Origin of the sequence: Aeromonas sp. 600948 (assembly GCF_049174875.1) — a bacterium.
GTDB classification, from domain to species: domain Bacteria; phylum Pseudomonadota; class Gammaproteobacteria; order Enterobacterales; family Aeromonadaceae; genus Aeromonas; species Aeromonas veronii_A.
Window position 1 is genome coordinate 1 of record NZ_JAAKTY010000011.1, and the last position, 56,197, is coordinate 56,197.

Consider the following 56,197-nt stretch of genomic DNA (forward strand, 5'->3'; position numbering starts at 1 on the left):
TGGTGGCTATGACGGGATTCGAACCTGTGACCCCCGCATTATGAGTGCGATGCTCTAACCAACTGAGCTACATAGCCAACCTTGCTTCCGGTGAGTCGTTACCTCGTCACCGTGCGGGCCGAATTATGCGTATCTGGCTCTGGGGCGTCAACCCTTTTTTTGCCAGAAAAACGCAATTTGAGTGCGTTTGACCAGTTATTGGTCTCTGTTGCGCAAAAGCCCAACAATCTGCTTTTTTTTAAGACATTGCCATGATTGCCCGGGCAATGGCAGATAAAAAACAGGCCAGCAAATGCTGGCCTGTCATGGGATTAGACGTTGAACAGGAAGTTCATGATATCGCCATCTTTGACGATGTAATCTTTCCCTTCAGCGCGCATCTTGCCCGCTTCCTTGGCGCCTTGCTCACCCTTGTAGTTGATAAAGTCTTCAAAGGCGATGGTTTGGGCGCGAATAAAGCCTTTTTCAAAGTCAGTGTGGATCTTGCCAGCCGCTTGCGGGGCAGTGGCACCGACCGGAATAGTCCAGGCGCGCACCTCTTTCACACCGGCGGTGAAGTAGGTCTGCAGGTTGAGCAGCTGGTAGCCTGAGCGGATAACACGGTTCAGGCCCGGCTCTTCGATGCCAAGGTCAGCCATGAACTCGGCGCGATCTTCATCGTCCAGTTCGGCGATGTCCGCTTCGATGGCGCAGCAGACCACGACCACGACCGCGTTCTCGGCGGCGGCGATTTCACGCACCTTGTCCAGATAGGGATTGTTCTCGAAGCCATCTTCCGCCACGTTGGCGATATACATGGTGGGTTTCAGGGTCAGGAAGTTGAGGTGGCTCACGGCGGCCAGCTCTTCTTTATCCAGCTTCATGCCGCGGATCATCTGGCCGTTTTCCAGCGCAACCTTGATCTTCTCAAGCACTTCCACTTCCAGCTTGGCATCCTTGTCGCCGCCTTTGGCACGCTTGGACTGACGGTGAATGGCGCGCTCGCAGGCGTCCAGGTCCGACAGGGCCAGCTCGGTGTTGATCACCTCGATATCGTCAGCGGGAGAGACCTTGCCGGCAACGTGAATGATGTTCTCGTCGTCGAAGCAGCGCACAACGTGGCCGATCGCTTCTGTTTCACGGATGTTGGCCAGGAACTGGTTACCCAGACCTTCACCCTTGGAGGCACCGGCAACCAGACCGGCGATGTCGACGAATTCCATGGTGGTCGGCACAACGCGCTGCGGATTGATGATGGCAGCCAGCTGATCGAGGCGGGGATCCGGCATCGGCACCACACCTGTGTTCGGCTCGATGGTGCAGAACGGGAAGTTGGCGGCTTCGATACCGGCCTTGGTCAGCGCGTTGAACAGGGTGGATTTGCCTACATTGGGCAGGCCCACGATACCGCATTTAAAACCCATGGATTGTTACCTTACTTGATGGATGCTGTTGGGGGTCGCCCGCAGGCGGCCCATGTCATGCTTGTTCTGGTCGTTGCTCATGTACCGGCACAATGCCCGTACAGGGTCAAACCGACCTAACCCTTTTCAGCCTTGAAGCTGTGCAAGCGATTCATGGCCTTGGTCATATCTTGTTTGAACAGGATATCGGTGGCGCGCAGGGACTCGTCCAGCGCGGCGTCGATCAGGTTCTGTTCACTGCTGGGGGCCTTGGTCAGGACGAAGCCAGCCACCTGCTCTTTGCTGCCGGGATGGCCGATCCCGAGACGCAGCCGGAAGAAGTTATTGTTGTTGCCCATCTTGGCGATGATGTCCTTGAGGCCGTTATGGCCACCGTGACCACCACCCTGCTTGAACTTGGCGATGCCAGGCGGCAGATCCAGTTCGTCATGGGCCACCAGCATCGCTTCCGGCTCAATCTGATAAAAACGCGCCAGTGCGGCCACCGCCTTGCCAGAGAGGTTCATATAGGTGTTCGGGATGAGCAGCCGCACATCCTGCCCCTCGACCAGGATGCGGGCAGTATGGCCGAAGAACTTGGGTTCTTCACGCAGGCTGACATTGTGCCAGCGGGCCAGTTGCTCCACATACCAGGCGCCCGCATTGTGGCGGGTCTTGGCATATTCCGGGCCGGGGTTGCCCAGTCCGACGATCAGTTTGATTTCGCTTGTCACGCTTGATGTCTTCACTCGCAGCTGCCGTGGGCACACTACCCAGGGCAATAGGACGCAATATTCTAGCCGCCGAGTGGCGATCACTCAACCAATGCGCATGTTATGGCGGGATTTGCAGCATTATTGCGGCCAATGGGTGGCTAACGGTGGGCAAACGGGCCTCTTGCAAGAGGCCCGTTTCAGTTTACCGATGGATTGTGCCCGGTTGACTACCGTCGTTATTTGGCACGCAGCAGGGTGACATTTTCCTCATCCAGCGCGGTCAGGGAGGGGCGGGCATCGCGCACATACTCCACGAAAGAGGCTGCATCGGTGCCGCAATCCACGCCGCTGGCCTTGCAATCGAGGGCCTGGCCCGGGGCATAGACGGCGCTCAGCAGTTCACCGTTTTGTGCCACCTTCAACACCGGGAAGGCGGTCAACTTGCCATTGACGCTGGCGATGTCGACCCGCTCGCTCTTCTGACGCTGGGCATTGGCCAGCGCCTGCCAGCCATCGTTGCCGTTGGCGCTGTAGGCGTTCATCACCACCCGATAGCGCTGGCTATCCACCAGATCCTGCCACTCGCCGCTTGCGGTCTTGCGCTGCAATTGGGTCAGGGTGCCCGCTTTGCCTGCGTCGGTCTCCTGGAAGGTGTAACGCAGGTGGCCGCCATAGGGGAACTTGCCGGCATGGGCGCTGGCGGGCAGGGTAGCGGTGATGGTCTCGGTCAGCAGGGCGCGCACCTCGGCGCCGGTCAGGGTCAGCACCGAGAGCTGGTTCTTGAACGGCAGCAGGGTGAGGGCACTATCCCCCTCACGCCATTCGCCAGCAGGCAGGTCGGCGCGCACGCCGCCCACCGCAACCAGAGAAAAATCGACCGGGCCGCCGGTCAGGGCTTGCACTGCTGGGGTATTGGCCCAGTAGAACTCCCCTTCGGCAACCAGCGGCGCTACATCTGAGCCGTGGCTGTCGCTGCCGTTGTCACCGGGGCGACGGGCATTTTGCAGCTGCTCGGGGATGGTGCCGATCACCGGGCCATAAGCTTTCTCCAGCGCCGGTTTGTAGTGGCTGTCGATGATGCCGCGCAGGCGCGGATCTTCATCCACGGTGACCAGATTGGGCTGGTTGTCGACAAACTGGCTTGCCTCTTTGCTGCGGGCGTCGTCGAGCGCTTGCTTGCGCGCCGCATCGGCGAAGAAGTCGCGGCTGGCCAGCAGGCTGTTGTGGCCCTGGCAGTCGGTCACCTGACCCAGGCTGTCAAAGGTCACCTGTGCCAGACCGATGGCCTGGGCGTAGGAGCCCGCCTGCACCACGCAGGTCTTGCCGATGCCATCCGGATTGGTCACCAGCTTGGCGTAATCGCCAGTCTTGCCCCAGCCAATATTGCGAAAATCGCCGAGCAGGCTGTGGGAGTGGCCGCCGACGATGGCATCGAGGCCGTTTACCTTGGCGGCCAGCGCCAGATCCCGCTCGTTGCCGATGTGGGTGAGCGCCACGATCTGGTGGATCCCCTTGGCTTGCAGCATGTCGACCGTGGCCTGAGCCGAGGCGACCTCCTTGCCAAAGCGCAGCTTGCCGACGTTGGGGGCGATATTGCCCATGTCTTCCAGCACCAGACCGATGACGGCGACCAGTTGCTTGCCTTGCGGCAGGTTGTCGAGATCGGTGACCGGGCTCTTCTGGTTGCCGTCAAAGGCGTAGACCACGAAGGGCTTGAGGTTGTCAGCCTTGCTGAGTGCCGGATCGGCCTTGGTGTCAAGGTTGGCGGCCAGCACCGGGAAGTTGACCCCCTCGATGAAGCGGGCCAGCTTCTGGTTATCCAGATCGAACTCGTGGTTGCCCAGCGCCATGGCATCAAGGCCGAACTGGCTCAGCAACTCGGCGTTGGCCATCCCCTCGTTGAGTTTGAAGTAGCCGCTGCCCTGCCAGGCATCACCGCCGTGCAGCAGCAGCAAGGGCTGGTTCTTGGCCAGCGCATCGGCTTGATAGGCTTTCGCCATGGTCAGCAGGCGCGGGTAACCGCCAAAGCGGGTATAGAGGGTATCCGTCTCCCCCTGCTGGGAAAAGATCTGCCCTTTGATCTCGGCATTGACCGGATCAAACTGGGAGTGGGTGTCGTTCATGTGAGCCAGAGTCAGCACGAAGGGCGGGTTCTCTTTGGCGGGCTGACAGGCGAACAGGGCGGAGGTGAGGGTCGCGAGCAGGAGGGGACGCAAGCAATTCATGGGTAAATCCTTAAGCCTGCCGGGGGCAGGGTCGTACCAGATAGCAGAAAGTTGGAAAGAGAAGGTCCAGAAAGACGAAAACCGCCTGATGGCGGTTTTCGTTATTGCTGAATCTATCAATGCTCAAACATGGCAGAGATGGACTCTTCGTTGCTGATGCGACGAATGGCTTCGGCCAGTACAGTTGACAGCGTCAGCTGCTTGACCTTGCCGACCGCTTTCATCTCCGCAGTGAGCGGGATGGAGTCGGTGATGATCAGTTCATCGATCACGGAGTTCTTGATGTTCTCGACGGCGGAACCGGAGAAGACCGGGTGGGTAGCGTAGGCGAATACACGCTTGGCACCGCGCTCTTTCAGGGCCTCTGCGGCTTTGCACAGGGTGCCGCCGGTGTCGATCATGTCATCAACGATGATGCAGTCGCGGCCGGCAACGTCACCGATGAGGTGCATAACCTGGGAGACGTTCGGGCGGGGACGGCGCTTGTCGATGATGGCGATGTCGGTGTCATCCAGCAGCTTGGCGATGGCGCGGGCACGCACGACGCCACCGATGTCCGGGGAGACAACGACAGGAGACTCGAGGTTCTTGGACTTCATGTCTTCCAGCAGCACCGGGCTACCGAACACGTTGTCTACCGGAACGTCGAAGAAACCTTGAATTTGCTCGGCATGCAGGTCAACGGTCAGCACGCGATCCACACCGACGCTGGAGAGGAAGTCAGCGACAACCTTGGCGGTGATGGGCACACGGGCGGAGCGGACGCGGCGGTCCTGACGGGCATAACCAAAGTAGGGGATAACGGCAGTGATACGGCCAGCTGAAGCACGACGCAGAGCATCCACCATGACGATCAATTCCATCAAATTGTCGTTGGTCGGGGCACAGGTGGATTGAATGATGAAGATATCGCCACCACGTACATTCTCATTGATCTGTACGCTGATCTCGCCGTCGCTAAAGCGACCTACGGCAGCATTGCCGAGTTTGATAAACAGGCGATCTGCGATCTTCTGGGCTAGTTCCGGCGTTGCGTTACCAGCAAACAGCTTCATGTCAGGCACGGTTTGAAACCTCGGGGTTGCATCCAGTATGTGGGGGAGTCTGAAATCAGACCCTATCGTTTTGGGGCAAACGATTTATCAAGATAACGTACAAGGTGTCTGCTGCCCAATGAATGTGATGATACCGGTAACCCGAATCCGTGGCCGAGTGCAAAACCGGTCACGTTAATCATCATCAATACCGTTCGGTAAAATTGGCTGGGGTACTAGGATTCGAACCTAGGAATGGCGAGATCAAAACCCGCTGCCTTACCGCTTGGCGATACCCCAATCATTTGAACTGTTGCAATGTGGAGAAGAGAGGTGATATGTTCTCGCCCTTGGCGACAAACCCATCAAGTCCCTTCGGCACGCAGGCCAACACTTCCCGAGCAGTCACTTCGTCTTCAAATTGAGCAAAGACGCAGGCTCCTGTGCCCGTCATTCTTGACGGCGCGTATTCTAGCAACCAGCCGAGCGCATTGGCAACCTCGGGGTGGCGCTTTTTCACCAGTGATTCGCAATCGTTTTTCCACTCGCCTTCCAGCAGGTTGTCCAGCGCCATTTTCGGCGTGGCTCTGGGCAGGTCCGGATCCTGGAATACGGCCGCAGTAGCTACATGGCAATCGGGTTTGAGTACCAGATACCAGGCATCGGGCAGTTCGACCGGTTGCAGTCGCTCGCCCACCCCTTCGGCAAAGGCCGCCTTGCCACGAACAAACACCGGTACATCAGCCCCCAACTGGACGCCGAGCGCAGCCAGTTCATCTTCACTCAAACCCGCTTGCCAGAGGTGGTTAAGCGCTACCAGCGTGGTCGCTGCATCGGACGAACCGCCGCCAATGCCGCCGCCCATGGGCAGCACCTTCTCCAGCCGGATATGGGCACCTTGCGGGCTCGGCAGGGTTGCCTGCAGCAGCCGCGCCGCCCGGATAATCAGATTCTGCTCATCCGGTACCCCGGGAATGGCCGGTTTCAGGGTGAGTGTGTCGCTATTCGGTATCACCTCGAACTCGAGCCAGTCGCTGTGGTTGAGGAAGATAAACAGGGTCTGCAGCTCGTGATAGCCATCGGGACGACGGCCATTGACGTGTAAAAACAGGTTGAGTTTGGCCGGTGCCGGCCAGCGTGTGGAAGCCATTAACGTGCAAGAGTCCATTGGTTGATCTGAAGCTTGAGGCGGCTGTTCTGGCCAGTCATGGTCAGCTGGTGCGGCAGGCGGTAGCCATCCTGATCCCGATAATCGCCATAGACGATCTGCCACTGGCCGTCGCGCACGCTGGCCAGACTGCTGTCGGGGTTGAGTTCAAACTCCGCCTGACCCGGCAGCCCCTTGATCCACTCCGGTAATCCCGCAACCGGAATATTCCAGCCGGTCAGTTGATAGATGAGCGCTTCGGCATCCTGGCTCTGGTGGCGATTGCCGTCGCTGTCGAGCAGGGTGATTTCGCCCTTGCTGCGGGAGAGCTCCAGAATGCTGGTGCCAATCAGGCTGGTGAGGTTGAGGCGATAATCCTCCCCATCCTGCTGCCAGTTGAGACGGGCGCTGCCCTTTTGCTGTGGCGTGATGATGGCCATCTTGCCGGATAGCTGCCAGTGGGCCAGTTGCTCGAGACGGGTCCGCTCCTGGTTCCAGTTCACTTGGTCACGCTGGGGCTGGGTGGTGGCACAACCGGCCAGCAACAGCAGGCAGGTGAGGGTAAAAATACGTAGCAGCAAGAGATGGCTCCAGAGAGAGGAATTTGCCACAGTATACGGGGCGGCCGTATTGCTTTTAAAGACTTACCCTTTCTCGTACAATTGGCAGCCTTTGCACCCAGCGTATGAAATGATCGTCGCCCACTCATGAGTTTGCTTGCCCTCGGAATCAACCACAACACCGCCAGTGTCGCCTTGCGGGAACGGGTCGCCTTTGGCCCGGACTGCATCGATCGCGCCTTGCGTGAGCTGGTGAGCCAACCCGGTGTCAGCGAGGCGGTGATCGTCTCCACCTGCAACCGGACCGAACTCTATTGCAATCTGGAGGAGCAGCGGCAGGAACAAGTGCTGCGCTGGCTGCAACAGTTCCACGGGCTGGACGCTGCCGAACTGGTCACTGCCATCTATCAGCATCACGATGAAGAGGCGGTGCGCCACCTGATGCGGGTGGCGTGCGGGCTCGACTCGCTGGTGCTGGGAGAGCCGCAGATCCTCGGCCAGATCAAGCAATCCTACGCCCATGCTCAGCAGGCGGAGTCGGTGAAGGGGGCGCTGGAGCGGCTGTTCCAGAAATCCTTCTCGGTGGCCAAACGGGTGCGTACCGATACCGAGATTGGCGCGAGCGCCGTGTCGGTGGCTTTTGCGGCCGTCAGCCTTGGCCGCCGCATCTTTGCCGATCTCTCCCAGACCAAGGTATTGCTGGTCGGTGCTGGCGAAACCATCGAGCTGGTGGCCCGTCATCTGCGTGAACAGAACGTGACCCAGATGATGGTGGCCAACCGGACTCTGCAACGGGCCCAGACCCTGGCTGCCGAATTTGGCGCCCAGGTGATGACGCTCGAAGAGATCCCCGACTATCTGCACGAGGCGGATATTGTCATCAGCTCGACCGCCAGCCCCCTGCCCATCATCGGCAAGGGGATGGTGGAGCGCGCGCTGAAGGCCCGCCGCTTCAAACCCATGTTTCTGGTGGATATTGCCGTGCCGCGTGACATCGAAGCCGAAGTTGATGAGCTCTCCGATGCCTATCTCTACACGGTGGATGATTTGCAGGGGATCATCGAGCAGAACCTCGAAACCCGTAAACGGGCTGCCGCACAGGCGGAAGTGATCGTGCAGGAAGAGCGCGACGAGTTTATGGGCTGGTATCGCGGCCAGAGCTCGGTCGACCTCATTCGCGATTACCGCCATCAGTCCCAGCAAGTGGCTGATGAAGAGTTGCAACGGGCCCTGCTGGCATTGGCGCAGGGCGAGAGTGCCGAACAGGCGCTCAAGGCGATGGCCCATCGCCTCACCAACAAATTGATCCACGCGCCGACCCAGGCGTTGCGCCAGGCTGCCTCCCAGGGGGATCAGAGCGAGCTCTCCCGCTTGCGGCAGGCGCTGGGGTTGTCACAAGAGCCATAATTTTCGGGCAACCTGCCGGTTGTCCCGTCCTCCATTGAGAATGCAAGAGTTATGAATCCGTCACTGATCAGAAAGCTGGAAGGCCTCATCGAGCGCCACGAAGAAGTACAGGCCATGCTCGGCGAGCCAGATGTGGTCTCGGATCAGGATCGCTACCGCGCCCTGACCCGCGAATATGCCCAGCTGGAAGATATCGTTCACGCCTTCCAGCGTTACCGTCAGGCGCAGGATGATCTTGAGACCACCCAGATGATGCTGGAGGAGGATGATGCCGACCTGCGTGAGATGGCGCAGGAGGAGCTGCCGCTGGCCAAGGCCAATCTGGAGGCGCTGGAGCAGGAGCTGCAACTGATGCTGCTGCCCAAGGATCCCAAGGATGACAACAACTGCTATCTGGAGATCCGCGCTGGTGCCGGTGGCGACGAAGCGGCCATCTTTGCCGGTGACCTGTTCCGCATGTATTCACGGTTTGCCGAGCGTCAGGGCTGGCGCGTCTCCATCGTCAGCTGCAACGACGGTGAATACGGTGGCTACAAGGAGGTGATCGCCAAGATCGACGGCGAGCGCGTCTATGGCCGTCTCAAGTTTGAATCCGGTGGTCACCGGGTGCAGCGGGTGCCGGAGACCGAATCCCAGGGCCGGGTGCACACCTCCGCCTGTACCGTCGCCGTGCTGCCGGAAGTGCCGGAAGCCGAGCAGATCGAGATCAACCCTTCCGACTTGAAGATCGACACCTTCCGCGCCTCCGGTGCCGGTGGTCAGCACGTCAACAAGACCGACTCGGCCATCCGCATCACCCACCTGCCGACCGGTCTGGTGGTGGAGTGCCAGGACGAGCGCTCCCAGCACAAGAACCGCGCCAAGGCGATGTCGGTGCTCTCCGCCCGCCTGCAAGCGGCCGAGGATGAGCGCCACCGCGCCGCCGAGCAGAGCACCCGCCGCAATCTGGTGGGCTCCGGCGATCGTTCCGAGCGCATTCGTACCTACAACTACCCGCAGGGTCGCCTCTCCGAGCACCGTATCAACCTGACCCTCTATCGCCTCTCCGAAATTTTGGAAGGGGATTTGGACTGCGTCATCACCCCGCTGGTGCAGGAGTATCAGGCCGATCAGCTCGCCTCGCTGGCCGAGAACAACTAATGCAAATGGTGATCCGGCAAGCTCGCATTAAGTGTTCTGCCCATAAGGTGGAGTGGCACTGATGCAGATCCAGCAGGCCCGCGCCCATATCATGAATGTGTTGGCTGAGGGGGAGTCCCCCCGCGCCGATGCCGACGTACTGCTCTGCCATCTGCTCGATTGTCGTCGCAGCTATCTGATGACCTGGCCCGAGTGTGAGCTGGATGCCACCCAGCAGACCACCCTGCAGGGGTGGCTGGCTCGTCGTCTCAATGGCGAACCCATCGCCCATCTGGTGGGCGAGCGGGAGTTCTGGTCGCTGCCCCTCAAGGTGAGCCCGGCGACCCTGATCCCGCGCCCCGATACCGAGGTGCTGGTCGAGCAGGCGCTGACCAGAATCCCGCAGGGGCCCTGCGCCGTGCTGGATCTCGGCACCGGCACCGGCGCCATCGCGCTGGCGCTCAAGTCCGAGCGGCCCGAGGTCGATGTGTGGGCGGTGGATCGGATGGCCGATGCCGCGGCACTGGCGCGCGAGAACAGCGCCGCACTGGGGTTACCCATCGAGGTGCGTGACGGCAGCTGGTTCGAGCCCCTTGGCGAGCCGGATCGCGACAATACGCCACGTTTTGCGGTGATTGTCTCCAATCCCCCCTATATTGATGGCGCCGATCCCCATCTCGAGCAGGGTGACGTGCGCTTTGAGCCCCGCTCGGCGCTGGTTGCCGATGACGCCGGGCTGGCTGATATCCGCCACATCGTGGCCCATGCCCCCGCTTATCTGCTGGCCGATGGCTGGTTGCTGCTGGAGCATGGCTGGGATCAGGGGGAGGCGGTGCGTCAGTTGCTGCGCGATGGCGGTTACCGCGAGGTAGCCACGGTGCGTGATTACGGGGATAACGACAGGGTGACGCTGGGCCTCTGCCCGCTGCGCTGACGGTTCCTCACTGTTAATCGGCGGGTTGCCTGTGCGCCCCCATGCAAGGATTGAATATGGTTTTTGTGCTCAAACACCTGCACCTCACCCTGATTGCCGGGGCCGTGCTGATGTTTATGCTCCGCTTCTACTGGGTACAGACCGCCACTGGCCGAGCCTATAGCGCGCCGGTGATGAAGGTCAGCGGCTGGCTCAACGGTCTGGTGGTGCTCTCCGGCGCATTGCTCTGCATGGTGCTGGATCTCAACCCGCTCAATAACGGAACGCCCTGGCTCAGCGAGAAGCTGATGGCCATTCTGGTGCTGGTATTTCTGGCGGCGATGGCGCTGCGGCTGGCCAAAAGCAATCTGGTGCGCTGGTGCTCCTTTCTGGGGGCGCTCGGCTGGATCTACTTTATTGCCAAGTTGGCAGTGCTCAAACAGACGAGTGTGTTCGGCTAAGGCATGAAGAGAATGTTACACATAGACGAATGGACCGATTTCGAAGCCCACGACATCACCGAGCTGGCGTTGTCAGTCAGCGACGAGATTTATGGCTCGGTCGAGGAGGGGATCCGCGAGTTGAACCTGCTGGACGAGTGGCTGGACGAGCAGATTGAAGAGGGCACCTGCGACGAGGTGCGCCAGCAGTTGCTGCAGGGCTTCTACCACAGCCTCGGTTTTCATGGCGATTGGCAGGATTATTTCTCTGCCAACAATTGCGATCTCAATCAGGTGCTGGTTCAGCGCAAGGGGATCCCGGTCAGCCTCGGCATTCTCATCATTCAGCTGGGGCGCAAGCTCGGGCTCGATGTAGAGGGAATCTGCTTCCCCGGCCACTTCCTGGTGAGCTTTGCCGGTGGCGAGGGGGAGGTCTATGTCGATCCCTTTACCGGCGATGAGCTGAGCCTGGCCCGCATCGAGCTGCTGCTGCGCGGCGCGTTGGGGGACTTGGCGACCCTGACCCCCGACTACCTGCAACCCTCCGGCCAGTGGGAGATCATCGAACGGCTGCTCAACGTCAGCAAGGGTGCCCTGCTGCGGGAAGACCGCATGCCCGAGGCGCTGCGTTGCAGCGAGCTGTTGCTGCGGATGAAGCCCGGCGATCCGCTGGAGACGCGGGATCGCGGCTTTATCTACGAGCAGCTCGATTGCCCGCGTCAGGCTGCCGACGATTTTGAATATTTTATTGAACAATGCCCGGACGATCCGGTTGCCGATGTGCTGAAAGTGCAGCTGGCCGCGCTGGATCTGAGCCCCAAGCCCCTCCATTAAGGGCGGCTTGAAACTGAAACAGAAGAATATCAAGGCCGCTGCGTCCGGTCGCAACGGAGTAACTTGGCTTCAGGCCCTTTTATTTAGGATGTCTTGGAGTTGAAACAGAAGAATATCAAGGCCGCTGCGCTCGGCTGCAACGGAGTAACTTGGCTTCAGGCCCTTTTATTAAGGATGTCTTAGATGGAACAGAAGAATATCAAGATCAACCAGATCGACGTTGCCAATGACAAACCCTTCGTGCTGTTTGGTGGCATGAACGTGCTGGAATCCCGCGACATGGCGATGGCAGTGTGCGAGAAGTACGTGGAAGTGACCAGCAAGCTGGGCATCCCGTTTGTCTTCAAGGCGAGCTGGGACAAGGCCAATCGCTCCTCCATCCACTCCTACCGCGGTCCGGGTCTGGAAGAGGGGATGAAGATTTTCCAGGAGCTGAAAGCGACCTTCGGCATGCCGGTCATCTCCGATCTGCATGAACCCCATCAGGCCAAGCCGGTCGCCGAGGTGGTTGACGTTATCCAGCTGCCCGCTTTCCTGGCGCGCCAGACCGATCTGGTGGAAGCCATGGCCCGCACCGGCAACGTTATCAACATCAAGAAGCCGCAGTTCCTGAGCCCAAGCCAGATGAAGAACATTACCGACAAGTTTGAGGAGTGCGGCAACGATCAGCTGATCCTCTGCGAGCGCGGTGCCAATTTCGGCTACGACAACCTGGTGGTGGACATGCTGGGTCTGGGGGTGATGAAGAAGAGCACCGGTGGCTATCCGGTGATCTTTGACGTGACCCACTCCCTGCAGTGCCGTGATCCGCTGGGTGCCGCCTCCGGTGGCCGTCGCGAGCAGGTGACCGAGCTGGCGCGCGCCGGCATGGCGGTCGGTCTGGCCGGTCTCTTTATCGAATCCCACCCGGATCCGAAAATTGCCCGCTGCGATGGCCCGAGCGCCCTGCCGCTGGAGAAGCTGGAAGGCTTCCTCAAACAGATGAAGGCCATCGATGACCTGATCAAGGGCTTCGAACCCCTCGATACCTCGGCCTGATCCCGACGCTGTCATGCCTGATGAAAATGCCCCGCAATGCGGGGCATTTTTTGATAAGGATGCGGTGACAAGCACGCATAAAAAAACGGCCGATTGGCCGTTTTTTGTGCCGATACAGCGAGTATCAGCTCTTCACTGCAGGGCGCTGATTACAGGCTCTGGGTGAAAGTACGGGTAACCACGTCACGCTGCTGTTCCGGGGTCAGGGCGTTGAAACGCACTGCGTAGCCAGATACACGGATGGTCAGCTGCGGGTACTTCTCCGGGTTTTCGATAGCATCTTCCAGAGTTTCGCGACGCAGCACGTTGACGTTCAGGTGCTGGCCACCTTCAACAGCCGGTTCGGCCTGAACAGGCAGTTCGCGGTATTCGAACTGACCCAGGTCAGAGAGTGCGACTTCCTGATCGGCAGCAAAGGCATCGCCTTTGACACAGATGCAGCGAGCCTGTTGCTTCTCTTCGTCCAGCAGCCAGAAAGAGTTCAGCAGGGCGGTGTTGGCAGCCTGGGTGATTTGAATGCCTTTGATCATGGTATGACTCCTCAATGGGAACGCGAATCCAACTGTAAGGAAATTACCCTGATGTATTTAAGCTACCGTTAATTGCGGTGGCTTAAAGGGCCCTTGCCTTACACCTTTGCTTTGATGGGGTCATATATATCATGTTGGTAATATTACTAAAATTGATCCAGATCAATAAAAATCAATAAAGCGCCATTTGAATGGGATTAAATTCTTGAGTTGAATCAAAAATAGGTCATTTTTCTGATTTTGTAAGATATCAAAATTATGCATCTTTTATCTTTTTAATCTAGTAATTTAACTACATCTTTTTCGGCTTTTCTGTGGTGGATTGAGGAGTTGGCTACACTCAGCAGAAAGCAAGGAGAGTGTCGGGTGAATATCAGGTGGCGAATGTGGGGATGGTTGGCCCTGTTCTGTTGCTGGGCAATCACAGCTGTGGTCCGGGCCGAAACAGTACGCATAGCGGTGGGCGAATGGCCGCCTTATATCAGTGAGTCGCTGCCCAATCAGGGGTTTCTCTGTCAGGTGGTACGTGAGGCCTTTGCCGAGCAGGGGGTCGATGTCAGCTTTCATTTCTACCCCTGGTCTGAGGCATACAGCCTGACTCTTGAAGGGCGTTATATGATTACCATGCCCTGGTTTCGCTCTCGCGAGCGCGAGCAGCACTTCTATCTCTCTGCATCGCTGGGCAAATTTACGACCCGTCTGCTTGCACTTAATGGTTCGCCATTGGTCAGTTTGGGTGAGCTGAAAAACGAGCCTGTCGGGGTTACCCGTGGCTATTTTTATGGTGAAGGGTTTGCAGCAAGGCAATCCGAGCTGTCTCTTGAGTGGTCCGACTCCGATGAGGAGAGCATGGAGAAACTGCTCACCGGACGCATTCGTTATCTGGTCATGGATGAACAGGTGGCACAGGTTCTGTTTCAGCAGGTTCTCTCTCGTCATCCCCAAGCGGCAGCATTGAGTGGTGCCCCCGATCCCATCTGGTCCCAGCCGGGCTATCTGCTGATGCGCAAGGCCGATCCCGATGCCCGCCGCTTGATGTTGCTGTTTAACGCCGGTCTGCACAAACTGGAGCGCTCCGGTCGGCTCGCCAGGCTCTGGAAAGTGTGAGTCACGGTTGCGTCTTGCGGGCTGCCCCCCTATCCTGACTCCTTCGCCGTATCAAGTGAGGAGGCCGGGGTGCTGACCTGGAGTGATGTGATTGGCTCTGAAAAAGAGCAGGACTATTTCAAGTGTACGCTGGCGACCGTCAGGGCAGAGCGGGAAGCGGGCAAGGTGATCTACCCCCCCGCGGCCGATGTGTTCAATGCTTTCAAACTGACCGAACTGGATCAGGTCAAGGTGGTGATCCTGGGACAGGATCCCTACCATGGCCCGAATCAGGCACATGGTCTCTGCTTCTCCGTCCTGCCCGGGGTGCGTACCCCCCCCTCACTGGTCAACATCTATAAGGAGATGCAGCGGGATCTGCCTGGTTTCGTCACACCCAATCACGGTTTTCTGGAGTCCTGGGCCAGACAGGGGGTTCTGCTGCTCAACACAGTGCTGACAGTGCAGGCCGGTCAGGCACACTCTCATGCCCATCTGGGGTGGGAAACCTTCACCGATCGGGTCATTGAGCAGATCAATGCCAGTTGTCAGGGGGTGGTATTTCTGTTGTGGGGCTCCCATGCCCAGAAGAAAGGGCGTTTTATCGACCGGCAACGCCACCACGTGTTGACGGCACCCCATCCCAGCCCCCTTTCTGCCCACCGTGGTTTTATCGGTTGCGGCCACTTTTCCGAGACCAACCGCCTGCTGGAATTGCAGGGTAAAAGCCCGATCGAATGGCAATCTGTCTGCCAACCACTTGATTGAGTGCAAAGTTTGGGCGACAAATGACCGTATACTCAGGAAAGTAACATTTTATTTCAGCGCCAAGGAGTGCCCATGTTATCGAGTCTGCACAAGGATCACCTCAATATCGCCCGACTGCTGGATCTGCTGAAGCAGAAGCTGGCCGCCATTCGTGCCGAGCAACCCATCAGCTATTTTCTGGTGCGCGATGTCATCGATTATCTGCGGGAGGTCTCTGACAAGTATCACCACCCCAAGGAAGATCTTGTCTATGACTACTACCTGAAATACCGGGTGGTGGAGGGGGATGTCGCGAACCGCTTGCATGAAGAGCATCTCAAGTTGCTGGAGGCAGGGACCGAGCTCAAGGAGATGGTGGAGATGATCCTGATGGATGCGGTGATCCCGCTCGATCAGTTCACCGCCAAGCTGGAGCGCTTCGTGGAGCTGCAAGAGGCACACATGAACTACGAAGAGGGGGTGATCTTCCCCCATCTGCGTGACTCCCTGACCGAGGATGACTGGCGTCATCTGGAGCAAAACTGGCAGAACCGAGCTATCGGTGATCCTCTGTTTGGTGCCGAGATCAGCCAGCACTTCCAGGCGCTTGCCAAGCGCCTCTCCCTGCCTTTTGCTGCCAGCTGACGCACGCGGCTTTCGGTCATCAGTCATCTGACTGTGCAGGTGTTACCCGGCCAATGTGCCGGGTTACTTATTGTTACTCACGCCACATGATCTTGTTGTGCCATTTGTCGGGCACAGTGAGCTGCCAGCGGGCCAGCTCGCTCTTGCTGAAGACATATTCGCCGCGCAGGGCCGCTCGCGGGGAGATAGTACGGGGCAGGGTGCCCGCCAGTATGGTGTTGATAAGGGACGCTGCCTGCAACCCCTGATCGTGGCCGTCCAGTACCAGCCCGCCGATGGCCATCCCCTTGCCGACGGTAAACTCCCAGAAACAGAAGAGCGGCACCGGCGTGTTGGCGCTGGTCCACTCCAGCACAGTCTGTTCGCTCACATGCTTGCCATTATCATCGACCAGCGTGTGGTAGAGGCCGAGGAAGATTGCCTGATAGCCATTCTTCTTGGCGTTGAGCACCGCCTCCTGCCAGAGGCTGTAGTCGCCCATCAGCTGGCTGTTGACCCGGGTCTGGCCGACTCGCAATTCGGTCTGGGTCTTGAATTCATCCTCGATAGCGGTGAGGGCCACATTGCTGGAATCAAACAGTACCAGCGCCTTGTCGAGCCCCCCCATCATCTGGCTTATTTCGCTGATGTTGCGCTTGAGCAGGGGGCGTTCCAGCAACCCGGTGATCTTGGGGTGGCCGACAAAGCCCTTGAGGCGGGGGTTTTCGTTCATGCCGAGAAAGACCACCGGGGTACCCAGCGAGGCGATCTCGTTGGCCAGATAGTTGATGGCATTGTCATCCCCCAGCACCACCAGGTCCGGTTTGCTCTTGAGATAAAAAGCGATAGCCCGTTGAGCGATGTCGTCGAACGCCTCCCGTGGATGGCGTTTGGTGTCCATATAGAAGTGAGAGATCTTGTGCTCCCCCTGCAACCCTTTGCGCAAACCTTCGTTGTAGCTCTGGTCCCAAAGGTATTCGGGATGGTAGCTGCTGATCACCAGAATGTTTGCGGCCCAGAGCGGCAGGGAGAGGGTGGAGAGCAGTAGCAACAGCAGGGAGGTGCGCATGGGAAGGCCCCTGTCGAGTGATAGTGTATGCATGCTCAGTATGGGCAGTGTTTGCCGTTACTGTCATCTCGAAACCGGTATGGCAGGGCGCGATTTTTTTTCGGTTGAGCGGATCGGACGCCAGCCCGCACTCTGCTTGGGATCGGGTTTTATTGAGTCTTTTTTTGGTTGGTCGTGAACTGTCCCGCTCGCTGAAAAACCTGTTCTGGATCAAGAAATGAGGCTGCGCTTTGGTGCCTAATAGACACCACATATAGGGACGCATTCGTTTTTAATCCCTATATGTTGTGTTATTAAGCTGTGTATAAGCTGTTCCCCTCCTATCTTCAGCCCAGGCTTGTCAAGCCTCGGCTGAATTTATTTGCGTCCAGGACGAGATGCCGGGAGGGGGGCCCAACAAGGGTGAGCCAGAGGCAAATGCCTGGCCTTTTAACGGGGAAAATCCATGAAACCGGTTGTGATCAAACGTGACGGATGTCGCGCACCATTCAATGTCCAGCTGATTCGCGATGCGGTCAGCCGAGCGGCGGAAGCGGTCAATCAGGCCAATCCGGCACTCGCCTCCCGCATTGCCAATGCAGTGAGTCAGGAGCTGGAAGGGCGTGGTGAAGTTGATATCCACGAGATCCAGAACCGGGTCGAAAACCACCTGATGGCTTCCGACGACAAGGCCATCGCCCGTGCCTATATCGAATATCGCCACGACAGGGATCAGGCTCGCGAGGCGCGCGGCCGTCTGGCGCAGGAGATCCGTGGTCTGGTCGAGCAGACCAACGCCGCCCTGCTCAACGAAAACGCCAACAAAGACTCCAAGGTGATCCCGACCCAGCGCGACCTGCTGGCCGGTATTGTCGCCAAGCACTATGCCACCAGCCACATGCTGCCCCGTGATGTGGTTCAGGCCCACGAGAGCGGTGATCTGCACTTCCACGATCTCGACTACTCACCTTTCTTCCCGATGTTCAACTGCATGTTGATCGATCTGAAAGGGATGCTGACCCACGGCTTCAAGATGGGCAATGCGGAGATCGATACCCCGAAATCCATCAGCACCGCCACGGCCGTGACCGCCCAGATCATCGCTCAGGTGGCGAGCCACATCTATGGCGGCACCACCATCAACCGCATCGACGAAGTGCTGGCCCCCTATGTGACCATCAGCTGGCAGAAACACCGTGAAGTGGCCGAAGAGTGGGGCATTGCCGACGTGGAAGCTTACGCCATGGCCCGCACCGAGAAAGAGTGCTACGACGCCTTCCAGTCGCTGGAGTACGAGGTCAACACCCTGCACACAGCCAACGGTCAGACGCCGTTTGTCACCTTCGGCTTTGGTCTGGGGGACAGCTGGGAGTCGCGAATGATCCAGCGCGCCATCCTCAGCAACCGCATCGCTGGCCTTGGCAAGAACAAGAAGACCGCCGTGTTCCCGAAACTGGTGTTTGCCATCAAGGATGGCCTCAACCACAAGCAGGGTGATCCCAACTACGACATCAAGCAGCTGGCGCTGGAGTGTGCCTCCAAGCGGATGTATCCGGACATCCTCAACTACGACCAGGTCGTGAAAGTGACCGGCTCCTTCAAGACTCCCATGGGTTGCCGCTCCTTCCTCGGTGCCTACGAGGAGAATGGCGAGCTGATCCACGAAGGTCGCAACAACCTGGGGGTGGTGAGCCTCAACCTGCCGCGCATTGCCCTGAAATCCCGTGACGAAGCGGACTTCTGGGATCGTCTCGATGCCTCCCTGCGGGTCGCCAAGAAGGCGCTGATGTACCGCATCACCCGTCTGGACGGGGTGAAAGCGCGGGTTGCACCGATCCTCTATATGGAAGGGGCCTGCGGCGTGCGGCTGAAGGCGGACGACAACGTCAGCGAGATCTTCAAGAACGGTCGTGCCTCCATTTCCCTCGGTTATATCGGGGTTCACGAGACCATCAACGCCCTGTTTGGTGACAAGGTTCACCTGTTTGACAGCACCGAGCTGCAACAGAAGGCCATCGCCATCATCGCCCGTCTCAGGGCGGCCATCGATGAGTGGAAAGAGGAGACCGGCTACGGCTTCAGCCTCTACTCCACCCCGAGCGAGAACCTCTGCACCCGCTTCTGCCGCATCGACGCCAAGGAGTTTGGTGTGGTATCCGGCGTGACCGACAAGGGTTACTACACCAACAGCTTCCACCTCGATGTGGAGAAGCAGGTCAATCCCTACGACAAGCTGGACTTCGAGGCGCCCTATCCGCCCATCGCCAGCGGTGGCTTCATCTGCTACGGCGAGTACCCCAATATCCAGCACAATCTGGAAGCGCTCGAAAACGTCTGGGATTACAGCTATGACAAGGTGCCTTACTACGGTACCAACACCCCCATCGACGAGTGCTACGACTGCGGCTTTACCGGCGAGTTCGAGTGTACCTCCAAGGGCTTTACCTGCCCGCGCTGCGGCAACCACGACCCCGCCAAGGTGTCGGTGACCCGCCGTGTCTGCGGCTACCTCGGCAGCCCGGATGCACGCCCCTTCAATGCGGGCAAGCAGGAAGAAGTAAAGCGCCGCGTCAAACATATGTAAGCGCACAGGCGATGAAGAGCTGGCCCCTGACTCAAGGGGCCATTTTCATTGGAGGGCGGCAGTTATGCCGCTGTCCCGTGAACGAGGCAGGAAACAAACGATGCACTACCACCAATACTACCCGGTCGATGTGATCAACGGCCCCGGCACCCGTGCCACCCTGTTTGTCTCAGGTTGTGAGCACCAGTGCCCGGGTTGCTACAACCAGAGCACCTGGCGGCTCGATGGCGGCAAGCCGTTCGATGAGGCGATGAGCGATCGCGTCATTGCGGATCTCAACGACAGCCGCATCAAACGGCGAGGTCTGTCGCTCTCTGGCGGCGATCCGCTCCACCCGGCCAACGTGCCCCACGTGCTGGCGCTGGTGAAACGGGTGCGCGCCGAGTGTCCGGGCAAGGATATCTGGTGCTGGACCGGTTATCTGCTCGGCGAACTGTCAGAGGCCCAGCGCGAGCTGGTGGCCTTGCTGGATGTGCTGGTGGATGGCAAGTATGAAAAGGAGTTGGCAGACCCCGGCCTGCTCTGGCGTGGCAGCAGCAATCAGCAGATCCACGACCTCAACGCCTGGCGTGATGCGGGTGAGCTAATTCCCTGTCTGGTTTGCAGTTGAAGCCCGGGATGTTTATGGTTAGCCCATTCCAATCCTGACGACATTCATGAAGAGGAGAGCCGAGATGAACAATCTGCTCAAGATCCTGCTGGCCATTTTCCTGCCCCCGGTGTGCGCGTTTATCCAAGTGGGCTTTAGCCTGCACTTTTTAATCAACATCGTGCTGACCCTGATGGGCGGTCTGCCGGGCATGGTCCATGCGCTCTGGCTGGTGGTGAGCGACAAGCGCGGCTGATGCCAGCGGATGGTTAGTGAGCTTATTGACGATAAAAGGGCCAACCTCTCGGGGTTGGCCCTTTTGTTCATGTTCATACGAATACTTTTTCGTTAGGATGGGTGACTGACCAAAAGGGCGCGTGTTGAGCGGCCTGCAGTCCGGCAATAAGTACCGGCAGAGAACAAGGAGCGTTACATGAAGTGGAAAGTCGCAGTATGGTCAGGTCTGGCAGTGACACTGTTGCTGGGGTGCTCATCCCGTCAGGAGGTAGCGCACGAGCGCGCTCCGATCGCTATCTCTCTCGAGCAGTTGTCCAGCTACTGGGTTCAGGAGAAGCAGTGGTCATGGCTTGGTAATGACGAGCCAGCCCTGCCAGCCAAACCGGTCAAGGGGTATGTGGAAGTTCGCTATCAAATCGACGCCAGCGGCACGCCGGTCAAGCCGGAAGTGGTAGCGGCCGAGCCCCCCGGCGAGCTGGAGCAGAGTGCGCTGGCGACCCTCTCGCGGATCCGCTACAGCCCTGCAGAGGGCAACCCGGATGCCATTCCGGTCGAGGTGACCAACCGCTTCGAGATCGAGATCAACTGATCCCCCATCACTCTGATGCCAGAGAAAGAGAGACCCCGGCCAGGCCGGGGTCACGTTTATTGCTGTTTGCAGTCGTTGTAGGCGGTCTGCCACTCGCCATCCTGATCCCGAAGCTCGACAAAGCCCTCATCTCCCTTGTTCCACCAGACGGCCTCATGTTCGTCCGTATAGCGGGCGCCGGAGGCCGAAATGGCCTGGGGCAGGGTGTAATCCTTGCCGTTCGGCAGTGATAGCTTGATAAAGTTGAGGCTCTCGTCTGAGAGGGAGAAGTAGCGCACCTGCACCTTCTTGCCCTGCTCGCACTGGTAACTGACCGGTTCGCCACCAGTGACTGAGAGGGTATTGCCCTGATTGCAGCCAGCGAGCAGGCCGAGGGCCAGCGCACCAGCGGCCATCATATGTGCTTTATTCATGATTACAGCTCCATTGGTGTCATACGGGCGTGAGCCTAACAGGTTGCCGTGATTGTGCAATCAGCGGGGCCATTCGGTGCGTCGCTGGCTGTCCGGCATACCGCGCGAGTATGAGGGGGATGCCGCTATCAGCAAGGTAGTGTCAATCAGTGCAGGCCAAGTCTGGTTTCAAACTGGCGGATCAGCGTCTCATAGGTGCCGTTGTTCTTGATCTTCTGCAATCCCTGCTCGAACTGCTTGGCCAGCGCTTCCCCTTGCGGTGTGTTGCGGGAGAAGGCGAGCCAGAAGCCATCGGTGGAGATCTTGCCAACCTTGACCACCTTGCCGATCAGCTGCTTCTGCTGGATCTTGAGGTAGCCCGGCATACCGTTCATCAGGATGTAGTCGACCCGGCCACGTACCAGCATCTCGAGGATCTGGGCATCGGATTTGGCCTGAAAGCGGGTGATCCTGGGGTTCTCCATAAAATCGGTGGGGTAGGTGTAACCCAGGGTGATGCCCACCCGCTTGCCCTCCAGCGAGGTAAGCTTGAGATCCCGTTGCGGGTCGCTGGCAAGAGCGAAGATGGCAAGATCCTCCTCGAACATGGGGGTATCGTGCCAATGGTACTGGTAGCGGTTCTCTTCGGTGATGGTAGCGTTGAAGCACCCCGCAAGTTTGCCGCTTTTTGCATCGTGCATGCAGCGGGCGAAGGGGAGGGTGCGAAAGACAATCTCGATCCCTTCGGCGGCGAACACCGCCTTGACCAGCTCAGGCGCCAGTCCGTGGGGCTGGTCATCCTCATTGTCCTTGTCGCGCTCGCAGTAGGGGGCCCAGTCATCTTCGGCACCAATGACAAGCGGGGTGGCCCCGAGCGGGCTGGTAGCCAACAGTACCAGACAAACCAGCCATTTTTTTAACAACGGAACCATAGGTACACCTCATCGACAGCAGCCTTACAAGCATAGCCACACTTCTGCGCTGACTTGTAGTTGCAGGAGTATTGGTGAGGGAGGTAAACGAGGGCGAGAAAAAAGCCCCGGCAGGCGACGGGGCGAAAGAGAGCTCATCCATGGGCTGACAACAGTGTTTACAACAGGAAATCAATAACCGAAGCGGGTTGCCTCGAAGCGGTTGAGCAACCGGTGGACGAGGTAGCAGGCTAGCAGGGTGACCACGATGGCAAACAGGATGCTGCTCACCCGGTAGAGGGCGCTGAACACCAGATCGTTGCCCGGGGTGAGGTACTGGCCAAACAGGATGCCGAGGGTGGTGAGGGCGCCAAAGCCGACCCCGGAGCCGCCTGCCTCCTTGACATGGGCATGGCTGAACAGCATGGCACCGAGCCACAGCAGCGGGGCGACCAGCAGCAGTTGCCCTGACCAGTCATAGAGCAGCAGCTGGCCGAGCAAGCCGAAGGTGACCCCCAGCAAGGTACCCATCGCCCGTTTGCGGGCATAACTCAGCGCACCGTTCCAGTGCATGGGGAACAGCACCAGCAAGGTCGTGGCTTGGGCAGACATGGAGTCGCGCAGGTCAAACACCTGAAATACCAGAAACGACAGGGTGGCCACAGTGGCACCCAGCAGGGCTTCATGGCGCATCCGGTGCGGCGCCTTGGGAGCCGAGGCGGGCTTGGGTCTGGCCTCCACATCCGGGATCAGCATGGTCATCAGGTAAGCGATCAGCACCGACAGCACGCTCGCCCAGATATTGTTGAGGATCAGGTCGTTGAGGTCGGTCTGCGGATAGCTGGCAAAGTGCAGCATGATGCTGAGGCTCAGCACCCCGTTGGCCCCGAACAGAAACAGGCTGCCCCGCGACATGGCGGCGAAACGGTAGAGAAACAGCAGAAAGGCGATAGGGGTCATCAGCGCCGGATGGCTGCCAAACAGTTCCCCCAGCAGCCCGACCTCCACCCCACAGACCACCGCCGCCGTGATCAGCTGGCGTGCGGCATGGCCATTCATCACCGGCACCATTCCCAGCAGCAGCACCGGCGTGACCGTATAGAAGACCCCGTAATTCCAGCCAAACAGCTTGCAGAGCAGAAAGCCCGTGGTGCAGCCAAAGGCGATGCGCAGGCACTGGCGCAGCTCGTTGCCGGTGAGGGGCCGATACCAGAGGTGAGTGGCAGCACCACCGGCGGGGTGGGCTGGGGCAGTATTGGCCGACGGGTGAGTTGCGTGGTTAGTAGACATAATGGAGCAGGCTGAGCAGGTGGATCTGGCCCCGTGCCAGCATGGCAGTCAGGGCATTGTCCGGCAGCAGTTGCACCGTGGCCCGCGCCCCGGCTGGCAGATGATCGGGGAGCTGGTCCAGCTCAAGGTGCAGCCGCATCCGCTGGGCATCCCGTACCCAGCGATCAGACTCCACCGGCGCGGCCAGTCGACCATTGGCATCAAACTGACCGGCACTCACTCCGGCATCCAGACTGCTTACCCGGGCAGGATAGAGCTGACCCGGCTCGCCATCGAAGGCGACCAATGCGCGGGTTTGCTCGCCGACATGGCGCAGGCTCTTCTCCCGAAAATCGGCTATGACATCGACCTGTTCCGACACCAGCGCCAGCAGCGGGCTGCCCGCGCTGGCGATACTGCCCGGCTTGAGCTGCAGGTTGGTGATGGTGCCATCCTGATCCGCGTGGACCCGGCTGTAAGAGAGGGCCAGCTGCGCTTGCGCCAGCTTGTTGCGGGCCTGGCGCAGCAACAGATTGTCCTCACCTGTTACGCCACGACTGGCCTTTATCTGGGCCAGTTTGGCCTGACTGGCGCGCAGGTTGGCCTGGGCGCTGCGCAGGGCGCTGTCAGCTTCATCTTTTTGTTGCAGCGAAACCATGTGACGTTGGTACAGCGCATCGATCCGCTCAGCCTCGCGCCACTTCTGGCTGGCCAGGGTCTCCTTGGCGTTGATCTCGGCAACGGCGGCGGTCAGGGCCGCATCCAGTTCACTGTTCTGCTGCTCTGCCTGCGCCAGCGCAAGGCGGGCCTGCTCCACCGCCAGTTCAAAAGGGGCCGGATCCAGCCTGAACAGCAGATCCCCCTTCTTGACCTGCTGGTTGTTGTGAACGGCGACCTCGATCACCTTGCCGCTCACCTGGGGGGCCAGCTTGGTGACCACCCGGGTCGCCATCGCCTGAGGGGTGAGGGGCATCAGCAGGTCGGCTATCAGAAAATAGGCAAACAATGTGGCAAAGCCAGCCATGGACCATTTGATCCAGCGGGTAAATTGTTGATCCGGAGTCATCTTATTCTCTCTCTGTGTCGGTCTCGGGAGGGCTTGTATCGCCTCCGGCTTGTCGGTCGTGGTGTTGTTCAATTTTGCTGAGGGCGTTGGCCGAGATCCGCTGCACCGTGGCTTCAAACAGCTGCAGGGTCTGCTCGTCGATGCCCCCCAGCAGCTCGCGGCGGATATTCATGATGCGGTCGGCGATCTGATCGAGCAGGGTCTGGCCAGCCGGGGTCACGCAGACGATGCGGGCCCGCTTGTCCTGCCTGCAACAGTGGCGCTCAATAAGTCCCTGCTCTTCCAGCTGGCCCAGGGTGCGCATCAGGGAGGGGAGCTCTATCTCGAGGGCTTCGGCCAGGGTCTTCTGGCTGACATGGTTCCCCATGCGGGAGAGCTTCCACAGCGCGGTCCAGCGGGGATGGGTGAGGCCAAGGGGGGCCAGCTCCAGATCGGCGGCAGTGCGCCATAGCCGGTGCATCCGCGCTATCTGCTCGGCGAGCGACAGCTCGCGCAACCTTTCCAGATCCGTCATCTTCTCATCCTCAATCTACTTAGCCTGCTAACTATCATACTTGTTTAGCAGGCTAAGTAAATAGTGTGATGCGGATCATGTTTCTGGTCGGATCTTTCGCTGGTGCGAGTTAGTATCGTTCGAGCCTCTGATATTATTCTCGGGGCTGATCCACTCGAGGCTCTCTTGCCGATTCGGATATTGCGCCGTGAATGGAGGATATCCGGCGATTATTTTCATGAAATTTTCAGCTTCAGCGAGCAGCTCTTTTTTTATCCGCTAATATTGATGGGGTTATAAAACAAGGGGGAAACGGGTTGTGGATGGATATGACAGTGGATGTGTGTATCTGGCAATTGAAGCGCTGTTGAGTGATGGGGAATATGGTGCAGAGTCACACCATGGCGTGAATCGGGAAGGCGCTATCAGAAGTACCGATATCAGTCATGATTTTGACCCCGCCAATATTCCATTGCTGTTGGCAGAATAGACCTGACCGTGTGTGATCCTTGTGAGTTCAAGCCAGTGCTCTGGTATTCGCTGGCTTGGCTCATCACTATTTCAATCTCCCCTTTTTGTATCTTTCTCCTCACCATTTTTCATCGTGAGAGCTTCCTATATGCTGACTCAAACCCTGATGTGGCATGCCGTGGCACTCGCGTTATGGCGATGATATTGCCCGCTGATTATCACTCACAGGATCTGTGGCGATAAATGGTCGCAGAGCTTGTCATCTGGCTCTGTTATTTCCCCGAAGGGGGGAGATCATCGCATCGTTATTACTGCTGATCACCCAAATATCCGCCATTGGGCTCGCTCGTTTTATCGCCCTATTTCCTGGTCGAGCAGGGCATCGATGGTCTGGTGTTCTATTGTGCAGCGCACGTTGGCGGCACCATGATGTTTAAGTTTTTAATGTTTTTATATGGCTTTGCAGTCTGGCTAACCGACAGGGGCGAGGGGGATCAATAAAGTAGCGGCCACAATCACACGCAGAGTACATAACAATGAAAAACCTCTCACCCCTACAAACCACACAAGAAAAGGCCGCCTTTATGGGCGGCCAACAAATTGCCGGTATGCCGCTCTTTATATTTCTCGGGTTGGCAACCTGTGTTCTCTTTTCCGGCTGGAACGGCTCGCTGCCGCTGGGCATGGTCGGTGCGCTGGCGCTGATGTTCGTGCTGGGCACCCTGCTGACCGAGCTGGGTGAGCGGATCATGCCGATCCGTGAATATCTGGGGGGTGGCACCATCCTCGCCATCTTCGGCGGCGCCGCCCTGTTCGAATATCAGCTGCTGCCGGTGCAGGCGGGGCAGGTCATCACCAACTTCATGAAGGAGGGTGGCTTTCTCAACTTCTTTATCGCCAGTCTGGTGACTGGCTCCGTGTTCGGCATGAGCGGCGCTTTGCTGAAAAATGCCGCCATGCGCTACCTGCCGGTCATTCTTGGCGGCGTGGCGCTGGCACTGCTGAGCGTGGGGCTGGTCGGCTCCCTGATGGGGTATGGCTTCAAGAATGCGGTACTGCTGATCGGCCTGCCCATCATGGGCGGTGGCATGGGGGCTGGCGCGGTGCCTCTGGTGGAGATCCTCTCCGGCCCGATGCAGATGTCCAGTGCGGATCTCTTGTCACGCATGGTACCGGCGGTGGTGATCGCCAATACCCTGGCCATTCTGGTGGGCTCCCTGCTGGCGCGGCTCGGTCGCCGTTACCCCTCTCTGACTGGCAACGGCAAGCTGATGGTTAAAGAGAGTAGCCAGAGTATCGCCGAGGAGCAGGCTGAGGCGCCGACCCTACAGAGTCTGGGTATGGGGCTTTTCATCAGCTCCAGCATGTTTGTGCTGGGCTCCCTGCTTGGCAACTTTATCCCCATGCACCCCTTCGCACTGATGATTTTGGCCGTCGCCTTTATCAAGGTGAGCGGCCTGCTGCCGCGCCGTTATGAGCAGGCGGCGGCCGACTGGTATCAGTTTGTGGTGAGCAACCTGACCCCCTCCCTGCTGGTGGGGATCGGCGTCGCCTATACCAGTATTCCCGAGCTGATCAGCGCTTTTTCCATCAGCTACTTCGTGCTGGTCATGGTCACAGTGATTGGCGGCGCCCTCGGCGCGGCGCTGGTCGGCAAGCTGATCGGCTTCTATCCCATCGAGGCAGCCATCACTGGCGGGCTCTGCATGGCCAACATGGGCGGCACCGGCGACGTAGCCGTGCTCTCGGCGGCCCAGCGGATGAAGCTGATGCCCTTTGCCCAGATCTCCTCCCGTCTTGGCGGCGCCGTGATGCTGATCCTGGCTACTGCTCTTATCTCCCTGCTCGCCTGATACCGGATTGAGGAACAAACAAAATGAACGACATCATGATGGGCACCAGCCTGCCCTATGCCGAGCGCAAGCGTCAGGGTGTACGGGGTCGCATGCCCCACAAGGAGGAGTCCCTCTCCCAGCAGCGGCGCCGGATCTACCGGTTGGTCAGCGCCATGCAGAGCCCGTTTGATCAGCATCTGCTGCTGCGCCAGTTGCAGGAGGACAACCCGGTGCTGTTTTACGATCTGGTGCGCCACCACCTGCCGGAGCTGCTGCCGATCATCTACACCCCGGTGGTGGGGGAGGCGTGTCAGCGTCACAGTGACCTCTATCTGCGCAGCCACGGTCTCTATCTCTCCTGGCATGACAGGGACGATCTCGACGATATTCTCGAGTCGGTGGAGCAGGAGGTGGACGTGATCGTCATCTCCGATGGCGAGCGGGTGCTGGGGCTCGGCGATCTCGGTATCGGCGGTATGGGGATCTGTATCGGCAAGCTGGCGCTCTACTCCGCTGCTGGCGGCATCAATCCGGCGCGCACCCTGCCGCTCTGTGTCGATGTGGGCACCAACAACCCCGAGCTGCTGGAGGATGACTCCTACCTCGGCTGGCAATCCCCGCGCATCGACGGCGAGAGCTACTACCACTTCATGGACAAGGTGGTGGCCGCCATTCGCAAGCGCTGGCCGCAGGTGGTGCTGCAGTTTGAAGACTTTGCCGGCAAGCACGCCGCCAATCTGCTGACCCGTTATCGGGACGAGCTCTGCATGTTCAACGACGATATTCAGGGCACGGCGGCAGTGGCTTCTGCCTGCGTGCTGGCCGGTCTGCAGCAGGCGGGTAACGCCCTTAATGATGCCCCTGTGCTGATCGTCGGTGCCGGTTCTGCCGGTTGCGGCATCGCCGCCATGTTGGCCCAGCTTGCGGGGAGCCACGATGGCGTCTGGCTGTTTGATCAGGACGGGGTGGTCTGCGCCGATCGTCCCAACCTGACTCGCGCCCAAAAGCCGTTTGCCCGCGCCGTTGAGGAGGGGAACAGTTCGCTGCTGGAGACCATCCGCCAGGTGCGTCCGGCGGTCTTGATTGGCGTGAGCGGGCAGGGTGGCCTCTTTACCCGCGAGGTGTTGCAGGCGATGGGGGAGGTGTGCGATCAGCCGGTGATCCTGCCACTCTCCAACCCGACCCGCAGTGCCGAGGCGACCCCCGAGCAGGTGTGGGCCGCCACAGATGGCCGCGCCCTGCTGGCCACCGGCAGCCCCTTTGCGCCGGTAACGGTGGCCGGCGAGCGGCGGGTAGTCTCCCAGTGCAACAACGTCTATGTCTTCCCGGGGATTGGTCTCGGGGCCTGCGCGGTCAAGGCGCGCCGCATCAGCGACGGCATGTTGCTCGCCGCGGTGCGGGCGGTTGGCGCCTATCCGCTGGTGGCGGGCCGACTGCTGCCTCCTATCGAGCAGGTGGGTGAGGTAGCCCGCGCCGTGGCCAGAGCGGTCGCGTTCTGTGCTCGCGAGGAAGGATTGGCTGATTTTGTCGGCGATCCGGCACCTTTGATTGACCAGACCTGGTGGCATCCGCACTATTGGGCAGCGTCCTGACGTTTTAAGGTATGTGCATGAAACTTCGCCACCAGTTGGTCACCCTCTCTCTTGGGCTCTCCCTGCTGCTGATCCTCATTCTGGGCAGCCTGCTGGCCCTCTTTATCCGCCATCTGCTGGAGAGCAACCTACAGGATAAGGGGAGCGATCTGGCACGGGTGATGGCGGCGGACACCCGGGTGGTCGAGGCTCTGCGTCAGGGGAGTGATCCTACCCTGCGCGACTACGTGGAGGCGGTCTGCAATCGCACCGACGCCACCTATATGGTGGTGACCGATGAGCATGGTCGCCGCCTCAGCCACCCCAACCCCGAGCTGGTGGGACAGAAGTTTCGCGGCGAGGATATCTGGCCCGCGCTGCAGGAGCGGCGCAGCTACTGCTCCAAGGATCGGGGCACCATGGGGCCGGCGATCCGCTGCTTCTCCCCGGTGGTGGGCGGGGATGGGCGCGTCATGGGGGCCGTGGTGGTGGGCTACCTGATGCAGCAGGTGGAGGGCATCTATATGGAGCGGGTGGCCCTGCTCATCTGCGCCATCGTTGCTGTGCTGGGGTGCGGCCTGCTGTTGGCACTCTGGGTGCAATACCTGCTGCGCAAGACCCTGCTCGATCTGGAGCCGGAGGCAATCGTGCGCCGCTTCACCCTGCAGGATCTGGTGCTGGAGCACATCACCGAAGGGGTGATTGCCCTCGATGGCCGCGGCAACATCAACATGATCAACAGCACCGCCAGCTATCAGCTGCGGCTGCCGGTTACCGGGCGCCATGCCCTGCAGGGGCAGTCGCTGGCGGAGCTGGTGCCACCCCTTGCCCCCTGTCTGGAGCAGGAGGGTGGGGAAGTGAGCTTCACCATTCAGGGGGAGTCTTTCGTCGGCCGCTGGCAGGCGGTGCAGGGCAAGGCACCGGGGCGACTGCTGATCTTCAGCCGTCCGGAGGTAGCTGCCAGTCTGGGGGTGCAGGTGACCCACCTGCGCCAGTATGCCGAGATGCTGCGGATGCAGAGCCACGAGTTCGCCAACAAGCTGAGCAGTCTCTCCGGCCTGTTGCAACTGGGCCATGTGGAGCAGGCGGTGGAGCTGATCCAGCAGGAGAACGAAGCGTGCCAGACCATGCTGCAGGAGCTGCTGCGGCTGATCGACAACAAGCCGGTGGCGGGGCTGATTCTCGGCAAGTTCAGCCGGGCCCGCGAGCTCGGGGTGACCCTGGAGCTCGATCCCGATTCGGCGCTGGCGGAGTATCCGGCCTCGGTCTCGGCCGATCTCATTACCCTCATTGGCAACCTGCTGGACAACGGCCTGCAGGCGGCCTGGCGCAACCGCCAGCAGCGGCCGCCCCGGGTGCTGCTGTCCCTGTGCGATGTGGGGCGGCGACTGGTGATCGAGGTGGAGGATAGCGGTGAGGGGGTCGACGAGGAGCTGGCCGATCACCTGTTCGATTACGGGGTGAGTCGCCAGAGCGGCGATCACGGGGTGGGTCTGTTCCTGGTCAAGGAGACCGTGGGTCGGCACGAGGGTGTGATAGAATGGCGGCGAACCGCCGAGCAGACCACCCTGTTTGGTATCTACTTGAATAAAAACCAATTAATGTGAGCCATGGACCCAATAATCACGCTTGTTATTGAAGATGACGATCGGATCGGTGCCATCTTGTCAGAACTGGTGGCGGCGACACCCGGTTTCTCCCTGCTGGGGCGGGCCGGCACCCTGGCCCAAGCCGATGCCATGATGGCCGGTGTGGTGCCCCAGCTGCTGCTGGTGGATGTCTCCCTGCCCGATGGTTCCGGCCTTGAGTGGGTGAGCCGCCTGCGCAGCCACAACCGCGAAGCCTATGTCATCATGGTGACCGCCTCGCGGGATGTGGAGACCATCCAGCAGGCCCTCAATCTGGGGGTTCATGACTACGTCATCAAACCATTGCGGCTGTTTCGCATCCAGCAGAGTCTGGACGAGATCCTGCAACTGCACAGCCGCCTCTGCGAGCGGGGTCGGCTGGAGCAGGAAGATCTCGATAAGTTGCTGGGCAAGGGGGGGCGCTCCCAGATCAAGGAGATGCGCGTCACCCCCAAGGGGATCGACAGCATCACCCTGCGTCAGGTGCTGGATCTGCTGGCGGGCGAGCCGGAGAACGTCTTCTCCACCGACACGGTGGCGCTGCGACTCTCCCTCAGCCGCACCACGGCGCGCCGCTATCTGGAATATCTGGAGTCGGAAGATCGGGTGGATGTAGATCTCAACTACGGTCAGCGGGGGCGACCGGAGCGGCGCTACCGCTGGCGCCGGGCCGGTTGAGATGCGCACTGGTGCACATTGCAGAAACAACAAGGGAGCCATGGGCTCCCTTGTTGTTTCCGGACGATGTTGGTTCTCAGGCGGCTTCCCGTTCGGCTACCGGCGCACGCCCCTTCAGCTGGGAGGCCATCACCCCGCCCAGGATCAGCCCGCCACCCAGCAGGTGATAGCCGTGGATTGGCTCGCCCAGGCCGACGACGGCGATCAGCGCCGTACAGAGCGGCATCAGGTTCATAAAGACCGAGGTGCGCTCTGCCCCCATGCAGGCGAGGCCGCGCATCCAGCAGTAAGCCGCCAGCAGGGAGGAGGCGAGCCCGGCGAAGAGCACCAGTCCCCACCCTTCGGCCGGTACCGCCATCGAGTCGGCGCTGAGGGCGAGTGGCACCAGCAACAGTACCGCCAGCAGGATCTGCATGTAGAGGTTTAGCCAGGGGCCAAACGGCAGGTGCCAGCGGCGGATCAAGAGGCCGTAAAGGGCGTAGCTGGCGGACCCCAGCAGCATCATGCCATCCCCCGGGTTGATGCCGTTATGGAGCAGGGCAAGCGGTTCGCCCTTGCCAAGCAGCCAGAGCACCCCGAACAGGGAGAGACTCATGCCGAGCAGTGCCTGTTTGCCGGGACGCTGGCCGAAGAAGAGCGCCCCTTGCAGCAGGGTGAGCAGTGGAATGAGGGAGCCGATCACCCCCATATTGGTGGCCGAAGTGCTGTGAGCAGCGTAGTAAGCGAGGCACTGGTAGAGCACCATACCGAGCGCCGCCAGCACCAGCAGCTTGCCGAGCCAGGGGCGAACCTCGCTACGGCGGCGCCACAGCTGCGGCAGGCAGAAGGGGGTCAGCGCCAGAGCGGCGATCACCCAGCGATAGAAGGAGATAGCCGCGGGGTCGAGCACACTGGCGGCCGCCTTGGACACCACGGTATTGGTAGCCCAGATCAGCACCGCCATCAGCGGAAAGAGAAGAGGGGAAAAGATTCGCATCAGAGGCTCCTTATTAACAGGGGGCCAAGTCTACCCTTGTCTTTATATTATCAAGTAGCGTAAAACAGACAGATGACCCAGCAGAAAAGACAACTCTTTCTGATGCACCTTATTCCGGCCCACACGGGCTGCGTCTGCCCGCAACTGATGGCTGCTTTTGACCTGTGCCGGAGACCGAGCCAACAGGGCGTTGCATCACGCCTGCTCCTCTCTCTCGCTGACAAGGGGCGCTGATGGCCACTCACCACTTTCAGCCGGTAGATGTCGTTCTGCCCGCTCCCAATCCGCTCTTTTTCAGTTACCAGCAGATGTTGGCCGACAGCGCGACCGTGCTGCACTCCCACCCCTGGGGCCAGCTCAACATGATCAGCCTGGGGATCATGGAGATAGAGCTGGGGGATCAGCGACTGGTAGCCCCTGCCGACTACCTGATCTGGGTACCGGCGGATCTCGACCACACCTCTTACAACGAGCAGACCCTCGACTACACCTCCATCTACGTCAGCCACGAGCTGGCGGCCAAGCTGCCGCCAGAGCCCAGATTGCTGCTGCTAACCCCACTTATTCGCGCCCTGCTGAGCGACTTTTGCGAACGGCGGGTGAGCCATATGGCGGATGAGTGGGATCAGCGTCAGGCCGAGTTGCTGGTGGAGCGGCTGGCGCGCACCCGTTGTCAGGAGAGCTACCTGCCGATGAGTCAGGACAAGCTGCTGGCTCCCATGCTGGCGGTGTTGCACAGCGATCCTGCCGATCCCCGTACTCTGGCCCAGTGGGCCGGACAACTGCACACCACAGAGCGCACCTTGTCGCGGCGCTGCCTGCGGGAGCTGGGGATGAGCTTCGGTCAGTGGCGGGCGCGGTTGCGGCTGCTCAAGGCGCTGGCCTGGCTCAAGGGCGACATGCCCATTCAGGAGATCAGCTGGCGGCTCGGTTACGGCTCCACCTCGGCCTTTATCGCCATGTTCAACCGGGAGCTGGGATGTTCACCCCAGCGTTATCGCCAGCAATCGGCAGAACGGGGGTTCTAATGGGAAAAAACGGGAGCGATGCAGTGTGAATGCCATGATAAGTAGCCTGTTTCTTGTCGTTACAGGGATTATCATAGAGCCCTGTTATCATGGGCCATCTGGCAGCAACGATCGGTTGTCTGCCGGAGTGAATGGCTGTGCCTTCATATTCAGGGGTTAGGGTAAGCATGATCGCGTCCGGTTCCCGTTTGGCCGAGTCACTATTCTGGTATCTGCTGGCGCTCACCGGTTGTGCCATCCTGCTGTTCGAGTTCGGGCCAGAGCGAGTTCTCGATATTAAGGAGTGGCCGCTCTCCATCACAGTGCAGCAGCCACGGGATGCTGGGCCGGGGGCGGTGCGCTATCACCCCTCGGCGGATGATCATCCCGGAGTGGTCTGTACGTTAACCGCCAATCCGGCCAGCTACCCAAGTTGCGGCCTTATCCTCACCCTGACCCCCCGTGACAAGGGGATTAATCTGACCCGTTTTGGCACACTTCATATCCGTTTGAGCGTAACCGGGGCTGGCGAGCAGGATTGGCGCTTGTATCTGCGCAACTACAATCCGGTCTATGACCGGGTTGATGAGCCTGAGCAATCCAAGTTCAACGAGATCATTTTTCGGCCGGCGGATTACGGCCGGGATCACGAGGTGCCACTGGATGTGTTTACCCCGGCGACCTGGTGGATCACCCGTTACAATGTGCCGTTGCAGCAGCAGGGGGCCAATCTGGATCGGGTTTATGCCATAGAGGTTATGGCTGGTTCAGATATGCCGCCCGGTAAGCATGGCGTGGTGATCGAAGCGCTGCAGTTTCACGGTAGCTGGCTCGATGCCACCCTCTTCTATCGGCTGATCCTGTTTGTCTGGTTTCTTTACGGTTGTACCGTTTTTCTGATCAACCACCTTTTGATGAAGCAGCGCTTGCAGCATGCCCATCAGGCCAAACTGGAGGCCGAGGCGCTCAACCGGACCTTGAGTGAAGAGAATCGCCGCTCCCGCGAGGAGGCCTGTTATGATGCCCTGACCGGCGCCCTCAACCGGCTCGGCGGTGAGCGACTGCTGCTCGAGATAGGTGAGCAGCCCTGCACTCTTGTCTATATCGATGTGGATCACTTCAAACAGATCAACGATAGCCATGGCCATCCGGTGGGAGACGAGGTGCTCAAACTGCTGGTCAGCGAGATCCTGCGCCACTGCGATCCCCTCTGCCATCTGGTGCGCTGGGGGGGAGAGGAGTTTGTGTTGGTCTGCCTTGATTACGATGAGTTGCGGGCGTGTATCCTGGCCGAGCGGCTGCGTACCCTGCTGGAGGCATCTCCCCATTGGCCGCTGGCCTTGCGGGTGACCGCTTCGTTCGGGGTGGCCGAGCGGGGGGGAGAGCCATGGGAATGCGTACTCAAACGTGCCGACGAGGCGCTCTATCAGGCCAAGACGCAGGGACGCAACCGGGTAGTGGCGCATTGAGGGCGGTAGCATGACATGTTAAAGACGAGAGCAAGATGACCAGACAATCTATTGGTGCCCTGACCCTGCTGGTGGCCGACTATGACGAGGCTATCGCCTTTTTCACCGAGGGGCTGGGGTTTGCGCTGCTGGAAGATACCCGGCTCGACGAACCGGGCAAACCGGGCAAACGCTGGGTGCGGGTTGCTCCCGCTGGCAGCTCGGGTTCCTCGTTGCTGCTGGCGCGGGCTGCGACCCCGGAGCAGCTGGCCGCCATTGGCAAACAGGGTGGCGGACGGGTATTTCTGTTCCTCGAGACCGATGACTTCTGGCGGGATTACCGGCGGATGCAGCAGTATGGTGTCCATTTTTGTGAACAGCCTCGACAGGAGTCCTACGGCACCGTGGTAGTGTTCGAGGATATCAGTGGCAACCGCTGGGACCTGCTGCAACGCGCTGCTGCCAACTGAATCTGAAAACGTTTATCATCCCGCCTGTCATAAAGTCATAAAAGTGTCACAGAAAATTCTAATAATTGGCGCACCCATCTTCACAGAGGAGAGAGAAGGGAATGGCTAAGCGAATTCTGGTGGTCGAGGACGAAGCACCGATCCGCGAAATGCTCTGTTTCGTGCTGGAGCAGAAGGGGTATGAGACGATTGAAGCGGAAGATTTCGCCGACGGACTGGCGAAGGTGCGTGAACCCTACCCGGAACTGATCGTGCTGGACTGGATGATGCCAGGCGGCAGTGGCATCCAGTTTATCAAACAGCTCAAGCAGGATGAGGTGACCCGCCAGATCCCGGTGGTGATGCTCACCGCCCGCGGTGAGGAGGAGGACAAGGTGCGTGGTCTGGAGGCCGGTGCCGACGACTATATCACCAAGCCGTTCTCGCCCAAGGAGCTCACCGCTCGCCTCCATGCGGTGATGCGCCGAGTCTCCCCCACCTCGGTAGACGAGGTGATCGAGGTGCAGGGGCTCAAGCTGGACCCCGTCTCCCACCGGGTCAGTGCCGAGGAGAAGGCGCTCGACATGGGGCCGACCGAATTCAAGCTGCTGCATTTCTTCATGACTCACCCCGAGCGGGTCTATAGCCGTGAGCAGTTGCTCAACAATGTCTGGGGTACCAATGTGTACGTCGAGGACAGAACCGTGGATGTGCATATTCGGCGCCTGCGCAAGGCGATTGAAGAGACAGGGCACGACAGATTGATCCAGACGGTGCGTGGAGCCGGATACCGCTTCTCAACCCGTCTCTAGAGGCAGTTATGTTGCAACCTTACGCCTGGCGGCGACAGTTGTGGCGAATGGCGTTTTTCTACGCCCCCTTCGCATTGGTTGGCTGGTTGATTGATCATCTTGCCCTCTGCCTGTTGGTGGCGGCAGTGTTGCATCTGGGCTGGCATTACCGTTTTCAGAAGCGGCTGTCTGATTGGCTGTGGCACGACCGCAGCCTGGTACCACCTAACGGCAGTGGCAGCTGGGAGCACATTTTCAACGGGATCTACAAATTGCAACAGCGTCACCGGGCTCGGCGGCGCGAGCTGGCGGGGCTGATCCGCCGCTTTCGGGAGGGGGCCGAGGCGCTGCCCGATGCGGCCGTGGTGTTTCGCGAAGATGGCAGCATCCTCTGGTGCAACCGGCTGGCAGAGCAACTGCTCGGTTTCCGCTGGCCGGAAGATGCAGGTCAGCACATTGGCAACCTGATCCGCCATCCTGCCTTTGCCGCCTATCTGGGGAAGGGGAGCTATGATGAACCACTGGAGATGACTTCTCCGATCAACGAAGAGAAGTTTCTCGAGTTTCGCATTATGCCCTACGCCTCCGATCAGGCGATGCTGGTGGTACGCGATGTCACCCGCCTGCGCAGTCTGGAGAAGACCCGCAAGCACTTTGTCTCCAATGTCTCCCACGAGCTGCGCACTCCGCTCACCGTGCTCAAGGGCTATCTGGAGATGACTGAAGATCCGCCCCCGCCTGCCATGTGGGCCAAGGCGCACCGGGTGATGATGGAGCAGACCATCCGGATGGACAATTTGGTCAACCAGCTGCTCACCCTGTCGCGCATCGAGGCGGCACCGACCGTTGATCTCTCCCATCTGGTGGACATACCTGCCATGCTCGGACTGCTGGAGCAGGAGGCGCGGGCGCTCTCGGGCGAACGGGCCCACCAGATCGAATTCATGGTGCAGCCAGACCTGTTTGTGCGCGGGGATAAGGAGCAGCTGCGCAGCGCCGTCTCCAATCTGGTCTACAACGCCATCCACTACACACCGGCAGGGCGCAAGATCAGCGTGGAGTGGCGCAAGCAGGGGGCAATGGCGCTGTTTGCCGTGAGGGATGAGGGGGAGGGGATTGCCCCCGAGCATCTGGCGCGGCTGACCGAACGGTTCTATCGGGTCGACAAGGCCCGCTCCCGCCACACCGGTGGCTCCGGACTCGGCCTTGCCATCGTCAAGCATGCCCTCAGTCATCATGACTGTCAGCTCGAGATTGAAAGTCGTGTCGGCCTTGGCAGTCGCTTCAGCTTCATGATACCGGCTCGTATGGTGGTGTTAAAATAGCCTTTTATGACAATGGGTTAGTAAATTCGAGAGGGCCACAATGCGGGCCCTCTCTGCATTTGTGCAACTTTGTTGTCATGTCATTAAAGTGTCACATTTAATCCATAAATTTGTCACTGCCAGGTCAGATACTGGCGCCGTCTTAAGAACGGACCTTCTGTAACTTTGGAGAGATTGGATGAAACTCAACAAACTGGCTGGTGTAATCGGATTTACCGCAGCAACCCTGTTTTCTGCCAGCACCCTGGCCTATGGTGTCGACAAGGATCTGCCGGATTACACTCCGACCAGCGGTATCTCAGGCAACCTGTCCTCTGTCGGCTCTGATACTCTGGCCAACATGATGACCCTGTGGGCAGAAGAATTTAAGCGTGTCTACCCCAACGTCAATGTCCAGATCCAGGCTGCCGGCTCTTCTACCGCACCGACCGCCCTGACCGAAGGGGTTGCCCAGTTTGGTCCCATGAGCCGCGCCATGAAGGCCGGTGAAATCGAAGCGTTCGAGAAGCGTTATGGCTACAAGCCGACCGCTATCCGCGTTGCCGTCGATGCCCTGGCGGTATTCGTCAACAAGGACAACCCCATCAAGGGGCTGACCATGCAGCAGGTTGATGCCGTTTTCTCCAGCACACTCAAGTGCGGCGAAGCCAAGGCGGCTACCAAGTGGTCTGATCTGGGTCTGGATGGCAGCTGGTCCGGCAAGGATCTGCAACTGTTCGGTCGCAACTCGGTATCCGGCACCTACGGTTACTTCAAGGAGCACGCGCTCTGTAATGGTGACTTCAAGAGCGGTGTGAACGAGCAGCCGGGTTCCGCCTCCGTGGTGCAGTCTGTTTCCGCTTCCCTCAACAGTATCGGTTACTCCGGTATTGGTTACGTTACCTCCGGCGTTCGTGCCATTCCGCTCTCCAAGGATGGCAAGACCTTTGTCGATGCGACTGCCGATAATGCCATCACCGGCAAATATCCGCTGTCACGCTTCCTGTACGTTTACGTGAACAAGCATCCGAACAAGCCGCTCTCTCCGATGGAGCAGGAGTTCGTCAAGATGATGCTCTCCAAGGCGGGCCAGAACATCGTTGCCAAAGATGGCTACGTACCGGTACCGGCCAAGGTGGTGCAGGCGGATCTGAAAAAGCTGGGCATCATGTAACCGCTTGCTGCCAGCATCTACTGATAAAACGAGCCCCAATCGGGCTCGTTTTGTTTTTGGTGACTGTCAGTTCTGTTAATAGCGCTGGATGGATGTTTTTCCGCCAGCCGGGGGCAGGTTCCCTTGCGTAGCAGGGCTGCATTTCCGAGAATAGGGCAACGTTATGGCAAAGGATCCCTTCATGATTGCGTCCCTCTCCAAGTTTGGCCTGGTAGCCCTCTGTAGTTCCCTGCTGGTCGCCTGCGCCCAGTCGCCGACTGGCCGCAGCCAGATGCTGCTCTACTCCCCCCAGCAGATGAACCAGCTTGGTGCCGACTCCTTCGAGCATATGAAAAAGCAGGAGAAGGTGAGCAAGGATGCCAAACTCAACGCCTATGTCTCCTGTGTCGCCAAGGCGGTGACCGCCCAGGTGCCGGCCAGCTATGGCATCACCAATTGGGAAGTGGTGGTGTTTGACTCCAAGCAGGTCAACGCCTTCGCCCTGCCCGGCGGCAAGATCGGGGTCTACAGCGGCCTGCTCAAGGTGGCCAAGAATCAGGATCAGCTGGCGACCGTCATCGGTCACGAGTTGACTCACGTGCTGGCCCAGCACTCCAACGAGCGACTCTCACGCAGCCAGTTGGCGGGGATCGGTCTGGCGGCTGCGGACATTGCCATGGGCACCAGCGAGTATCGCGGCGCCACCATGGCCGCCCTTGGCCTCGGGGTTGAGGTCGGAGTGATGCTGCCCTATGGCCGTACTCAGGAGAGCGAAGCGGATCGGCTCGGGCTTGAGCTGATGGCGCGCGCCGGATTCAATCCGGCCGAGGCGATCCCCCTGTGGCAAAACATGAGTGCCGCTGCCGGTGGCAACACCCCGCCGCAACTGCTCTCCACCCACCCGAGCAACGAGAACCGGATCGCCGAGTTGCAGGCGCAACAGGCGCAAGTGCTGCCGCTCTATGAGCAGGCCCGCGCCAACGGTCTGGTGCCCCAATGCAAGGCATAAGCCTGCGCATGGCGCGCAGCGACGATGCCGCCGCCATGACGGTGATGCAGCGAGCCAGTTGGCTCGCTGCCTATGGCCAGGTGCTTGGTGCCGACCTGCTGGAGCAGCTGGACGTTACCGCCCATCTGCAGATCTGGCAGAGCCGTCTGGCCGAGCCGGGCCCAAGGCCCATGCTGCTTTGTCTCGATGAGGTAGTGATAGGCCTGCTCTACTGGCAACCACAGCAGGAAGCGGAGCAGAGCAGCGCCCTGATCCGCGCTTTTTACCTCCATCCCGACCACTGGCGACAAGGCTATGGCAAACGGCTGTGGCAGGCGGTGGCGATGCAGATGCGCCACGCCGGTTGCCATAGCGTCAAATTGTGGCTGCTCGATGGCAACCACATTGGCGAGGGGTTCTACCTGCGCCGCGGCTTTGTCTTTGATGGCGAAGAGCGCACCCTGATAAGCCTCGGGCAGCCCTGCCTGCAGCGACAAATGAGCCGTTTGCTCTGATCACTCTCCCGTTTTTCGCCTTTGGTCACTTTATTTTTTTTGCGAATTAATACAATGTCCCCCTTGAAACAGAGTTGGATAAACACGGGCTGACAAGGGAGTGCTGGTATGTATTACGGCTTTGATATCGGTGGCACCAAGATCGCCTTCGCGGTCTATGACGGTGCATTGAACCTCTGCCACGAGGAGCGCATGAGTACCCCGGGCAACGATTACGAGGGGTTGCAGCAGCTGATCCGCTCCCGGGTCGAGCAGGCAGATGCCCGCTTCGGCGCTCGGGGCTCGGTCGGTATCGGTTTCCCCGGTGTCATCAACAGCCAGGATCACAGCATAGTGGCGGCCAATCTGCCCTCCATCAATGGTCGCCATCTGGGCGCCGATCTGGCCGAGCTGCTGGAGCGGCCGGTCAAGGTGGATAACGACGCCAACTGCTTCCTCTGGTCCGAAGTGCATCAGGGTGCCGCCGACGGCGCAGGCAGTGCGCTTGGTGTCACCATCGGCACCGGCATCGGCGGCGCCGTTTATCTGGCGGGCAAGCTTATTCAGGGGCGCAACTGGCTGGCTGGCGAGATTGGTCACTACCCCTTGCCCGCGACCATGCTGATGAAGTACCCCGAGTTGCCCCGTCCCCGTTGCGGCTGCGGCCGTTTGGTCTGTTTTGAAACCTATGCCTCCGGCACCGGTCTGGAGCGTCTCTATCACCATTTCCATGGCCAGCGCGCCACGGGTCACCAGATTGTGGGACGCTTCGAGGCCCATGAACCCCATGCGGTCGAGACGGTCGACTGCTGGCTGGAGGTCATGGCCGCCGGGCTTGCCACCGCCATTTCGGTGATTGATCCCGAAGTGGTGGTGTTGGGGGGCGGCCTGAGCGGCCTGCCCGCCCTCTATGAACAGCTGCCGCTGCGTCTGCCCGGTCACTTGCTGCCCGGGGTCGCCCTGCCCGAGATCCGCCAGGCTCGCTTCGGCGGTGCCGGTGGTGTGCGCGGCGCAGCCTTGCTCAATCTATGAGATCAGATGTGGGGTCTGATCTCCCCGAAAAAGGAGTCCTCATGACCCGTCTTGAAATCTGTATCGACAACCTGGAATCCCTGTTTACCGCCCAGCAATCCGGGGCGGATCGCATCGAGCTCTGCTCTGCGCTGGGGCTGGGCGGTCTGACCCCCTCCTACGGCTTTATGCAACTGGCTGCCCGCCACGCCACCGTGCCGGTGTACGCCATGATCCGCCCGCGCGCCGGGGATTTTTGCTTCAACGACGGCGAGTTCGAGATGATGCTGCAAGATATCGCGGCGGCAAGCGCTGCGGGGCTGCAAGGGGTGGTGGTCGGTCTGCTGGATGAGGAGGGGCGGGTGCCTGCCGCCAAGCTCAAACAGCTGGTGGATGCAGCAGGATCGTTGGGGGTTACCTTCCATCGCGCCATCGACCTCTCCTCCGACTGGCGTCTGGATCTGGAGACCATAGTTGCTGCCGGTTGCGAGCGCATTTTAAGCTCGGGCCATGCGCCGACCGCGCTGGCTGGGCTGGAAACCCTGCAGGAGATGCAGCATGCGCTGGCGGGGCGTGCCAGCCTGATGCCGGGGGCCGGGGTCAATGCCGACAACGTGCGTACCATCATCGAGTTCACCGGGGTGAGCGAAGTACATATGTCCGGCATGGGCTGGCGCGGTGGCATGGTGCCGCACGGAGTGAATATGGGCACTTCGGATGATGGTCGGGTCAATATCACCGATGGCGCCAAGGTGGCCGCGGTCAGAGCCTTGCTGGATCGCGGTTAAGCAGATCGCCGCCGTTGGGCGGCGTTCATCCGCATCTTGTGTGAAGTTCCTCCCACTGACGGGGAAATCAGGGGCGCCCCCGGCAGCACCCCGGCCAAAAGTCTGATATCATCCCGCCTCTTTACTACATGGATCTGGAGCAACATCTCAATGTCCCAATACGACTCTATCGAACAGAAGGCCAGCTATGGCATCGGCCGCAACATGGGTGATCAGCTGGCGCAGCAAGCCTTCGCCGGTCTGGATATCCCGGCCCTGCAACAAGGTCTGGCAGATGCCCTGAATGGTCTGGAGTTCGCGGTCAGCCGTGACGATATCAATGATGCCTTCCAGGTGATCACTGCGCGTATGCAAGAAGAGCAGGAAGCCGCCGCCAAGGCCGCTGCTGCTGACGGCGAAGCCTTCCTGGCTGATAACGCCAAGCGCGCTGAAGTGAAGGTGACCGACTCCGGTCTGCAGTACGAAGTGCTGGTAGAAGGCAACGGTGCCGTTCCGGTAGCCGGTCAGTCCGTGCGTGTGCACTACCACGGTACCTTCACCCACGGTGGCGTATTCGACAGCTCCGTCGCTCGCGGCCAGCCGGCTGAATTCCCGGTGACCGGCGTGATCGCTGGCTGGGTTGAAGCGCTGCAGCTGATGCCGGTTGGTTCCAAGTGGAAGCTCTACATCCCCCACGATCTAGCCTACGGTGCCCGTGGTGCCGGTTCCATCCCGCCCTACTCTGCACTGGTATTTGAAGTCGAACTGCTGGACATCCTGTGATCCTGCTGGCTTGATGCAAACGGCGACCCTCGGGTCGCCGTTTGTTTTTGGGTTATGTGATAGACAGTATTTGTCGCGGCCAGCGGGCTGGAGAGCAGAAAAGGACGGCGTTTTTGCGCCATTGACTGGTTTTTTCAGAAACGGAAGCAGGCATACTGCGACTCATTAGAGAGGATAAGGAGAACCCGATGAGCAAGAAGATGAAGAAAGTAGCGGGGCTTGCTCTGTTGCTGCTGAGCATTCCGGCCAGTGCTGATGCCATGCGCTGCAAGAACGCCCTGATCACCGAGGGAGACACCACCGCCGAGATGCTGCTCAAGTGCGGTGAGCCGATGTTGCGTGAAGAGCTCAACCGCAACGAGGAGAACCAGTTTGGCAACATGGTGCAGGTCAAATATGGTGAACGCTGGACCTACAACTTCGGCAAGAACGAGTTCATGCGCTTTGTGACGGTGCGCAACGGCATCATTACCGATATCGAAAACGGCCCGCGCGGCCAGTAGCCGGCGGGCAAAGCATGGATGCACAACAGACAGTAGGGCAAGACCCTTTGACTCACATGTCCGGCAAGGGGTCGCGGTGACCAAGTTGTCTGACCGCCAGATTGATCTGGCGAGCCAGTCTTAGCCGCTGGCGGCAGGTCAGGCCATGGAGGCTGATCCTGCCCGCGTTGAATTCAAATGTCCCCAGCGACTCGATGGCAAAATAGCCTCGATGAAAGCTCTTGATGTAGCGAGCGATCTGCCGTGGGGATAACTGCTTGAATACCTTCATCACACGGTTCCCTGATTGCCTGGACAGGGCACACTATGGTGTCGGTCGATGACACTGATATGACGGTTTATAAAGATTTGCATGAATCCTTATTTTGCCAGTGAGCTCGGCAAATTGACGGCATCATCGAAAAAGTTGTGCCATGACAAACCACCGCACCGATATACTGCGGGCTTGAATGGAACAAATAAAAGGGCCTGTGCGTGGAATGGGTTGATGTGGTGGACGAGGATAACCGGGTGATTGGCGTGGCCGAGCGAGCCAAGGTGCGGCGGGAGAATCTCTGCCATCGCGCCAGCTATATTCTGGTGCTCGACGACGCGGATCGGATCCTGGTGCAGCGACGCACCCTCAGCAAGGATTTCTGCCCCGGCATGCTGGATGCCTGCGCTGGTGGCGTGGTCACCACCGGTGAGGAGATGGAGCGCTCCGCCCGCCGCGAGCTGGCCGAGGAGCTGGGGATTATAGATGTTCCTCTGCAGGGCTTTGGCAGCTTTTATGCGGAAGGGGAGGGCTACCGGGTCTGGGGTGGCCTCTTCAGTTGCCGTTATCAGGGGCCGCTGCAGTTGCAGGCCGAAGAGGTGAGCTCGGTGCACTGGATGAGCCTGGCCGAGATCGCCGAGCGTGCCAGCGAATTTACCCCCGACTCCCTGCTCGCCATCGCCACCTGGCAGGCGAGGCGCTGAACAATTTCATATATCCTCTTCTTCAGAGACAAGACGGGCAGCCTGATGGCTGCCCGTCTGCCTTTGTGCATTTAGTTGGTCTGCTACGCCAGCTTGAGGCGTCGGTTGGTGCGCCCGCAAGCGCTCGGCTTGGCGAGCCAGTGCCCTTGCCAGTCGGTGGCTAGCCGCAGCAGCGGATACTCCAGATCGAGTCGGGTCACCACCAGCTGGCCGGTCTCGTCGCCGCTCACCGGCTCGCCGCTGGCGGGATCGATGATCTCGATGATGCAACTCTCGCTCACAATAAATCCCTCTCCTGGTCGGCTCTCGTAAGCCACTACCCCCACATCCTGCCACACCAGACAGTTGAGGGCCGCAATGCCGTGAATGGCGCGCAGCGGCGTGGTTTCCGGGTGAGTGGCTTCACACAGCAGTGCGCGGCGCAGCGAGTCGGTCGGGATGTCGGCCGCTTCGGCCGCTTCCAGCAGATCGAGCAGGGTCACCAGCGGACCGACGTAGCCGGTGGGTTGATAGCGCAGCAGCGCCTCCAGCTGGCGCTGGGTATCGTGGGGCCCGCAGGGCACCACGGGGGCGCCCAGCTGGCGGGCGCCGTTATCGAAAATAAAGGCGGTGGGGCCGGCATGATAGTCGTGGCCATTGAGTATTACCTCACCTGGCTTGAAGCCGGCGGCAAACAGTGCTCGAGCGGCCCCCCACCAGTCTGCTCCTGCATACTCGGGGATGGCCAGCTGGCCCGGACAGGAGAAGACCCGCAACGCCTGACTGGCGGGGCGGCCGGTGAGTCCGGCGAACGGAGGGTGAGCCTGCTGGGCGGCAAACAGCTCTTTGCTGTCGAGCAGTGGCAGGGTGGCCAGCTCTGCCAGATCCTCGAGGCGGCACTGGCGATAGACGCTGGAGTAACCGGCGCAATATTGACTGACATGGGTAAGCTGATGATTGAGCTGCTCCAGCTGCTGTTGTTCGCGCAAGGCGGGGGGGCGAATTTCCAGTCCATCGTAATAGTGCTGCATGAGGCCTCCTTGGTCGGCTGATCCTGCTCAAGGTTAGTTCAAATGATCCAAGCAAAGGGAGGTCTGTGTCACAGCTCGGCAGTGGGGTAGACTGGGGCCTCCTCCCTCCACTTAAGGACGAGCACAATGATTGCGATGGGTCAGACTCTGCCTTCGGGCGAATTTACCTTTATCACCGCCGAGGGCAAGCAGCTGCGGGATAGCCAGACGCTGTTCGCCGGTAAAAAAGTAGTGCTGTTTGCGGTACCCGGTGCTTTTACTCCCACCTGCTCCAATGCCCACCTGCCCGGTTATGTGGTGCTGGCCGATCAGTTTATGGCCAAAGGGGTGGATGCCATCTGCTGTCTGTCGGTCAACGATGCTTTCGTGATGCGGGCCTGGCAGACGGCCCAGAATGCCGAGGCGATCACCATGCTGGCGGATGGCGACGGCAGCTGGACCCGGGCGCTGGGTCTGGCCAAGGATACCGGCGCCTTTGGAGGTATCCGCGCCCAGCGCTTTGCGTTGATCGCCAACGATGGCGTGGTCGAGCAGCTGTTTGTGGAGGCGCCTGGCAAGTTTGAGGTCTCCGATGCCGCGAGTCTGCTGGCTGTGCTGTGAAATGTTAATCGCAGTTTGATTTCCCCTTGAAATGGGAGGCTGGCTCGTTACACTGGCGCCACTTTTGAATCGGGTCAGGAGCTTGTCCTGACTCTGTTGCTTACTGGCGATGGGATGGAGATGTTATGACCCTGGCTGTTGTTGCCCTGATTGCCGGACTGGCGCTGCTGGTCTGGAGTGCTGACAAGTTTGTGGATGGTGCTGCGGCGACCGCCCGTTATGCGGGGATGCCGCCGCTGCTGATCGGCATGGTGATCATCGGTTTTGGTACCTCGGCCCCGGAGATGGTGGTCTCGGCGCTGGCGGCGTCCCAGGGCAATCCCGGGTTGGCGCTTGGTAATGCCTATGGCTCCAACATCACCAATATCGCGCTGATCCTGGGTCTGACGGCACTGATCAGCCCTATCGCGGTGGCCTCTCAGGTAGTGCGCAAGGAGATCCCCATCCTGCTCGGTATTACCCTGCTCTCAGGTGCCCTGCTGATTGATGGTCATCTGGGCCGGATGGATGCGGTCATTCTGGGGGCCGTCTTCGTTGCCCTGATGGGCTGGTCCATCTGGGCTGGCATGAATGGCAAGGGAGATGCGCTGGATACCGAGACCGCCGAGGATATCGAGAGCGAGGGGATGTCCCTCAAGAGCGCCGTTTTCTGGTTGGTGGTCGGGCTGGTGCTGCTGATCGGCGCTTCCCGCCTGTTGGTCTGGGGGGCGGTGACCATCGCTCAGGCGCTTGGTATCAGCGATTTGGTGATTGGTCTCACCATAGTCGCGATAGGAACCTCCCTGCCGGAGCTGGCTTCGTCTCTCATCGCCATTCGCAAGAACGAGCATGATCTGGCCCTTGGCAACGTGCTGGGCTCCAACCTGTTCAACACCCTGGCGGTGGTGGGGATCGCGGCGGGTATTCATCCGTTGGATGTGGCGCCGGAAGTGCTCTCCCGCGACTGGAGCATCATGATGGGGTTGACCCTGCTGCTGCTGGTGATGTGTCTGGGCCGCAAGGGGCAGGGCCGTATCAACCGGTTGGAGGGGGGCGTGCTGCTCACCTGCTTCGTCGCCTACACCGGCTGGCTGCTGACCAGTCAGTTCGTCTAGCCAGATCTGGCAAGATAAAACGAAAGAGGGGAAGCCTGGCTTCCCCTCTTTGCATTCGGGTGTCGGTCTTAAGCGACGGCCACCAGTTTCTGCCCCTTCTGACTGCTGTCCAGAATGAGGATGCTCGCCTTGGGGAAGAAGTTGAAGGTGGAGGCGGAGGCCCATGTATAGGCGCCCATCACCTTGCCAACCACCAGTTCGCCGATAGCCAGATCGGGCAGCATGATGCCATCGCGGATCACGTCCACGCTGTCGCAGGTGGGGCCTGAGAGTACCGAGTTATGCAGCTCGCCACTGGCATAAGGCGTGCTCACCGGATAGGTGACGTGGTCATAGAGCTGGCCGTTGTAGCTGCCGTAGAGGCCATCATCCAGGTAGTACCAGATCTTGTCGCCACGGTGGGCCTTGCCCATCACGCTGGATACCGAAGTCATGGCCGGCGCACTGATAAAGCGGCCCGGTTCGGCAATCTTCTGCACGGTAGCGGGCAGCTTGGCCAGCGCTTCGCGGATCGGGGCGCAGAAGCCGTCGATATCGAACTCGCCCCCCTCATAATCGACCGGGAAACCGCCGCCGATATCCAGCACCCAGGGCTTGAGCCCGAGCGCCCAGGCTTGCTCCATGATCTCGCGGCAGGCGTCGATGGCCTGCACATGGCGACGGGCATGAGGCACTTGCGAGCCGACGTGGAACGACAGCCCCATCACCTTGATCCCCTTGGCGTGGGCCAGTTGCAGCAGCGGCAGCGCCTGCTCCGGAGTGCAGCCGAACTTCTTGGAGAGATCGACCTTGGTCTCGGGGTTCGGGAAGCTGACCCGCAGCAGCAGTTTCACTTCGTCCTTGTAGGGAATGAACTTCTCCAGCTCCAGCGGGTTGTCGTAGACAAACACAGTGCAGCCGAACTCCAGCGCATAACGGATATCGCTGTCGCGCTTGATGGGATGGGTATGAATGCAACGTCCCGGGCGAACCCCCTGACTGCGCACCAGATCCACTTCGCCATTGGTGGCCAGATCGAAACAGGCCCCCTCTTCCTTCAAGACAGAGACCACCGCCTCATGGGGCAGGGGTTTGAGTGCATAGTGCAATCGTACATCGGGCAGGGCGGCGGCCAGGGCCCGATACTGTTTGCGGACGGCTGCCTTGTCGAGCAGCAGCAGGGGGGAGCCGAATTGTTCAACCAGCTGACGGTAATCTTGTGCGACCACATCTTTTGCAACCAGGGTCTCGTTCATTCTCTTTTGGTCATCCTTAGGGGGCGTGATATGCCCAAGCCATATGCGATTGAACCGGCGACGGCCGGGTCAGGCGAGCGGTCCGGTGGGACCAACCGAACACAGTGCATAAATTGATAACAAAGTGCTTGGTTATGCAGCGGATTATCGGCTTATTGATTCTGTGTGCAAGCATTTTGATTGGATATGTCGGCAAGATTTTCTTGGCGAAACGAGAGGGATCACTGTTCTCTATCCGCCATTTTTCCCGTTTGGGCCACATTTGATCCGTGAAAGCCTAACTTGTTGATAGTTAACTAACATTTAACATTCTTGCTGCGATTCTGGTGGTCACTAAAAAAATATAAATGGGGGCGGCCAAGTGCGAGACAGCTCACATTTTTTGGATTAACATGCCGACTTCCTAATCCAAACTAGTTCGGATGAAGGTAGCAGGAGAGCGATGGGCAACCATCCACCGAAGAAGTGAATCTTTCAGGTACCGGGCAACCGGTGTGGACTGCTACTGGACGATACTCTGGAGAGACCCGTTAAATCGGGCGCCGAAGGAGCAAGGCACCATGACTACCCGCAAGGGCAGGCTGGCGCCGGAAACTCTCAGGCAAAAGGACAGAGGGGATGGGATGGTTGTACCTGGGCTTGGCCCGCATCCGATCGCCTCTGGCCGATCGCGACACCTATGGGAAGATCATCCTTCTCCTCCTTAATTTATGTTTCTTAAGGAGGATGCATGTCATCAATTCAATCGGCGTTAACCGCCATCGATAGTTTTATCTGGGGGCCGCCCCTGCTGATCCTGCTGGTCGGGACCGGTATCTATCTCACCCTGCGTCTGGGTCTGCTTCAGGTCGTGCGCTTGCCGCTCGCTCTGCGGCTGGTCTTTGGCCGCGATCAGGGGCAGGGCAAGCAGGGGGATGTCTCCAGCTTCGGCGCCCTCTGTACCGCCCTCTCTGCCACCATTGGCACCGGTAACATCGTCGGGGTGGCTACCGCCATCAAGCTCGGCGGCCCCGGTGCCCTGTTCTGGATGTGGATGGCGGCACTGTTCGGCATGGCTACCAAGTATGCCGAGTGCCTGCTGGCGGTCAAATACCGCGAGCAGGATGCCAACGGCCAGATGGCTGGCGGCCCCATGTACTATCTGGAGAAGGGGCTCGGTTCCAAACCGCTCGCCAAGCTGTTTGCCCTGTTCGGTATCGGCGTGGCCTTCTTCGGCATCGGTACCTTCCCGCAGGTCAATGCCATCTCCGATGCCATGAGCCTCTCCTTCTCGGTGCCCCGTGAAGCGACCGCCGTGGTGCTGACCCTGATCGTGGCGCTGGTGACCCTGGGAGGGATCAAATCCATCTCCAGCGTGTCGAGCAAGGTGGTGCCCTTCATGGCCATCTTCTACATCGTCGCCTGTCTGGGTGTGCTGGTGAACAACGCCAGCGCCTTGCCCGATGCCGTCATGCTGGTTATCGAGAGTGCCTTCACCGGCCATGCGGCGACCGGCGGCTTCGTCGGTGCCAGCATAATGCTGGCCATTCAGTCCGGGGTGGCGCGCGGGGTCTTTTCCAACGAATCGGGACTGGGCTCTGCGCCCATCGCGGCGGCGGCGGCCAAGACCGATTCGTGCGTGGAGCAGGGGCTGGTCTCCATGACAGGTACCTTCATCGACACCATCATCATCTGCACCATGACCGGCCTGACCCTGGTGGTGACCGGCGTGTGGAGCGGCGATGCAAGCGGCGCGGCCATGACCAGTCTGGCCTTTGCCCAGGGGCTCGATGCTCATGTCGGCCAGTATCTGGTGAGCATTGGGCTGCTGTTCTTCGCCTTTACCACCATCCTTGGCTGGAACTACTACGGCGAGCGCTGCACCGAGTACCTGTTCGGGGTGAAGGCGATCAAGCCCTATCGTCTGGTCTATCTGGCGCTGGTGGCGAGCGGTGCTTTCCTCCATCTGGACATGATTTGGCTGCTGGCCGATATCGTTAACGGCCTGATGGCGGTGCCCAACCTCATCGGCCTGATTGGCCTGCGCCATGTGGTGATCGCCGAGACCCGCGCCTACTTTAGCCGGGATCTGGATAGCGAAGCCGAGCCGGAGCCGCAGACGGCCTGAACGCCTCAGCCCGTTTCGCGTTCCCATTGAAAAGAACAAGCCACGACTCCGGTCGTGGCTTTTTTTGTGCGCAGTGTCTATGGACGGTGATTTTCCCTCTCCCTTCGGAATAAGGTCAGGATGGGGGGGATAGCCCCTCGCTCAGCAGGCTATCCAGACGTGCTCGCACTTTCTCTACCAGTGCCTGATCGCTACCGCGCCAATCGATGCAGCTTGCCAGCGTGGTGGAGGTTCCCGCCATAAAACGCAGCTCGCCGCCCGCCAATTCGTAGAAGCGGCTCGCCATCCTGGTTCCCTCATCCACATCACCCGCCACCAGCAGCATGGCTTGCGCCAGCACGGCACCCTGGTGATCCTGTCCCGGCGCCAGCCAGCGCTGGGCAGTGCCGGTGATCTTGCGTCCCCCGATCACCAGATTGTACTGACCATCGCAAAAGGAGCCGGGCACGAAGTCATAGCTTCCCTCAAGGCCGTACTCTGCCAGCAGGGTCAGTAGCGGCGTCCCCAGCAGCCGGTAGTAGTGGGCGAGGTCTGTGGTCGTGCGGGGCAGCAGCAGGGATAGGTTGAGGATCCCCGCCCCGTGGGGCACGGCGGTACCGCCGCTGTCGCGCACATGTACCGGCCAACCTTCAGCTGCAAGTTGCTGGCAGGCGGCTTCGTAATGGGGGAGGCGGGTATCTTTGCGAGTGACAATCAGGCATTGGGGCGCCTGCCAGAGGTGAGCGCGGGGCTGGCCGTCGTGGGCACAGTCGCGCAGCCAGCGCTGCTCTTGCGCCAGTATCTGTGCGGGTGAAGCGGTATCGGGAAGGGGGGAGAGCAGGCGATAGGGCATGGCGGCATCCTCAAAAAAGGCTGCCCAGCACACTACCCGTGGCGACTGGCAAGGTAAAGCCCCGCAGTGCGGGGCTCTTTGCTATCGGTAGACGGTGTCTCAGGAGTGGCGCGCTTCGCGCTTGGGCAGCAGCAGGTTGAGCACGATGGCGGTAATGCCACCGGTGGCGACGCCGTAGGAGAGTACGCTCTTGGCCAGCTCCGGGAGGTGTTGCAGCACTTCCGGCACCTGCGCGACTCCCAGCCCCATGGCCAGCGACACTGCCAGGATCATCAGGGCGCGGCGATCCAGCTCCTCGCGGGCAATGATGCGCACGCCAGCGGCGGCGATGGTGCCAAACATGACGATGGTCGCTCCGCCCAGCACGGGCTCGGGGATCTGTTGCACCAGACTCGCGACCGCCGGGAACAGGCCAAGCAGCGCAAGCATGGCGGCGATAAAGAGCCCGACATGGCGGCTGGCGACGCCGGTCAGCTGAATAACGCCGTTATTCTGGGCGAAGGTGGACATGGGGAAGGTGGAGAACACCGCCGCCAGCATGGAGTTGGCACCATCAGCCAGCACGCCGCCTTTGATCCGCTCCATATAGACAGGCCCTTCCAGTGGCTCGCCGGAGATATCCGAGGTGGCGGTCATGTCGCCGATCGCTTCGAGCGCCGTCACCACGAAGATGATGGCGAGCGGCACGAACAACTGCCAGTCAAAGCCGAGACCGTAGTGGAGCGGAATGGGCACCATCACCAGCGGGCCGTCGAAGGTGGGGGCGCTCACTTTGCCCAGCAACAGCGCCACGGCATAGCCCGCCAGCATGGCGATCATGATGGCGGAGAGGCGCAACCAGGGGTTGCGACTGCGTTGCAGCAACACGATAAGGCCGAGCACCAGCAGGGAGAGGAAGAGGTTGGTGTGACTGGCGAAGCTGCCATCAGAGAGGGCTGCATAGCCGCCGCCCATGCTGATGAGACCTACCTTGATCAGGGTCAGGCCGATCAGCAGCACCACTATGCCGGTCACCAGCGGGGTGATGATCCGTTTCACCAGATGGAGGAAGCGGCTCATCACCACGATAGTGAGTGCGGCAACCATCATGGTGCCAAACAATGTGCCCAACAGATCCTCGGTGGGCATGGCGGCCTGTTTGAGGGCGAGACCTGAGGCGATGATGGGGCCGAGGAAGTTGAAGCTGGTGCCCTGTACCGAGAGCAGGCCGGAACCGATGGGGCCGAAGCGGCGGGTTTGAATGAAGGAGGCGATGCCGGACATGACCAGCGACATGGAGACGATATAACGGGTGTCGGCGGCAGGGAGGCCGAGGGCATTGGCGATAATCAGGGGCGGGGTAATGATGGCGACAAACATGGCGAGCATATGCTGCAAGGCGGCGAACAGCGTCTGGGGCAGAGGCGGGACATCCTCTATGCCATAGACCAGTTCGCTATGGGCTCGCCTGGGTGGATGTGCCTCTCGATTGGCGCGTGTGACAGCAGCCTGTTCCATAAGTACCTCGAATTGTGTGGGGAGGGGGAGAAAATTGGGCGCTATTGTAGTGATTGAAATGAGGCTGACCAGCGCTAATTATGCAAAAAAGGTTTATTTTTTGATGGGTTGAAACGTTTGCGTACTGCGATTATCATCTGTCGGTTTGTGTGATCGACCTCTCCTTTTTATTCCCCCCGCTAATGACATTTTTACCACTTTGTAGGTGTAGAATGAGCCACTCGACCTTGAAGTGGAGGCGATGGATGCTCAAGTTGTCAGAGTTCTGGAGTGCCAGGGCTCACTCCGAAGACTTTACCCGTACTCGTATGGGGTTTATGACGGTGCGTCTGCGCCTGCTCACCTGCCTGCTGATGATTGGTTTGCCCGCCTGGGCCGTGGTGGATTGGCTGACTTTGCCCGCCGTTCATTTCGAGCAGCTGTTTCAGGCCAGGATCTTCTGCACCCTGGCGCTCTCGCCACTTATTCCGCTCTCGTACCTCATCCACTTCAAGCGGGAACGGATGAAGCTGGCCCTTGGCTACCTGATGGCCGTGATGATGCTCTTCTCCCTCTTCTGCCTGAACAGCTTTGGCGCCGGACAGGAGTTGCAGGCGGGTTATGCGGCCTTTCCCTATCTGCTGATCACCCTGTTTGCCATCTTCCCCATCCCCCTCTCCCTCGGCTTGCAACTGGCTGGTGTGGTACTGGTGACCATGCTGCTGGGCCACTGGCTGCTGGTGGGCCAGAGCATCTGGAGTCAGGCCACCCTGAATCAGGTGTGGGTGCTCGGCATGTTTACCATGGCCAGCTGCTGGGTGCAGTGTGGTCAGCTCAATATGCTGCTGCGGCTCTATCGGGAGTCCACCACCGACGAGCTGACCGGCATGATGAACCGCCGCCTGCTGATGAAGCAGCTGGAACAGGCGAGAGTCCGACTGCAGACCAAGAAGAAGCCCTTTGCGGTAATGCTGCTGGATCTCGATCGCTTCAAGCGGATCAACGATATCTACGGTCATCTGGCAGGGGATGCGGTGCTCAAGGAGGTGGCCACCACCCTGGGCGAGCAGCTGGAACCTGATATGGTGCTGGGGCGCTACGGCGGCGAGGAGTTTGCCATCTTGATGCACAACCACGCCGATCCGGTACAGGCGACCAGAATGGCCGAGCGGCTGCGTATTGCAGTCGAGGCGCGGCTGGTAAAGAGCCCCACCTCGGACGAGTTGCTGGAGGTGACGGTGAGTATAGGGATTGCCATGGCTCGTGCCGACGATACCATCGATATTCTGATCAACCGCGCCGACGAGTGTCTCTATCAGGCCAAGATGGCGGGGCGCAACTGCGTGGTGGTCGAGGGGCAGAACAGTGGAAAAACAGATGCCGCCTGAGGGCGGCATCTTGTTGGCAAGGTGCTGACGAAATCAGCTCAGCTTGTATTTGCCGGAGAGTTGCTGGGCCAGCAGCTTGAACATGTTGAACACTGCCATGGTCTTGCCGGTCGGGGTGCCGTCTTCGGCCAGGAAATACTCCCCCTTGAACACCAGAATATCCCCCTTCTGCTCCACCGAATCGGCGCGCATACCGTGGATGAAGTCTTCATGCTCTTTGATGATCTTGTTGGCCATCTCAAGCAGGGCCGTCTCGGTGATCAGCTCTTTCTGTGGTTGCATGCTCGTCTCCTTAAACGACTACTGGACAGGGAAATCGTGGATCCCTGCCTCTGATTGAAGAGGCGCCCAGCATACTGCAAACAGGGTTTTTCTGTCATTGATATGACCCCGATTTGTGGCTGTTTATCCGATCACCAGATTCTTCAACCAGCAGCGTTGGCGAATACGGCGCTGCACCAGCAACACTTTGCTGAGCTCCTCCAGCAAGACCACCGCCACCACCCAGGAGAGGGGCCAGCCGAGCAGAGTGACCGCCACCCAGGCGAGCGGGATGCCGATGCACCACATGCCGACAATATCGATGAAGATGCTGTAGTTCACATCGCCGCCAGAGCGCAGCACCCCGATGATCCCCACCATGTTGAACACCTTGAGCAGCATCCCGAGGCACATGATGCCGAGCACCTGTCCCGCTTCCGTCATCAGCTCGGGGGGCAGGTTGCCGACCCACTGCAGCAGGTTGGCTTGCAGCAGCCAGACGATGATCCCCACCAGTAGCGCGCCAATCGGTGCCAGCAGCAGGAACAGCTGGGAGTGCTGCCAGGCAATCTCGTACTCCTCGGCCCCGAGCCGGTGGCCGAGCAGGGTGGAGCAGGCCACCGCCAGTCCGAAGAAGAGGGAGATAAGGATGCTCTCCAGGGTGCCGAGGGTGGTCATGATGGCCAGCGAATCGGTGCCAAGATGGGCATAGAGAAAGCCGTAAATCAGCATGCCGAAGGCCCAGAGGCCGTCATGGAACAGCAGCGGCAGGGCGATCAGGGTAAAGCGCACCACCTCCTTGCGTTTGAAGGCGGCCAGCCAGTCTGGTGCACGCGGGATCAGGCGCGCTTCATAACGCTTTACGTAGAGCAGCAGCAGGGCTGTCTGCAGCAGCCGTGAAATGGTGGTGCCCCAGGCCGAACCGGCCACCCCCATCGCCTCGAAGCCGAAGTGACCGAAGATGAGGGCGTAGTTGAGGATGACGTTGGCGATGATGGCGATAATGCCGATGCGGGTCGGCGCGGCGGCATTGCCGACCGAGCGCAGGGCTGACTCCAGCGGCACCACGATGGCGGTACAGAGGATGGTGGCGCCGGTGATCATCAAGAATTGATCCGCCAGCTCGCGCAGTGCCGGATCCTGACTGGCAAAACCCAGTACGCTGCCCGGTGATAACACATAGATGAAGGCAAAGGGCAGGGTGACCAGCAGGGCGCCCACTATGGCCAGCGCCAGGGAGCGGCGCACCCCGGCCATCTCACCGCGCCCGAAGTATTGTGCTGCCAATACCGAGACCCCGCCCGCGAGGCCCGCTATCACCAGCAGATTGAAGAAGAAGACCCGGTTACCCAAGCCGACCGCCGCCACAGCCGTGGTGCCAAGCTGGCTCACCATCATGATATCGATGAGGCCGAGCAGGGAGAACATCATGGATTGCAGCGAGACAGGCAGGGCCAGCCGCCACAATCGGGTCATGAACTCGCGATCGGTGGTTTGTTTTAAAATCGCTTGCCAATAATTCATAGTTGTTAACCGGGTATGAGAAAAGCAAGGTTTGTCAGGGGTATGATAGGGGCTGACGAGGCTCTTCTCACTGTGAGTAGCTCTCGGTTTTCTTGTGTAAAACTATCCTGTTGAGGTGTTATGCCATTTGCCAGCGAGTGTCTGGAGATAGCGCCAGCCTGTGAAGAGCAGATGCTGGGACGTGAAGGGCTGCCCCTGCTCGGCGAGGCGGGGATCTTCCTGACCGGCCTCTCCCGGGTGCGTGATCACTACCTCATCCGTCGCAATCGCCCCGAGTTTCACATCCTGATGGTGAGTCACGATGAGGGTGGCGCGCTGCTCACCGACGAGGGGGAGCAAGCCATTCCGGCCGGATCGCTGATTTTCCTGCCCGCCGCCGTACCCGGTGGTCTCAAACTGATTGGCGAAAGCTGGCAGATCAGCTGGATTTTGCTCGATGACGTGCCACGCTGGCAGCACCTGCATCGCCTTGGTCACCGTATCTGGCAAGGGGATGGCGGCGATCAGCTCTACCATCTGCTCAGCCTGATGCAGGGGGAGGGGGTTCGCTCTTCGCTGCAACCTCAACTGCTCAGCCTGTTGCTGGCGCTGCTGGAGCGGACCCTGCAAGGGGAGGTGCGCGGTACCCCTGAACTCAGGTTGCAGGCACTGTTTCGCCGGGTGGAGGCGCGCCTGGACGAACCCTGGAGTGTCGCCCTGCTGGCCCGACAGATGGCCTGCTCCGTTCCCCATCTGCACCGGCTCTGTCAGCAAGCGTTTGGTATGGGGCCGATGGCGAGGGTGACCGAGCTCAGAATGAACAAGGCGCGCCAGCTGCTGCTCTATACCAACTGGCCACTTGGCGAGCTGGCGGCCCGGGTCGGTTACAGCGATGGG

At 59.8% G+C, this 56,197-nt stretch carries 55 protein-coding genes, 2 tRNA genes, 1 pseudogene and 1 riboswitch (1 of these 59 cut by a window edge); of the genes and pseudogenes, 35 read left to right on the forward strand and 23 right to left on the reverse strand.

All coding sequences use genetic code 11. The features are described from left to right. From G5182_RS10935 to lolB, 8 genes and pseudogenes are all read right to left on the reverse strand, one after another. Nucleotides 1-77, reverse strand: a tRNA-Met gene (locus G5182_RS10935). A gap of 234 nt (nt 78-311) precedes the next feature. Then, complete coding sequence (gene ychF / locus G5182_RS10940) at nt 312-1,403, reverse strand: redox-regulated ATPase YchF (RefSeq protein ID WP_005353921.1); 1,092 nt, start codon at nt 1,401-1,403, stop codon at nt 312-314. A gap of 116 nt (nt 1,404-1,519) precedes the next feature. Then, complete coding sequence (pth, locus tag G5182_RS10945; RefSeq protein ID WP_005334960.1) at nt 1,520-2,116, reverse strand: aminoacyl-tRNA hydrolase; 597 nt, start codon at nt 2,114-2,116, stop codon at nt 1,520-1,522. Between the two features lie 218 nt (nt 2,117-2,334). Then, a complete protein-coding gene (locus tag G5182_RS10950; RefSeq protein WP_421254371.1) occupies nt 2,335-4,323 on the reverse strand; it encodes a bifunctional metallophosphatase/5'-nucleotidase in 1,989 nt (662 codons plus the stop codon). Between the two features lie 116 nt (nt 4,324-4,439). Continuing rightward, a complete protein-coding gene (locus G5182_RS10955) occupies nt 4,440-5,387 on the reverse strand; it encodes a ribose-phosphate pyrophosphokinase (protein WP_005343846.1) in 948 nt (315 codons plus the stop codon). A gap of 195 nt (nt 5,388-5,582) precedes the next feature. Then, nucleotides 5,583-5,657 (reverse strand) — tRNA-Gln (locus tag G5182_RS10960). Beyond that, nucleotides 5,637-6,507 (reverse strand): annotated as a pseudogene (gene ispE, locus G5182_RS10965) (4-(cytidine 5'-diphospho)-2-C-methyl-D-erythritol kinase). The gene G5182_RS10960 and the pseudogene ispE overlap by 21 nt, the downstream one beginning before the upstream one ends. Beyond that, nucleotides 6,507-7,085, reverse strand: a complete 579-nt coding sequence (gene lolB, locus G5182_RS10970; protein ID WP_216951853.1) for a lipoprotein insertase outer membrane protein LolB — start codon at nt 7,083-7,085, stop codon at nt 6,507-6,509. Before lolB ends, ispE begins: the two are co-directional and overlap by 1 nt. 126 nt (nt 7,086-7,211) lie before the next feature. On the opposite strand from lolB, the gene hemA reads away from it, so the two are divergent. The 6 genes from hemA (at nt 7,212) to kdsA (ending at nt 12,815) form a co-directional block, all read left to right on the forward strand. Further along, nucleotides 7,212-8,471: a glutamyl-tRNA reductase gene (gene hemA / locus G5182_RS10975; protein WP_421254372.1), complete on the forward strand. Its 1,260-nt coding sequence runs from the start codon at nt 7,212-7,214 to the stop codon at nt 8,469-8,471. A gap of 51 nt (nt 8,472-8,522) precedes the next feature. Then, nucleotides 8,523-9,611, forward strand: coding sequence for a peptide chain release factor 1 (prfA, locus tag G5182_RS10980; RefSeq protein WP_005353897.1), 1,089 nt, complete (start codon nt 8,523-8,525; stop codon nt 9,609-9,611). Between the two features lie 61 nt (nt 9,612-9,672). Then, nucleotides 9,673-10,524: a peptide chain release factor N(5)-glutamine methyltransferase gene (gene prmC / locus G5182_RS10985; protein ID WP_421254373.1), complete on the forward strand. Its 852-nt coding sequence runs from the start codon at nt 9,673-9,675 to the stop codon at nt 10,522-10,524. A gap of 56 nt (nt 10,525-10,580) precedes the next feature. Next, nucleotides 10,581-10,964 (forward strand): SirB2 family protein, encoded by a 384-nt coding sequence (locus G5182_RS10990; protein WP_139408052.1) that lies wholly within the window; start codon nt 10,581-10,583, stop codon nt 10,962-10,964. A gap of 12 nt (nt 10,965-10,976) precedes the next feature. Beyond that, nucleotides 10,977-11,777: a SirB1 family protein gene (locus G5182_RS10995; RefSeq protein ID WP_005362204.1), complete on the forward strand. Its 801-nt coding sequence runs from the start codon at nt 10,977-10,979 to the stop codon at nt 11,775-11,777. A 183-nt stretch (nt 11,778-11,960) separates the two neighbouring features. Next, nucleotides 11,961-12,815, forward strand: a complete 855-nt coding sequence (gene kdsA / locus G5182_RS11000) for a 3-deoxy-8-phosphooctulonate synthase (RefSeq protein WP_005334937.1) — start codon at nt 11,961-11,963, stop codon at nt 12,813-12,815. A gap of 149 nt (nt 12,816-12,964) precedes the next feature. Here kdsA and grcA read toward each other — a convergent pair whose 3' ends face one another. Beyond that, on the reverse strand, nt 12,965-13,345 hold the full coding sequence (gene grcA / locus G5182_RS11005) for an autonomous glycyl radical cofactor GrcA (RefSeq protein ID WP_005343856.1): 381 nt from the start codon (nt 13,343-13,345) through the stop codon (nt 12,965-12,967). A gap of 384 nt (nt 13,346-13,729) precedes the next feature. On the opposite strand from grcA, the gene G5182_RS11010 reads away from it, so the two are divergent. The 3 genes from G5182_RS11010 to G5182_RS11020 all read left to right on the forward strand — a co-directional run bounded on the left by G5182_RS11010 (nt 13,730) and on the right by G5182_RS11020 (nt 15,823). Beyond that, the gene (locus tag G5182_RS11010; RefSeq protein WP_421206196.1) at nt 13,730-14,452 is read left to right on the forward strand and encodes a substrate-binding periplasmic protein; all 723 of its coding nucleotides are present in this window, start codon (nt 13,730-13,732) and stop codon (nt 14,450-14,452) included. A gap of 69 nt (nt 14,453-14,521) precedes the next feature. Then, on the forward strand, nt 14,522-15,199 hold the full coding sequence (ung, locus tag G5182_RS11015; protein WP_266134094.1) for a uracil-DNA glycosylase: 678 nt from the start codon (nt 14,522-14,524) through the stop codon (nt 15,197-15,199). A 72-nt stretch (nt 15,200-15,271) separates the two neighbouring features. Continuing rightward, nucleotides 15,272-15,823, forward strand: a complete 552-nt coding sequence (locus tag G5182_RS11020) for a hemerythrin domain-containing protein (RefSeq protein ID WP_216951846.1) — start codon at nt 15,272-15,274, stop codon at nt 15,821-15,823. A 73-nt stretch (nt 15,824-15,896) separates the two neighbouring features. Here G5182_RS11020 and G5182_RS11025 read toward each other — a convergent pair whose 3' ends face one another. Next, on the reverse strand, nt 15,897-16,871 hold the full coding sequence (locus G5182_RS11025; RefSeq protein WP_421254374.1) for an ABC transporter substrate-binding protein: 975 nt from the start codon (nt 16,869-16,871) through the stop codon (nt 15,897-15,899). A 445-nt stretch (nt 16,872-17,316) separates the two neighbouring features. Between G5182_RS11025 and nrdD the strand changes: the two genes are divergently transcribed. The 4 genes from nrdD to G5182_RS11045 all read left to right on the forward strand — a co-directional run bounded on the left by nrdD (nt 17,317) and on the right by G5182_RS11045 (nt 20,849). Continuing rightward, nucleotides 17,317-19,434, forward strand: coding sequence for an anaerobic ribonucleoside-triphosphate reductase (gene nrdD, locus G5182_RS11030; protein ID WP_421254375.1), 2,118 nt, complete (start codon nt 17,317-17,319; stop codon nt 19,432-19,434). Nucleotides 19,435-19,534: 100 nt separating this feature from the next. Then, nucleotides 19,535-20,044: an anaerobic ribonucleoside-triphosphate reductase-activating protein gene (gene nrdG / locus G5182_RS11035; RefSeq protein ID WP_335836989.1), complete on the forward strand. Its 510-nt coding sequence runs from the start codon at nt 19,535-19,537 to the stop codon at nt 20,042-20,044. Nucleotides 20,045-20,108: 64 nt separating this feature from the next. Next, nucleotides 20,109-20,279 carry a YqaE/Pmp3 family membrane protein gene (locus G5182_RS11040; RefSeq protein WP_005338440.1) on the forward strand — a complete coding sequence of 57 codons (171 nt, stop codon included), beginning with the start codon at nt 20,109-20,111 and terminating at the stop codon, nt 20,277-20,279. Nucleotides 20,280-20,456: 177 nt separating this feature from the next. Next, nucleotides 20,457-20,849, forward strand: a complete 393-nt coding sequence (locus tag G5182_RS11045; protein WP_108542479.1) for a TonB family protein — start codon at nt 20,457-20,459, stop codon at nt 20,847-20,849. Between the two features lie 56 nt (nt 20,850-20,905). On the opposite strand, the gene G5182_RS11050 is transcribed toward G5182_RS11045, so the two are convergent. From G5182_RS11050 to G5182_RS11070, 5 genes are all read right to left on the reverse strand, one after another. Then, nucleotides 20,906-21,262, reverse strand: a complete 357-nt coding sequence (locus tag G5182_RS11050) for an MliC family protein (protein ID WP_201972991.1) — start codon at nt 21,260-21,262, stop codon at nt 20,906-20,908. Nucleotides 21,263-21,408: 146 nt separating this feature from the next. After that, the gene (locus G5182_RS11055; protein WP_421254376.1) at nt 21,409-22,173 is read right to left on the reverse strand and encodes a substrate-binding periplasmic protein; all 765 of its coding nucleotides are present in this window, start codon (nt 22,171-22,173) and stop codon (nt 21,409-21,411) included. Nucleotides 22,174-22,344: 171 nt separating this feature from the next. Continuing rightward, nucleotides 22,345-23,442, reverse strand: a complete 1,098-nt coding sequence (locus tag G5182_RS11060) for a DUF2955 domain-containing protein (protein ID WP_421231282.1) — start codon at nt 23,440-23,442, stop codon at nt 22,345-22,347. Further along, nucleotides 23,432-24,487, reverse strand: coding sequence for an HlyD family secretion protein (locus G5182_RS11065; protein ID WP_100654284.1), 1,056 nt, complete (start codon nt 24,485-24,487; stop codon nt 23,432-23,434). Before G5182_RS11065 ends, G5182_RS11060 begins: the two co-directional genes overlap by 11 nt. Nucleotide 24,488: 1 nt before the next feature. After that, entirely contained in the window at nt 24,489-25,001 is a 513-nt protein-coding gene (locus G5182_RS11070; RefSeq protein WP_421231281.1) for a MarR family transcriptional regulator, read from the reverse strand. 986 nt (nt 25,002-25,987) lie between these two features. Here G5182_RS11070 and G5182_RS11075 point away from each other — a divergent pair. Genes G5182_RS11075 through G5182_RS11090 form a run of 4 tightly spaced genes read left to right on the forward strand, consistent with a single transcriptional unit; the run spans nt 25,988 to nt 31,163 of the window. After that, nucleotides 25,988-27,304: a 2-hydroxycarboxylate transporter family protein gene (locus G5182_RS11075; protein ID WP_421249694.1), complete on the forward strand. Its 1,317-nt coding sequence runs from the start codon at nt 25,988-25,990 to the stop codon at nt 27,302-27,304. A gap of 23 nt (nt 27,305-27,327) precedes the next feature. Beyond that, nucleotides 27,328-28,878 carry an NAD-dependent malic enzyme gene (locus G5182_RS11080; RefSeq protein ID WP_421231279.1) on the forward strand — a complete coding sequence of 517 codons (1,551 nt, stop codon included), beginning with the start codon at nt 27,328-27,330 and terminating at the stop codon, nt 28,876-28,878. A gap of 17 nt (nt 28,879-28,895) precedes the next feature. Beyond that, entirely contained in the window at nt 28,896-30,464 is a 1,569-nt protein-coding gene (locus tag G5182_RS11085; RefSeq protein WP_263084395.1) for an ATP-binding protein, read from the forward strand. A 3-nt stretch (nt 30,465-30,467) separates the two neighbouring features. Beyond that, nucleotides 30,468-31,163 carry a response regulator gene (locus G5182_RS11090; protein ID WP_005338420.1) on the forward strand — a complete coding sequence of 232 codons (696 nt, stop codon included), beginning with the start codon at nt 30,468-30,470 and terminating at the stop codon, nt 31,161-31,163. A 76-nt stretch (nt 31,164-31,239) separates the two neighbouring features. Here the strand turns inward: G5182_RS11090 and G5182_RS11095 are convergent, their stop codons facing one another. Beyond that, complete coding sequence (locus G5182_RS11095; protein WP_040066692.1) at nt 31,240-32,139, reverse strand: DMT family transporter; 900 nt, start codon at nt 32,137-32,139, stop codon at nt 31,240-31,242. 233 nt (nt 32,140-32,372) lie between these two features. On the opposite strand from G5182_RS11095, the gene G5182_RS11100 reads away from it, so the two are divergent. From G5182_RS11100 to G5182_RS11155, 12 genes are all read left to right on the forward strand, one after another. Continuing rightward, nucleotides 32,373-33,167, forward strand: a complete 795-nt coding sequence (locus G5182_RS11100; RefSeq protein ID WP_167572381.1) for an AraC family transcriptional regulator — start codon at nt 32,373-32,375, stop codon at nt 33,165-33,167. Between the two features lie 167 nt (nt 33,168-33,334). Further along, nucleotides 33,335-34,615 (forward strand): GGDEF domain-containing protein, encoded by a 1,281-nt coding sequence (locus tag G5182_RS11105; RefSeq protein WP_167572380.1) that lies wholly within the window; start codon nt 33,335-33,337, stop codon nt 34,613-34,615. 35 nt (nt 34,616-34,650) lie between these two features. Next, complete coding sequence (locus G5182_RS11110) at nt 34,651-35,064, forward strand: VOC family protein (protein ID WP_167572379.1); 414 nt, start codon at nt 34,651-34,653, stop codon at nt 35,062-35,064. A 101-nt stretch (nt 35,065-35,165) separates the two neighbouring features. Further along, a complete protein-coding gene (gene phoB / locus G5182_RS11115; RefSeq protein ID WP_026457670.1) occupies nt 35,166-35,855 on the forward strand; it encodes a phosphate regulon transcriptional regulator PhoB in 690 nt (229 codons plus the stop codon). 8 nt (nt 35,856-35,863) lie between these two features. After that, nucleotides 35,864-37,159: a phosphate regulon sensor histidine kinase PhoR gene (gene phoR / locus G5182_RS11120; protein WP_266134086.1), complete on the forward strand. Its 1,296-nt coding sequence runs from the start codon at nt 35,864-35,866 to the stop codon at nt 37,157-37,159. Nucleotides 37,160-37,337: 178 nt separating this feature from the next. After that, nucleotides 37,338-38,312 carry a PstS family phosphate ABC transporter substrate-binding protein gene (locus tag G5182_RS11125; protein ID WP_216951835.1) on the forward strand — a complete coding sequence of 325 codons (975 nt, stop codon included), beginning with the start codon at nt 37,338-37,340 and terminating at the stop codon, nt 38,310-38,312. Nucleotides 38,313-38,493: 181 nt separating this feature from the next. After that, nucleotides 38,494-39,300, forward strand: a complete 807-nt coding sequence (locus G5182_RS11130; protein ID WP_216951834.1) for a M48 family metallopeptidase — start codon at nt 38,494-38,496, stop codon at nt 39,298-39,300. Beyond that, a complete protein-coding gene (locus G5182_RS11135; protein ID WP_421249693.1) occupies nt 39,288-39,794 on the forward strand; it encodes a GNAT family N-acetyltransferase in 507 nt (168 codons plus the stop codon). The genes G5182_RS11130 and G5182_RS11135 overlap by 13 nt, the downstream gene beginning before the upstream one ends. Before the next feature lie 108 nt (nt 39,795-39,902). Next, nucleotides 39,903-40,805, forward strand: coding sequence for an ROK family protein (locus G5182_RS11140; RefSeq protein WP_139443243.1), 903 nt, complete (start codon nt 39,903-39,905; stop codon nt 40,803-40,805). 41 nt (nt 40,806-40,846) lie between these two features. Then, nucleotides 40,847-41,572: a copper homeostasis protein CutC gene (locus G5182_RS11145; RefSeq protein WP_421254377.1), complete on the forward strand. Its 726-nt coding sequence runs from the start codon at nt 40,847-40,849 to the stop codon at nt 41,570-41,572. Between the two features lie 150 nt (nt 41,573-41,722). Further along, entirely contained in the window at nt 41,723-42,334 is a 612-nt protein-coding gene (locus G5182_RS11150; protein ID WP_005338405.1) for an FKBP-type peptidyl-prolyl cis-trans isomerase, read from the forward strand. 188 nt (nt 42,335-42,522) lie between these two features. Next, the gene (locus G5182_RS11155; RefSeq protein WP_005338404.1) at nt 42,523-42,837 is read left to right on the forward strand and encodes a DUF2845 domain-containing protein; all 315 of its coding nucleotides are present in this window, start codon (nt 42,523-42,525) and stop codon (nt 42,835-42,837) included. A 52-nt stretch (nt 42,838-42,889) separates the two neighbouring features. Here the strand turns inward: G5182_RS11155 and G5182_RS11160 are convergent, their stop codons facing one another. Continuing rightward, a complete protein-coding gene (locus G5182_RS11160) occupies nt 42,890-43,108 on the reverse strand; it encodes a DUF1107 family protein (RefSeq protein WP_005338403.1) in 219 nt (72 codons plus the stop codon). Between the two features lie 203 nt (nt 43,109-43,311). Between G5182_RS11160 and yfcD the strand changes: the two genes are divergently transcribed. After that, complete coding sequence (gene yfcD / locus G5182_RS11165) at nt 43,312-43,794, forward strand: NUDIX hydrolase YfcD (RefSeq protein ID WP_167557839.1); 483 nt, start codon at nt 43,312-43,314, stop codon at nt 43,792-43,794. 83 nt (nt 43,795-43,877) lie between these two features. Here yfcD and G5182_RS11170 read toward each other — a convergent pair whose 3' ends face one another. Then, a complete protein-coding gene (locus G5182_RS11170) occupies nt 43,878-44,804 on the reverse strand; it encodes a phenylacetate--CoA ligase family protein (protein WP_421206204.1) in 927 nt (308 codons plus the stop codon). Nucleotides 44,805-44,930: 126 nt separating this feature from the next. Here G5182_RS11170 and G5182_RS11175 point away from each other — a divergent pair, with 126 nt between their 5' ends. Beyond that, complete coding sequence (locus G5182_RS11175) at nt 44,931-45,404, forward strand: peroxiredoxin (RefSeq protein ID WP_100646526.1); 474 nt, start codon at nt 44,931-44,933, stop codon at nt 45,402-45,404. Nucleotides 45,405-45,529: 125 nt separating this feature from the next. Continuing rightward, the gene (locus G5182_RS11180) at nt 45,530-46,498 is read left to right on the forward strand and encodes a calcium/sodium antiporter (protein WP_216951830.1); all 969 of its coding nucleotides are present in this window, start codon (nt 45,530-45,532) and stop codon (nt 46,496-46,498) included. A 68-nt stretch (nt 46,499-46,566) separates the two neighbouring features. On the opposite strand, the gene G5182_RS11185 is transcribed toward G5182_RS11180, so the two are convergent. After that, nucleotides 46,567-47,733: a type III PLP-dependent enzyme gene (locus G5182_RS11185; RefSeq protein WP_058059164.1), complete on the reverse strand. Its 1,167-nt coding sequence runs from the start codon at nt 47,731-47,733 to the stop codon at nt 46,567-46,569. Nucleotides 47,734-48,240: 507 nt separating this feature from the next. Next, a riboswitch (glycine riboswitch) is annotated at nt 48,241-48,356 on the forward strand. A 107-nt stretch (nt 48,357-48,463) separates the two neighbouring features. Here G5182_RS11185 and G5182_RS11190 point away from each other — a divergent pair. Continuing rightward, nucleotides 48,464-49,840 (forward strand): alanine/glycine:cation symporter family protein, encoded by a 1,377-nt coding sequence (locus G5182_RS11190; RefSeq protein ID WP_005338391.1) that lies wholly within the window; start codon nt 48,464-48,466, stop codon nt 49,838-49,840. 115 nt (nt 49,841-49,955) lie between these two features. Here G5182_RS11190 and G5182_RS11195 read toward each other — a convergent pair whose 3' ends face one another. Continuing rightward, on the reverse strand, nt 49,956-50,672 hold the full coding sequence (locus G5182_RS11195; RefSeq protein WP_421254378.1) for a lipoyl protein ligase domain-containing protein: 717 nt from the start codon (nt 50,670-50,672) through the stop codon (nt 49,956-49,958). Between the two features lie 99 nt (nt 50,673-50,771). Next, complete coding sequence (locus G5182_RS11200) at nt 50,772-52,169, reverse strand: nucleobase:cation symporter-2 family protein (protein WP_040066712.1); 1,398 nt, start codon at nt 52,167-52,169, stop codon at nt 50,772-50,774. Between the two features lie 245 nt (nt 52,170-52,414). On the opposite strand from G5182_RS11200, the gene G5182_RS11205 reads away from it, so the two are divergent. After that, a complete protein-coding gene (locus G5182_RS11205; RefSeq protein WP_100654269.1) occupies nt 52,415-53,536 on the forward strand; it encodes a GGDEF domain-containing protein in 1,122 nt (373 codons plus the stop codon). Nucleotides 53,537-53,569: 33 nt separating this feature from the next. On the opposite strand, the gene G5182_RS11210 is transcribed toward G5182_RS11205, so the two are convergent. Both G5182_RS11210 and G5182_RS11215 read right to left on the reverse strand, forming a co-directional pair. Continuing rightward, nucleotides 53,570-53,818 carry a YciN family protein gene (locus G5182_RS11210; RefSeq protein WP_421254379.1) on the reverse strand — a complete coding sequence of 83 codons (249 nt, stop codon included), beginning with the start codon at nt 53,816-53,818 and terminating at the stop codon, nt 53,570-53,572. 123 nt (nt 53,819-53,941) lie between these two features. After that, nucleotides 53,942-55,321 carry an MATE family efflux transporter gene (locus tag G5182_RS11215; RefSeq protein WP_005343930.1) on the reverse strand — a complete coding sequence of 460 codons (1,380 nt, stop codon included), beginning with the start codon at nt 55,319-55,321 and terminating at the stop codon, nt 53,942-53,944. Nucleotides 55,322-55,441: 120 nt separating this feature from the next. On the opposite strand from G5182_RS11215, the gene G5182_RS11220 reads away from it, so the two are divergent. Next, nucleotides 55,442-56,197, forward strand: partial view of a helix-turn-helix transcriptional regulator gene (locus tag G5182_RS11220; RefSeq protein WP_005338380.1) — the 5' portion only. The gene runs 102 nt beyond the window's last position; 756 of the gene's 858 nt are visible here — the first part of the coding sequence; its start codon is at nt 55,442-55,444; its stop codon lies off the right edge, out of view.

Bases quoted from the DNA above. Each gene is read 5' to 3' on its own strand.
- G5182_RS11090 (WP_005338420.1), top strand. From the start codon at position 30,468: ATGGACCCAATAATCACGCTTGTTATTGAAGATGACGATCGGATCGGT.
- nrdG (WP_335836989.1), top strand. From the start codon at position 19,535: ATGCACTACCACCAATACTACCCGGTCGATGTGATCAACGGCCCCGGC.
- G5182_RS10950 (WP_421254371.1), bottom strand. From the start codon at position 4,323: ATGAATTGCTTGCGTCCCCTCCTGCTCGCGACCCTCACCTCCGCCCTG.
- G5182_RS11205 (WP_100654269.1), top strand. From the start codon at position 52,415: ATGCTCAAGTTGTCAGAGTTCTGGAGTGCCAGGGCTCACTCCGAAGAC.
- G5182_RS11190 (WP_005338391.1), top strand. From the start codon at position 48,464: ATGTCATCAATTCAATCGGCGTTAACCGCCATCGATAGTTTTATCTGG.
- kdsA (WP_005334937.1), top strand. From the start codon at position 11,961: ATGGAACAGAAGAATATCAAGATCAACCAGATCGACGTTGCCAATGAC.
- G5182_RS11085 (WP_263084395.1), top strand. From the start codon at position 28,896: ATGAAACTTCGCCACCAGTTGGTCACCCTCTCTCTTGGGCTCTCCCTG.
- grcA (WP_005343856.1), bottom strand. From the start codon at position 13,345: ATGATCAAAGGCATTCAAATCACCCAGGCTGCCAACACCGCCCTGCTG.
- G5182_RS11215 (WP_005343930.1), bottom strand. From the start codon at position 55,321: ATGAATTATTGGCAAGCGATTTTAAAACAAACCACCGATCGCGAGTTC.
- G5182_RS11050 (WP_201972991.1), bottom strand. From the start codon at position 21,262: ATGAATAAAGCACATATGATGGCCGCTGGTGCGCTGGCCCTCGGCCTG.
- G5182_RS11155 (WP_005338404.1), top strand. From the start codon at position 42,523: ATGAGCAAGAAGATGAAGAAAGTAGCGGGGCTTGCTCTGTTGCTGCTG.
- G5182_RS11150 (WP_005338405.1), top strand. From the start codon at position 41,723: ATGTCCCAATACGACTCTATCGAACAGAAGGCCAGCTATGGCATCGGC.
- ychF (WP_005353921.1), bottom strand. From the start codon at position 1,403: ATGGGTTTTAAATGCGGTATCGTGGGCCTGCCCAATGTAGGCAAATCC.
- G5182_RS11125 (WP_216951835.1), top strand. From the start codon at position 37,338: ATGAAACTCAACAAACTGGCTGGTGTAATCGGATTTACCGCAGCAACC.
- phoR (WP_266134086.1), top strand. From the start codon at position 35,864: ATGTTGCAACCTTACGCCTGGCGGCGACAGTTGTGGCGAATGGCGTTT.
- G5182_RS11110 (WP_167572379.1), top strand. From the start codon at position 34,651: ATGACCAGACAATCTATTGGTGCCCTGACCCTGCTGGTGGCCGACTAT.
- G5182_RS11135 (WP_421249693.1), top strand. From the start codon at position 39,288: ATGCAAGGCATAAGCCTGCGCATGGCGCGCAGCGACGATGCCGCCGCC.
- G5182_RS11130 (WP_216951834.1), top strand. From the start codon at position 38,494: ATGATTGCGTCCCTCTCCAAGTTTGGCCTGGTAGCCCTCTGTAGTTCC.
- G5182_RS11145 (WP_421254377.1), top strand. From the start codon at position 40,847: ATGACCCGTCTTGAAATCTGTATCGACAACCTGGAATCCCTGTTTACC.
- phoB (WP_026457670.1), top strand. From the start codon at position 35,166: ATGGCTAAGCGAATTCTGGTGGTCGAGGACGAAGCACCGATCCGCGAA.
- G5182_RS11065 (WP_100654284.1), bottom strand. From the start codon at position 24,487: ATGACTCCGGATCAACAATTTACCCGCTGGATCAAATGGTCCATGGCT.
- G5182_RS11105 (WP_167572380.1), top strand. From the start codon at position 33,335: ATGATCGCGTCCGGTTCCCGTTTGGCCGAGTCACTATTCTGGTATCTG.
- G5182_RS11060 (WP_421231282.1), bottom strand. From the start codon at position 23,442: ATGTCTACTAACCACGCAACTCACCCGTCGGCCAATACTGCCCCAGCC.
- G5182_RS11095 (WP_040066692.1), bottom strand. From the start codon at position 32,139: ATGCGAATCTTTTCCCCTCTTCTCTTTCCGCTGATGGCGGTGCTGATC.
- G5182_RS11180 (WP_216951830.1), top strand. From the start codon at position 45,530: ATGACCCTGGCTGTTGTTGCCCTGATTGCCGGACTGGCGCTGCTGGTC.
- G5182_RS11025 (WP_421254374.1), bottom strand. From the start codon at position 16,871: ATGCGCACCTCCCTGCTGTTGCTACTGCTCTCCACCCTCTCCCTGCCG.
- G5182_RS11010 (WP_421206196.1), top strand. From the start codon at position 13,730: ATGTGGGGATGGTTGGCCCTGTTCTGTTGCTGGGCAATCACAGCTGTG.
- G5182_RS11210 (WP_421254379.1), bottom strand. From the start codon at position 53,818: ATGCAACCACAGAAAGAGCTGATCACCGAGACGGCCCTGCTTGAGATG.
- G5182_RS11100 (WP_167572381.1), top strand. From the start codon at position 32,373: ATGGCCACTCACCACTTTCAGCCGGTAGATGTCGTTCTGCCCGCTCCC.
- G5182_RS11040 (WP_005338440.1), top strand. From the start codon at position 20,109: ATGAACAATCTGCTCAAGATCCTGCTGGCCATTTTCCTGCCCCCGGTG.
- G5182_RS11195 (WP_421254378.1), bottom strand. From the start codon at position 50,672: ATGCCCTATCGCCTGCTCTCCCCCCTTCCCGATACCGCTTCACCCGCA.
- G5182_RS11175 (WP_100646526.1), top strand. From the start codon at position 44,931: ATGATTGCGATGGGTCAGACTCTGCCTTCGGGCGAATTTACCTTTATC.
- G5182_RS11200 (WP_040066712.1), bottom strand. From the start codon at position 52,169: ATGGAACAGGCTGCTGTCACACGCGCCAATCGAGAGGCACATCCACCC.
- G5182_RS11075 (WP_421249694.1), top strand. From the start codon at position 25,988: ATGAAAAACCTCTCACCCCTACAAACCACACAAGAAAAGGCCGCCTTT.
- G5182_RS11080 (WP_421231279.1), top strand. From the start codon at position 27,328: ATGAACGACATCATGATGGGCACCAGCCTGCCCTATGCCGAGCGCAAG.
- G5182_RS11070 (WP_421231281.1), bottom strand. From the start codon at position 25,001: ATGACGGATCTGGAAAGGTTGCGCGAGCTGTCGCTCGCCGAGCAGATA.
- G5182_RS11185 (WP_058059164.1), bottom strand. From the start codon at position 47,733: ATGAACGAGACCCTGGTTGCAAAAGATGTGGTCGCACAAGATTACCGT.
- G5182_RS11055 (WP_421254376.1), bottom strand. From the start codon at position 22,173: ATGGTTCCGTTGTTAAAAAAATGGCTGGTTTGTCTGGTACTGTTGGCT.
- prfA (WP_005353897.1), top strand. From the start codon at position 8,523: ATGAATCCGTCACTGATCAGAAAGCTGGAAGGCCTCATCGAGCGCCAC.
- nrdD (WP_421254375.1), top strand. From the start codon at position 17,317: ATGAAACCGGTTGTGATCAAACGTGACGGATGTCGCGCACCATTCAAT.
- G5182_RS11160 (WP_005338403.1), bottom strand. From the start codon at position 43,108: ATGAAGGTATTCAAGCAGTTATCCCCACGGCAGATCGCTCGCTACATC.
- G5182_RS10990 (WP_139408052.1), top strand. From the start codon at position 10,581: ATGGTTTTTGTGCTCAAACACCTGCACCTCACCCTGATTGCCGGGGCC.
- G5182_RS10995 (WP_005362204.1), top strand. From the start codon at position 10,977: ATGTTACACATAGACGAATGGACCGATTTCGAAGCCCACGACATCACC.
- hemA (WP_421254372.1), top strand. From the start codon at position 7,212: ATGAGTTTGCTTGCCCTCGGAATCAACCACAACACCGCCAGTGTCGCC.
- G5182_RS11170 (WP_421206204.1), bottom strand. From the start codon at position 44,804: ATGCAGCACTATTACGATGGACTGGAAATTCGCCCCCCCGCCTTGCGC.
- G5182_RS11020 (WP_216951846.1), top strand. From the start codon at position 15,272: ATGTTATCGAGTCTGCACAAGGATCACCTCAATATCGCCCGACTGCTG.
- prmC (WP_421254373.1), top strand. From the start codon at position 9,673: ATGCAGATCCAGCAGGCCCGCGCCCATATCATGAATGTGTTGGCTGAG.
- G5182_RS11140 (WP_139443243.1), top strand. From the start codon at position 39,903: ATGTATTACGGCTTTGATATCGGTGGCACCAAGATCGCCTTCGCGGTC.
- G5182_RS11045 (WP_108542479.1), top strand. From the start codon at position 20,457: ATGAAGTGGAAAGTCGCAGTATGGTCAGGTCTGGCAGTGACACTGTTG.